The following is a 46,879-nucleotide window of genomic DNA, read 5'->3' on the forward strand; positions in this document are numbered from 1 at the left end:
GGTCGTCGCGCTCAGTTGAACAGCGATCCGACCCCGCCCTGCACCCGCGACAGGCCCTGGCTCGCCACGGGGTTTCCAGGCTCAAGCGAGGCGGCGCGCTGGTAGTTCTCCATCGCCTCCTTGCGGCGCCCCGACTTCTCGTAGGCGAGACCGCGATAGGCCCAGGAGGTCGCGTCCTTGTTGTTCACGTTGAGGGCGGCGTTGTAGTCCTCGATCGCCTTCTCGAACTGGTTGGTGGCGATGAGGCTCTGGCCACGCGCGGCGTAGGGCGCGCTCACGAAGGGATTGCGGTCGATGGCGGCGTCGAAATCGGCGATGGCGCCGGTGTTCTGGCCCTGCTTCTGACGCACGAGGCCGCGGGCATGGTAGGCCTCGGCCGATTCCGGGGCGAGCCGGATCGCCTGGTTGAGGTCGGAGGAGGCGCCGTCGAGGTCGCCCTGGGCCCTCAGCACGTTGGCGCGGCCGATATAGGCCGGTGCGTAGTTCGGCTCGGCCGAAATGGCCTTCGAGAAGTCGGCCAGAGCGGCGTCGTTGCGTCCGGTCTGGCGGTAGGCGAGCGCCCGGTTGTTGTAGGCCGAGCCGGAATTCGGATCGATCTGGATCGCCTTGGTGAAATCGGCGATGGCATCGCCGAATTGCCCGGCGCGGGCATAGGCGGCCCCACGGGTGGTGTAGGCGGCGGCGTCGTTGGGGTTGCGCTGGATCACCTCGCTCAGGGAGGCGATGTTCACCGTGGTGGCCCCGGTCTTGTCCGCCTCGAGGACCGCGAACTGGCGCGGCGTCGAGCCGCTGGTGCCATAGGTCTCGCACCCGCCGAGGGCCGCAGCCGCCAGCGCCAAGGCCCCGGCCAGACCCACCTTCGATGCCCGCAGCATCACAACCGTCATCGCCCGCTCCCCCCGGCGAGCCGCGCATCACGCGCCTCCCGCCTCAACCCCATCCGACCCGGTCGCAGCAGCCCCACCGACTCCGCCCGAGGGCCATCCGTCGCGGCGCGATCCTGCGCTTGGCGGGTACCCGGCGGACCATCTGCGAAGTCGGTGAACACGCGCTTAAAGGCCGGCCACCCCTCCGCTGAAGCGTCCGCGTGTGGCGAAGATGTGACCTGTGGACGGGAGGCGGCGCGATAGCGCCTCGACGGGTCTCATCGGTCGACCGGTGTGCCTTCGCCGTCGCAGTCGGACCCGCTTACGGGGGCAGGAGGAGGCGGGTCACGTGGCCCATCTTGCGCCCGCTCCGAGCCTCGCCCTTGCCGTAGAGATGGAGATGCGCGCCGGGCTCGGCGAGGATCGCCTCCCAGGCCAGCACCTCGTCGCCGATGAGGTTGTGCATCTCCACGGCGACGCCGCCGACCCGCGACGGATCGCCGAGCGGCCATCCGCAGACGGCGCGGACATGCTGGGCGAACTGGGAGGTCAGGGCCCCCTCGATGGTCCAATGACCGGAATTGTGGACGCGCGGAGCGATCTCGTTGACCACCACGCGCTCCGGCCCGGCCGGGTCGGCGACGAGGAACAACTCGACGGCGAGCACGCCGACATAGTCCAGCGCCTCGGCGATCCGGCGGGCGATGTCGATTGCCGACGCCGCCGTGGCCGGCGCGATGCCCGGCGCCGGCACCTGGGTCATCGCGAGGATGTGGTCGCGATGGGTGTTGGCGCAGGGATCGTAGGCCGCGAACATCCCGTCCGCGCCCCGGGCGGCCACCACCGACACCTCGCGCTCGAATGCGACGAAGCCTTCGAGGATGCAGGGGGCGCCCGCGAACTCGGCAAGGATCGCGGCCGGATCGGTGGTGTCGCCGGACCGGAGCATGCGCTGGCCCTTGCCGTCGTAGCCGAACCGCCGGGTCTTGAGCACCGCCGGACAGCCGATCTCGGCCAGCGCCCTTTCGAGGTCGGCGGCGGTGTCGACGCTGCGGACGGGGGCCGTCGGGATGCCGAGTTCGTTGATGAAGGTCTTCTCGGCGAGCCGGTCCTGCGTCGTCGCCAGCGCCGACGCGCTCGGATGCAGGGGAGCGAGTGCGGCCAGCCGGTCCGCCGTCTCGCGCGGGATGTTCTCGAACTCGTAGGTGACGACGTCGACGCTGTTGGCGAACCGGGTCAGCGCGTCGGCATCGGCGTAGGCGGCCACGGTCGTCGCTGCCGCCACGTCGAAGGCGGGACTGTCGGCGTCCGGCGCGAAGACGTGGACCTTGAGGCCATAATTCGCGGCGGCCAGCGCGATCATGCGGCCGAGTTGGCCGCCGCCGATGATGCCCAGCGTCGCGCCCGGTACGATCCGCGTCATGGTGCGTCGCCGACCGGGACTTCCGCGACGGCCGCGCTCTGCGCCGTCCGCCAGGCTTCCAGCCGCTCCGCCAGCGCCTCGTCGGACACCGCCAGGATGGCGGCCGCCAGCAGCGCCGCGTTGATCGCGCCGGCCCGGCCGATGGCGAGCGTGCCGACGGGAATGCCGGCGGGCATCTGCACGATGGAGAGCAGGCTGTCCTGGCCGGACAGGGCCTTCGATTCCACCGGTACGCCGAGAACCGGCAGCGGCGTCATCGCGGCGCACATGCCCGGCAGGTGGGCCGCGCCGCCCGCGCCCGCGATCACCACCTTGAACCCCGCCGCCTTGGCACCCTTGGCGAAGGCCACGAGCCGGTCCGGGGTGCGGTGGGCCGAGACGATCCTGTCGGAATGGTCGAGGCCGAGCGCGTCGAGGGTCTCGGCGGCATGGCGCATGGTCGCCCAGTCCGACTGGCTTCCCATGATGATCGCGATCCGGGGCTGGCCGGCCATCGTCTCGAATCCATTACTATCGGGGGGTCGAAAGCCCGCCCGTCCGGCGTTGGCGCATACGCGCCGGATGCCGGCCCGGCAAGGCGGGTCAGGCGATGATGTCGGGCGTGATCTGGTCTTCGAGGTAGGAGATGCGGTCGCGCAGGCCGAGCTTGCGCTTCTTGAGGCGCTGGATCTGGAGCTGATCCCCCGCGACCACGAGTTCGAGGGCGTCGATGGCCCCGTCGAGGTCGCGGTGCTCCTGTTTGAGCCTCAGGAGTTCAGCCTCGTACTCGACCCTCGCCTCGTCACCAAACTCATCCGGCATCACGTCCGACGTCCTCGAAGGCCACACCCTCGACCATGCGGCAGGGCCGTGCCACGGGCAAGATCCGGCGCTTGAATTGGGTTCGGCAATCGCCTTGCCGCGCCGCGATCCTGTTGAAAGATCTCGTCAAGCACGGCCGCTCTTTCGCTTCGACAGCCGGCGAAAGGTGTGTCACTCTGTCATCGTCGAAACGATGACAGGAGACCAATCCATGTCGCTGCAGACACATCTGAGCCAGCTCGCCCGCAAGCATGAAGCCCTGGAGCGAGAGATCCACGAAGCCATCCACAGCCCATCGGCGAACGATCTGCGCATCGCAGAGCTCAAGAGACGCAAGCTTCAACTCAAGGACTCGATGAACCGGCTCAAGACGGACTCGCTCCACTAGGCCGTTCTCGACCCCAGTACAGTCTCAAGCGTTCGCCGCCGCCGCTGGTCCCCAGCGCGGCGGTTTTTCTTTGGCTCACGTTTTCTTCGACCCAAGTTTTCGTCGGCCCAATTTCGTCGGCCCAAGTTTTCTTGAACCCCGGCCATCCCTCCTCGCGTCGCCCCGCTATACGGTGAGTGTACGAGCCGGCGTCCACGACCGGCCGAGTGAGAGGTGCCACGCCATGACGACGGACCCGCTGGCGCGAAGCCGCTACGCCGCCCTCCACGCAGCCTCGCTCGCGGATCCGGAGACTTTCTGGATGGAGGCGGCCGGCGCGATCGACTGGGCCTCGCCCCCGACCCGCGCCTTCGACCCCGATTCCGGCGTCTATGGCCGCTGGTTTCCCGACGCGACGCTGAACGCCTGCCACAACGCGGTCGACCGCCACGTCGCCGCCGGTCGCGGCGAGCAGGCCGCGATCCTGTATGATTCTCCCGTCGCCGGCGAGAAGCGGCGAATCACCTATGGCGCCTTGCGCGACGCGGTGGCGACGCTGGCCGGCGTGCTCGCGGATGTCGGGGTGGGCCGCGGCGACCGTGTCGTGATCTACATGCCGATGGTGCCCGAGGCCCTGTTCGCGATGCTCGCCTGCGCGCGGCTCGGGGCGGTGCATTCGGTGGTGTTCGGCGGGTTTGCCGCCAACGAACTCAGCCTGCGGATTGAGGATGCGACGCCGAAGGTCGTCCTCGCGGCCTCCTGCGGCATCGAGCCGACCCGTATCGTGCCCTACAAGCCGCTCCTCGACGCGGCGATCGCGGGCTCGGCGCACAAACCCGATGCCTGCCTGATCCTGCAGCGGCCCCAGCTCGAAGCCGACCTCGTCCCCGGACGAGACCGCGACTGGGCGCAGGCGGTCGCGGAGGCCACGGCCGCCGGACGCGAGGCCGCATGCGTCGCGGTGGCCGCCACCGACCCGCTCTACATCCTCTACACCTCCGGGACGACGGGGAAGCCCAAGGGTGTCGTGCGCGATACCGGCGGCTATTGCGTCGCGCTGAGCTGGTCGATGCCCAACCTCTACGACGTGCGGCCCGGCGAGGTGTATCTCTGCGCCTCCGACGTCGGCTGGGTGGTCGGCCATTCCTACATCGTCTACGCGCCGCTCCTGCACGGCTGCACCACCGTCCTCTACGAGGGCAAGCCGGTGGGCACCCCCGATGCCGGGGCGTTCTGGCGGCTGATCTCAGAGTACGGCATCGCCTGCCTGTTCACGGCCCCGACGGCCCTGCGCGCCGTGAAGAAGGAGGACCCGCGGGCCGAGTTGGTGAGCGGCTACGATCTCTCGGGCTTTCGCACCCTGTTCCTCGCCGGCGAGCGCGCCGACCCGGATTCCGTTGCCTGGGCCGAGCGGGCACTCGATCGCCCGGTGATCGACCATTGGTGGCAGACCGAGACCGGGTGGGCCATTGCCGGCAACCCGGTGGGGATCGGCCAACTGCCGGTCAAGCACGGCAGCACCTGCATGCCGATGCCGGGCTACGACCTCCACGTCCTCGACGAGGCCGGCAAGCCGGTCCCCGCCGACACGATGGGCACGATCGCCCTCAAGCTCCCCCTGCCGCCCGGCTGCCTGCCGACCCTCTGGGGCTCCGACGAACGCTTCCATCAGAGCTACCTCACCACCTTCCCGGGCTACTACGACACCTCGGATGCCGGTGTGGTGGATGCGGACGGCTACGTCACCGTGCTCGGGCGCACCGACGACATCATCAACGTCGCCGGTCATCGGCTCTCGACGGGGGGCATGGAGGCGGTGCTGGCGGCCCACCCGGATGTGGCCGAATGCGCCGTCATCGGCATCCGCGACGCGCTGAAGGGCGAGCAGCCGTGCGGCTTCGTGGTTCTGAAATCGGGGGTCGCCCGCGACACCGCCGAGATCGAGCGCGAACTGGTGGCCCTGGTGCGCGAGCGCATCGGCCCGGTCGCCACGTTCAAGCTCGCGTTGACCGTGGCCCGGCTGCCCAAGACGCGCTCGGGCAAGATCCTTCGCGGCACCATGAAGAAGATCGCCGACGGCGAGGCCTGGACCATGCCGCCGACGATCGACGATGCGATCGTCCTCGACGAGATCGGGGAGAGCCTGAAGGAGAGGGGGATCGGGGCATGAGTGCGTCGCGCTGGCGTCGGCCGGCCACCTGCGCCATCTAAGCCGCCGGCCCTCACCGGAGACACGCATGACCGCTCGCCTGTTCGAACCCCTCCGCCTCGACGATCTCACCCTCGACAACCGCATCATCGTGGCGCCGATGTGCCAGTACTCGGCCCATGCCGGTCAGGCCGGGGACTGGCACCTGATGCATCTCGGCGCGATGGCCATGTCGGGGGCCGGGCTTCTCACGCTGGAAGCGACGGCGGTGTCACCGGAGGGTCGGATCTCGCCCACCGATCTCGGGCTCTATTCCGACGAGACCGAGCGGGCACTCGGGCGTGTCCTCGACGCGGTGCGCGGCTACGCGCCGATCCCGATCGCGATCCAGATCAACCATGCCGGCCGCAAGGCCTCGAGCCAGGCACCCTGGGACGGCGGCGCCCAGATCGCCCCGGACGCTCCCGACGGCTGGCGCACGGAGGCCCCATCAGCTGTCGCCCACGGCGACGGCGAGGTGCCGCCGCATGCGCTGGACGCCGAGGGTTTGAAGCGCATCCGCGACGGCTTCGTCGCCACCGCGCGCCGGGCGCTCAGCATCGGCATCGACGGGTTCGAGCTGCATGGGGCGCATGGTTACCTCCTGCACCAGTTCCTGTCGCCGCTCTCGAATCGGCGCACGGACGAGTATGGCGGGAGCCTGCAGAACCGCATGCGTTTCCCGCTCGAATGTTTCGAGGCGGTCCGGGAGGCGGTTCCCGCCGGCAAACCGGTCTGGATGCGGGTGTCGGCCACCGATTGGGTCGAGGATGGTTGGAGCCTCGATGAGACCGTCGAGCTGGCCCACGCGCTCAAGCGCCGTGGCACGGCGGCGATCCACGTCTCCACCGGTGGTCTCTCCACCGAGCAGAAGATCGTGCTCTCGCCGGGCTACCAGGTGCCCTTCGCCGAGCGCATCAAGGCCGAGACCGGGCTCACGACGATCGCGGTCGGGCTGATCACCGAGCCCGCCCAGGCCGAGGCCGTCCTCGCTGAGGGCAGGGCCGACGCGGTCTCGCTGGCGCGCGCTCTGCTCTACGATCCGCGCTGGCCCTGGCACGCCGCGGCCGAACTCGGGGCGCAGGTGCGCGCGCCGAAGCAGTACTGGCGCTGCCAGCCGCGGGAGTTCAAGGCGCTGTTCAAGGACACGCAGCACGGCCAGCGCTGATCACCGCGCCACCGCCCCCACCATCGGCCCGAGCGGCCGGCTGAGGTCGGAGCGGCCGAGGCTCGGCGCGTAGAGGCTCGATACGCTTCCGTCGAGGAACAGGGCGTTGCGGCAGCCGAGGTCGTCCTTGAACAGGCGCGCGAAGGCCCCGAAGGTCACCGGGCGCTCCGAGATCGCGAAGACCGCAGTGCGGCCGTCGTCGCGTACGCCGACGCCGTTGCGGATCTTCTGGCTCGGGCCGTCGGCGGAAATCTTGGGGTGGACCTTGCCGTCCACCACCAGCATCGGGCCCGACTGCGTGGCGAAATCGGGCTTCGGGTTGGCCTTGAGGTAGCGACCCGTCTCGACGACGCCGGCGCGGTCGCCCTTCACGTAGAAGATGCCGTTGGGCTTCAGGTGGAAGTTGCCGGGGCCGTTGGCGGTCGAGACGGCCTTCATCTCGCGGCCCTCCTCGACATAGAGCCCGACCGGAGCCTGGCCGGTGTCGTACATCCCGGCATTCATCGCAAAGCCGAGCTGCGGCCCCTGCTTGGCGGCCAGACTCGACAGCGAGGAGTAGGGCAGGCCGTCGGAGCCGAGCCAGAACAGCCGCACCCGCTCGCGCTTCAGGTCCACCGTGCAGACCGTGAAGGTCTCGCCCGCGGACTGGACCGGCCGACAGGGCGTGGCCGCCTTGGCGCCTCGGGACGCCATCGTGAGGCCGAGCGCGCATGCCCCCACGAGCACGAGCCTTCGGGCGAGGCGATCCCTCGGGGCGACGGACCGTATCGCCATGGAGAACGATTCCCCCGTGCTCTGGCGCCTTGGTCGGATCATCGGCGAGGTCCTGCGCTCACGTTTCCGGCCAGCACGGGTCGGGCGCCGCCGGATTCGAATCCGAGGCACCCGTTCCCGCCGGGCCATGTCCCGATAGCAAGGCTGCCGCTCGCGCTCAATCGCATCGGGACTCCACCGCCCCCGCTTTGGCTCGTGAGGCGGGCCGGAAGCCACGTCCGTCGCAGGATCACGCGACACGCTGGGTCGAAATGATGCATGAACCGTTACCGAGAACCATGCGTTTCAGCGGTTGGGGGACGGGACGTCTTTCGGAGATGATGTGATGAAACGAGTTCTTCTCGCTTCCGCCGTGATCGTCGGCGCTCTGACGATGATACCGGACACGGCCGATGCCCGCGGATATGGCTTCCGGGGCGGCGGCTTTGGCGGGCACGGCTTTGGTGGCGGTGGTTTCCGCGGTGCTGGGTTCGGTGGCTATCGCGGCGGCTTCTATGGCGGTCGCGGCTTCTACGGCGGTCGTGGCTATGGCCGCGGCTACGGTATCGGCGCGGTCGGCCTCGGCCTTGGTCTCGGCTTGGCAGCTGGCGGTCTGTACGGTGGTGGTTACTATCCGGGCTACGGCTACGGCTATTCCCCCGTTGCTTATGGCGGCTACGGCTACGCACCCGTCAGCTATGGCGGTGAATGCTACACGGTCCCGCGGACACGCTGGACCCCGTACGGCTATCGCCGGGTTCTGGTCGAGCGCTGCTACTGATCGGCTGACCACTCGTGACGACGGAGGGGCCGCCAAAAGCGGCCCCTCTTGCGACCACTTCTTCATTCAGCGCCGCATCTCGTCACGGCGCATCGGCATCGCATCGATCGTCGAGAACAGGGTCGATGCGGGAATCGGTTCGGCAGAAACGAGCTTGGCTCCGCCGTCCTTACCGATGAGTACGGCCCGGAACGTAAGGCCGGGAAGATCGAGCTTGCGCCGCAGCGCCGTGGCCGGCGCATCGTCTCCGTAGGCTTCCACCGTGACGAGGTCGCGCTCGCCCATGCCGGATCCGGCTGCCGCGGCGATGACTCTTTGTGCCTGCGCCGAAGAGTCGGAGGCGCTCGGCGCCGAGATCACCAGGATGCGCGAGGTCCAGCGATACCGCGAGAGCGGATCGCGCTCGGCAGCCAGCGCCACGATCCCGGTCAGGCCGGTCGCCACGACGGCAACGCCCACCGCCATCCGCTTTCGCGCCATGAACTGCTCCGAGATCCGGTCGATCAGACCCCGCGTCCGGATCGATCCCGCTCCCATGCCGTTTTCCAAGTGGTGAACGTACACGATCTGCGAAAGTGCCCATTCCCCGAAAGGTGTCCATCCTTCGAAAGGTATCCATGGCCGACGTCAACCGCCGCATCGTCCTCGCCTCCCGTCCCCACGGGGAGCCGACCCCGGCGCATTTCCGCATGGAAGAGGCGCGGGCGCCGACCCCGAAGGCCGGCGAGGTTCTGCTGCGCAACCGCTATCTCTCCCTCGACCCCTACATGCGCGGGCGGATGAGCGCGACGAAATCCTACGCCAAGCCGGTCGAAATCGGCGAGACCATGGTGGGCGGCACCGTGAGCGAGGTTGTGGCCTCGCAGAACCCCGATTTTCAGCCCGGCAGCGTGGTCACCGCATTCGGGGGCTGGCAGGACTATTCGGTCTCGGACGGCAAGGGCCTGCGCCGGCTCGATCCGGCGGCCGCCCCCATGACCACGGCGCTCGGCATCCTCGGGATGCCGGGCATGACCGCCTATACCGGGCTCCTCAATATCGGTCGTCCCAAAGCCGGCGAGACCGTCGTCGTTGCCGCCGCGACCGGCCCGGTCGGCTCCCTGGTCGGTCAGATCGCCAAGCTCAAGGGTGCACGCGCCGTCGGCATCGCCGGCGGACCGGAGAAATGCGCCTTCCTCCGCGATGAACTGGGTTTCGCCGCGGCCATCGACCACCGCGGCCCAGATCTGCCGGGCGCTCTGGCGGCCGCCTGCCCGGACGGCATCGACGTCTATTTCGAGAATGTCGGCGGCGCGGTCTTCGATGCCGTGCTGCCGCTCCTCAACGACTTCGCACGCATCCCCGTCTGCGGGCTCGTCTCAGGCTACAGCCTCACCGACCTGCCGCCGGGACCCGACCGCTCTCCGCTCCTGATGCGGGCCGTGCTCACGAAGCGCCTGCACATCCAGGGATTCATCGTGTGGGACTTCGCCGACCAGGAATCCGCCTTCCTCACGGAGGTCGGCGGATGGCTCGAAGAGGGACGCGTCAAGCACCGCGAGGACATCGTCGAGGGGCTGGAGAAGGCGCCGGAGGCCTTCGTCGGACTGCTGAAGGGACGCAACTTCGGCAAGCTGCTGGTCAGTGTGTCGTAGCGAATCCTCGAACCGTGGCATTCCGGCGGGATCAGCTGAGCCAGTCTTCCACCGCGAGGCCCGCGACACGCGCGAACTCCCTCGTGTTGTTCGTCACCAGGATCAGGCCAAGCGACAGGCACTGCGATGCGATCAGCAGGTCGTTCGGCCCGATCATCAAGCCACGCCGTTCGCGATCCGATCGAACGGTCCCATGGGAATCGTCGACGGGCATTTCGACGGGAAGGATGGCAAGCCGGGTGAGAACCCGGTCGGCCGCGTCGCGCAACCGAGCCGACCCCTTCATGGCGACGCCGTAGCGGATCTCCGCCGCGACGATGATGCTCGTGCAGACGCGGTCCTCTCCGACTTCTGCAATCCGCGCGAGAACCCGGCTTTCGCCGCGATCGGTGTTGAGATGTGACACGATGTTGGTGTCCAGCAGATATCGCCTCACAGATCGACGGGCTCGATCGGCAGTTCCGCGATCACGTCGAACCAGTCCTCGGCCGGCAGGGGCGGCAGGCCTTCGAGGGCGCTCAGCAGCGAGTCTGCCGGCGCGGCCTCGAGGATCAGCCGGTTACCCTCTCGACGGATGATCGCCGTGCGCCCGGGCAGCTCGAAATCTCGCGGAATGCGCACGGCCTGTCTCCGAACATTCCGGAAGAGGCTCACTCTGCGTTCCATCGCCCAATCTCCGGCCTATGACACAGCATCGGCCGCTCGAAGCATCGTGCCAACCGTCCCGTGGCAGCCGGTTCAGTGGTTTCGCCCTCGGAAAGCCCGGCGGCCGCACGTCTAGTACGGCGTCATCCAGACGGCGATACGATCAGGAATGGGAGTTCTCCCTTGATCGAAAATGAGAACATATGTAGAACAAAATCGTCGGGGATATCGACGGTGCGCGTTGGACAACCAAGTGCCGGCTGATTGTCCCCGGTGCGATGAAGGCTCAAGACAGGGGCCGCGGTGGTGGACGGGACGACGGGCCTCGAAGCTGCATCACCGCCAGTGAGATCGATCGGTAGGAGAGAATGTCATGGCCGGCAGCGTCAACAAGGTGATCTTGGTGGGCAATCTCGGGCGCGATCCCGAGACGCGACGGCTCGCCTCAGGCGACCCAGTGGTCAACCTGCGCATCGCGACGTCTGAGTCCTGGAAGGACAAGATGTCCGGCGAGCGCAAGGAGAAGACCGAGTGGCACTCGGTGGTGATCTACAACGAGAACCTTGCCCGCGTCGCCGAGCAGTACCTGCGCAAGGGTTCGAAGGTCTACATCGAGGGCCAGCTCCAGACCCGCAAATGGGCCGACCAGTCAGGGGTCGAGAAGTACACGACCGAGGTCGTTCTGCAGCGTTTCCGCGGTGAGTTGACCCTTCTCGACGGACGCGGCGGGGGCGAGATGGGCGTCGACGAAGAGGGTGGCGGCCAGATCAGCCGCGGCGGCGATTTCGGCGGACGGGGCGGTTCGGACCGCGGTGGTGACCGGGGCGGCGACTTCGGCGGGGGCCGCGCCTCCGGAGGCGGAGACCGGAAACCCTCGGGCGGCGCGAGCGGCGGCGGTACGAAGCCGAACTACGATCTCGACGACGACATCCCGTTCTAGGAAGCAGCATCGTCACGGTGAGACGAACCGGCGCCGCCTGGGCGCCGGCTCGCTCCACTGGCGAAGAGGTAGGAGCGTCCGCCTCCGGGCGTGCAAGGGACCGAGGGGTTCGATGCGCTGGCTCACGCAAGTCGGCCTCCGCTTCGGCGACCGGAGCGAGGAGCGGGCGTTCCGGAACGAGTTCGTCACGGCGCGCTGGCGGTATCTCCAGGCCGCCATGATCCTCGGCGGCTTCGTCTACTATGTGTTCTTCTTGTGGGACCGGATTGTCGATCCGGTCCATGCCGACGTCGCGCATGCGATCCGGGCGTTCATCGTCGTCTGCGTCCTGTGGGCCGGCGCCGCCTCGCTGAACCTCGACTTCGTCCGTGAACGTCTCGAGACCATCCTTCTCGTCTACACCACCGTTCCGAGCATCGGCCTGTCGATCATCTGCGTCGTGCTCACCAACGGGTTCGACTTCGGCGCCGCAGGATTGATCGTCATCATCCTGTTCGTATTCTCGCTCCTGCAGATGCGCATCCTGTACCTGCTGGCGTTCTGCCTCATGTCCTGGGGCTCGTTCGCCGTTTGCGAGATCCTGTTCGCCACCGGCGGCCGACCTGGCCTGTTCTTCCTCAATAGCATGTGCATCGGGGCGGCGGTGAGCCTCGGCCTGTTCTCTGCGGTGACCCGCGAGCGGGCGGCGCGCCTGCAATTTCGCACCGAACGACAGCTTCGGACGTCGCGCCAGCGGGTCGAGGATCTGCTTCACTCGATGCTGCCAGAAGAGATCGTCCGGCGCATCCAGGCCGGGGAAACGATCATCGCGGATGCGCATGGGGAGGTCAGCATCGTCTTCGCCGATCTCGTGGGGTTCACCGAACTGTCGCGCCGGATGAGCCCGCGCCAGATCATCGAAGTGCTGAACCGTCTGTTCTCCAGCTTCGACGCCGAGGCCGAGCGGCACGGGATCGACCGCATCAAGACGATCGGCGACGCCTACATGGCGGTGGGCGGCCTCTCCGCGGGCAGCGCGAACCACGCCGAAGATGCGGCGAACTTCGCGTTGGCGCTGCAGGGCTGCGTGTCCCGGCTCTCGACCGACCTCGACATTCCGATCAGCATCCGGGTCGGCCTTCATGTCGGGCCGGTCGTCGCGGGCGTGATCGGCACGAAGCGGCCGGCCTACGATTGCTGGGGCGAGGCCGTCAACGTTGCGAGCCGGCTTGAGAACACCGCCGCGCCGGGCGGCGTCCTCATCTCGGAATCAGCCTATTGGCGCCTCCGCGAGCGCTTCGCGATCCGCAGCCTGACCGAGGTCGCCCTCAAGGGCATCGGGCCGACCAAGGTCTTCCTCCTCGAAGCGTCGGCCGAGGCCGTGGACTGGCACGTCTGATTCCTTGCTCGGCTCGCAACTTGCTTGGAAGCTGGCCAACAGTACAGGCCAAGGGAGAGCAACGATCCGATGGCATCTTTCATCCGTGTGACCGAGGTCTGGGTTCCCTCGAAGGACGCGACGGTGCTGGAATTCGGCAGCGGCAGCTACGGCGGCCTCGATGGTTTCCATGCACAGAGCCACCAGACCGTGTTCGGCTATGGCGAGGGATTGCCGGGCCGGGCCTGGGCGACGCGACGCCCCGTCGTCCTGAAAGACCTGCAGAACTCGTACTTCCTGCGCGGTGCTGCGGCCGCTGACGCGGGCCTGACCTGCGGCCTCGCGCTGCCGATCTTCGCCGGCGATGTCCTGCGCGCGGTGGTGACGTTCTTCTGCGCCGACGATGCCGACAAGGTCGGCGCCATCGAGGTCTGGAGCAACGACCCGACCCTGTCGAGCGCCATGGAGGTGCAGGACGGCTACTATGGCAACGCCGAATTCTTCGAGCGGAACTCGAAGGCCATCCAGTTCGGCAAGGGGCAGGGGCTTCCTGGCGAGGTCTGGGAGCGCGACCGGCCCATCGTGGTCAGGGAGCCCTACGGGTCGCACCGGTTCCTGCGCAAGGCGGAGGCGCTCAAGATCGGCCGCACCACGGCCTTCGGCATGCCCTGCCACGGCGATCGCTATCGCGACTGGGTGATGACCTTCCTGTCGGCGCTCGGCACCCCCATCGCCCGGCGGTTCGAGGTCTGGAAGGCGGAAGCCGACGGGGAGCACCTGACCTACGAGGCCGGGCTCTGCGAGGTGGAGGGCGACGTCGCCGCCGCCTACGGCCCGTTGAGCCTCGCCCGGGAGGACGGCACCATCGGCCGCATCCTGCTCACGGGCTTGCCGGTGATCACCACAGACTTCACGCACGAGCCGTCGGTGATCTCGGCGAGCCTAGTCAAAGCCGATCTGGCGACGCTCGTCGCCATCCCGGTCTTCAGCCGCGAGGCGCGCCTGACGGCGGTCGCGGCCTGGTACTTCTGACCGAGCAGGATCGGGTCTAACTCGCGACGAACGGGATCGGCGGTAAGTCCATGGCCCGCATCGCCTTTGCCGTCGAGACCGGGGGTGACGTAGCGGTGGCGTGACGCTGCCCGATGGCGTATAGCAATGGACGACGACGGGGCGTGCGGTCGGCATCCGATGGCACGCTTAGACCATCGCGGCTCGCCTTAGCGAGACGCGTGTCCGCCAGACCGGCGATGGCCGATGGCGACGCGGCATCGGGCCAGTTTCAAGTAGAGATCCAAAACCTTGGCAGAGAACGACATTCCGGGTTCAGGCACGCCGCCGCCCGCCAGCGACATCCGCCCCGTTTCCATCACCGACGAGATGAAGCGCTCCTATCTCGATTACGCCATGAGCGTGATCGTGAGCCGCGCCCTGCCCGATGCGCGCGACGGCCTGAAGCCGGTGCACCGCCGCATCCTGTTCTCGGCCTACGAGAGCGGGCACCTGCCCGAGCGCAAATACGTCAAGTCGGCCCGCATCGTCGGCGACGTCATCGGCCTCTACCATCCGCACGGCGACCAATCGATCTACGACGCCCTCGTCCGCATGGCGCAAGATTTCTCGATGCGCCTGATGCTCATCGACGGGCAGGGCAATTTCGGCTCCGTCGACGGCGATCCGCCCGCCGCCATGCGCTACACCGAATCGCGTCTGGCCAAGCCCGCCAACGCGCTTCTGGCCGACATCGACAAGAACACCGTCGACTTCCAGCCGAACTACGACGAGTCGCGCGAGGAGCCGAAGGTCCTCCCGGCCCGCTTCCCCAACCTGCTGGCCAACGGCGCTGGCGGTATCGCGGTCGGGATGGCGACCAACATCCCGCCCCACAACCTGGGAGAGCTCATCGACGCCTGCGTCGCGCTGATCGACGATCCGGCCATCGACATCGAGGGGCTTACCGAGATCGTGCCCGGTCCCGACTTCCCCACCGGCGGCTCGATCCTGGGGCGCGCCGGCACGCGTCAAGCCTACGCCACGGGGCGCGGCTCGATCATCATGCGGGCGAAGTCCCACGTCGAGGAGCTGCGCAAGGAGCGCGAGGCGCTGATCTTCACCGAGATCCCGTATCAGGTGAACAAGGCGACGCTGATGGAGAAGATCGCCGAGCTGGTGAAGGAGAAGCGCGTCGAGGGCATCTCGGACCTGCGCGACGAATCCGACCGCGACGGCATGCGCATCGTCGTCGAGATCAAGCGCGACGCCATGGCGGACGTCGTCCTGAACCAGCTCTACCGCTTCACGCCTCTGCAATCGTCGTTCGGCTGCAACATGGTGGCGCTCAACGGCGGCCGCCCCGAATTGATGAACCTGAAGGACCTCCTCCAGGCCTTCGTCGACTTCCGCGAGGAGGTCGTCTCCCGCCGCACCAAGTTCATGCTGAACAAGGCGCGCGAGCGGGCGCACGTCTTGTGCGGGCTGGCCATCGCGGTCGCCAACATCGACGAGGTGATCCGCCTGATCCGGACCTCGCCCGACCCCAACACCGCCCGCGAGGCCCTGATGGGCCGCGACTGGCCGGCCCACGACATCGCACCGCTGATCGCCCTCGTCGACGACCCCCGCCACCGGGTCAATGCCGACGGCTCATACCGCCTCTCCGAGGTGCAGGCCCGCGCGATCCTCGACCTGCGCCTGCAGCGCCTCACCGCGCTCGGCCGCGACGAGATCGGCGACGAGCTGAAGAAGCTCGCCGACGAGATCGCCGACTATCTCGACATCCTGCGCTCGCGCCTGCGCATCATGACCATCGTCAAGGACGAGCTCGCCGAGGTGCGGGAATCCTTCGCGACGCCTCGCCGGACCGTGATCCTCGACTGGGATTCGAACGTCGAGGACGAGGACCTGATCCAGCGCGAGGACATGGTCGTCACCGTGTCCCACGCCGGCTACGTCAAGCGGGTGCCGCTCTCGACCTACCGGGCGCAGCATCGCGGCGGCAAGGGCCGGTCCGGCATGTCGACCCGCGACGAGGATTTCGTCACGCGGCTGTTCGTGGCCAGCACCCACACGCCGGTCTTGTTCTTCACCAACATGGGCCAGGTCTACAAGGAGAAGGTCTGGCGCCTGCCGATGGCGGCGCCGACGGCGCGCGGCAAGGCGCTCGTCAACATCCTGGCGATGGATGCGGGCACCGAGCGCGTCACCACGATCATGCCGCTGCCCGAGGACGAGGCCTCCTGGGAGACGCTGGACGTGATGTTCGCCACCGCATCGGGCGGCGTGAGGCGCAACAAGCTCTCCGACTTCGTGCAGGTGAACCGCGCCGGCAAGATCGCGATGAAGCTCGATGAGGGCGACCACATCGTTCATGTCGAGATCTGCCGCGCCGACCAGAACGTGCTGCTCACCACCAAGGACGGTCAGTGCATCCGCTTCGCCATCGAGGACGTTCGCGTCTTCAAGGGCCGCGATTCCACCGGCGTGCGCGGCATCTCCCTGGCCAAGGACGATCGCGTCATCTCGATGACGATCCTCAACAGCTTCGACGCCTCGCCCGAGGAGCGGGTCGCCTTCCTCAAGATGCAGCGGGCCGTGATCGGCGACACCACCGCCGAAGGCGGCGATGCCGATTCCGAGGAGGTCGCCAGCGATGCGCCGCTCCTCTCCCAGGAGCGCTACGCCGAGATGGGCGCGGCCCAGCAATTCGTGCTCACCCTGTCGGAGCGCGGCTTCGGCAAGCGCAGCTCCTCCTTCGAGTACCGGACCTCGGGACGCGGTGGGAAGGGCATCGCCGCCATGCGGGTGAACCCCCGCAACGGCAGCCTCGTGGCGTCCTTCCCGGTGCAGCCCTCCGACCAGATCATGCTGGTCACCGATGCGGGCCAGCTCATCCGCGTGCCCGTGGACGACATCCGCATCGTCGGCCGCGCCTCGCAGGGGGTCACGGTGTTCAACACCGAGAAGACCGAGCGCGTGGTTTCGGTAGAGCATATCGAGGGCGAGGACGAGACCGGCGACGAGGCTGTCTGACCGGTCGGATCGATCCCGCAGGCGGACGGAAATCGCCGCCTGGGGGATGACGAAGTTCTTTCAAACGTGTGCAAAAATGAATCGTGCGAAACTCATCCTTCGGTTGGGTGTTGCTGTGAAGTCATAGGCGCCGGGGCGCGGAACGGCTAAGTCTGCTGGCAGTGAAACAGCCTCTCCGAAGGACTGCCCCCGTGCTCAAGAAGATCTTCCTCGCCGGCGCCTCTCTGGCCCTGATGGCCGGCACCGCCGCCGCCGCCGACCTTCCGCGCCGCGCGGCTCCGCCGGTCTTCGTTCCGGTCCCGGTCTTCACCTGGACGGGCGCCTACTTCGGTATCAACGCCGGATACGCGTTCAGCGAAAACGACCGCGTTCGCACGACGGGCATCAACAACCTGGGCAGCCCGAACGGCGCCAACCTTCAGAACAACGTGATCAACAACCTGCGCCCTGGCACCATCGACGTGAAGCAGGAAGGCTTCACCGGCGGCGGTCAGATCGGATACAACTACCAGTTCACCCCGGGCAGCGGCTTGGTGGTCGGTATTGAAGCCGATGCGCAGTACACCGATCTCCAGGCCACCAGCGTGAACTCGGTCCCGCGCGCGCTTCCTCTCTCGACACTGACCAACACCTTCCGCTCCGAGCTCTCCTATCTCGGCACGGTTCGCGGCCGGGTCGGCTACGCCTTCGATCGCGTCCTGTTCTACGGCACCGGCGGCTTCGCCTACGGCGACGTGACCAGCAGCGTGGCGTTCCAGACCAATGCCCCGGTGGCTTATGCCGGTTCGCGCTCCACCATGGAGACCGGCTACGTCTACGGCGGCGGCATCGAGTACGCCCTCCCGACCGATTCCTTCCTGAACTTCTTCAAGTCCAGCGCCGTGACGATCAAGGCCGAATACCTGCGCTACGATCTCGGCGCCCGCACGCTCCTCGTGGCGAATACCGGCTCGCTGCCGGTTCAGCCGGGCCTCGGCTACAACTCGCGCTTCTCCACCGAGGGCAGCATCGCCCGCGCTGGCCTGAACTACAAGTTCGGCTCGTACTAGGATCCCATGAAAGGATCCCGTGCCGGTCTGCGCCTCGGCGTAGGCCGGCACAGCACAAACGCGCGGCCGTTCCTCAATGGGGCGGCCGTTTTCGTTCGAACTCGGCACCCTTACGGATGATCGGCGGCGGCGAGGTTTCGTTTCCGGGCGAAATGCTCTACGCCGCCTCACGATGATCCGCACCGCGCTCTATGCTGGGTCCTTCGACCCGGTCACGAACGGTCACCTCGACGTCGTCCGTCAGGCCTGCCGACTCGTGCAGCACCTCGTGATCGCCATCGGCGTTCATCCGGGCAAGGCTCCGCTGTTCTCGCCCGACGAGCGGGCCGAGCTTCTGCAGGCGACGTGCTCGCCGCTCGCCGATGCGGAGGGCACCCGGCTCGAGATCACCTCCTTCGACGACCTCGCGGTCACGGCCGCCCGCCGCCATCGGGCGACCCTGTTCATCAGGGGGCTGCGCGACGGCACCGATCTCGACTACGAGATGCAGCTCGCGGGCATGAACGGCACCATGGCGCCCGAGGTGCAGACCGTGTTCCTGCCGGCCTCCACCGGCGTCCGGCCGATCACCGCCACCCTCGTGCGCCAGATCGCGGCGATGGGCGGCGACGTCGCCCCCTTCGTCCCCGCGGCGGTCGCGGAGCGCCTCGCCGCCCGCTTCCGCAAAGCCTGAATCACCCGCCCGACACCATCCCCGGAGAACGCCTGCCCATGATGTCCCGCACCTCTCTGACGCGCCGCGTCGCCGTTGCAGCCCTCGTGATCGCATCGTATCTCGGCACCGTGCCGGCTGCCTTCGCGGCGGAGGACAACACGGTCTATCTCGAGACCAAGGATGGCCGCGTCACCATCGAACTGCGCCCCGAGATCGCGCCCAAGCACGCGGCGCAGCTCAAGACGCTGATCCGCCAGGGCTTCTACGACGGCCTCAAGTTCCACCGCGTGATGGACGGCTTCATGGCCCAGACCGGCGATCCGGCCGGCAACGGCACCGGCGGTTCGAAACTGCCCAATATCCCGGCCGAGTTCTCCCAGGCCCCGTTCAAGCGCGGCACGGTCGGCATGGCCCGCTCGGGCTCGCCGAACTCCGCGAATTCCCAGTTCTTCATCTGCCTCGGCGACGCTTCGTTCCTGGACGGCCAGTATACCGTGGTCGGCGTTGTGACCTCGGGGATGGACGTCGTCGACAAGATCAAGAAGGCCGCGCCCGGCGCGCCCGGTGGTGCGGTGCAGAACCCCGACAAGATCGTGACGATGAAGCTCGCTCAAGGGGCGAAGTAGCGCGAGGGCCGCGGCATGGCGGATCCTGACGGCCACGGAGGGCGGTCCATCGCGTCCATCCTCCTCGCCGGCGCCCTGATCGGCCTCGGGACGACGGGTCCGACCGCCGCTCCCTACGGGCTGGGTCCGCCGCTATCCCTGCCGACGACCCTGCGCGGCACCGTTCAGGTTCCGGCCGAACAGGACGACGGCAGGCCCATCGAAACCCTGCGGGCTCTCTATACCAGGCTGGCGGCCTGCTGGAGATCGCCAGCGGGACTCGCGCGGCTGGAGCGCACGGAAGTCACCGCCCGCTTCGCCCTGCGCCGGGACGGCTCGGTCATCGGCGAGCCGCGCATCACCTTCGCCACGCAGCCGACGGACAGCAAGGCGTTCCAACTGCTCGCCGACGCCGCCCGCGACGCCATCCGCCGCTGCACCCCGGCCGGGATCACGCCGGGGCTCGGCGGCGCCATCGCGGGGCGCCCCATCGCGCTCCGTTTCATCTATGAAGGTCCTAAAGGACAGGGAGTTTGACCATGGCTGATACCGAGACCCTCACCCTCGAGACCACCAAGGGCCGCGTCGTGATCGGCCTTCGGCCGGACCTCGCCCCCAACCACGTCGAGCGCCTGAAGACGCTGGCCGCGCAGGGCTTCTATGACGGCGTGCCGTTCCACCGTGTCATCGACGGCTTCATGGCCCAGACTGGCGACCCGACCGGCACCGGCTCGGGGGGCTCGGAGCTACCCGACCTGAACTCCGAGTTCAACGCCGAGCCGCACGTGCGAGGCACCTGCTCGATGGCGCGGACGAACTTCCCGCACTCGGCCAACTCGCAGTTCTTCATCTGCTTCAACGACGCGCGCTTCCTCGACAAGCAATATACGGTCTGGGGCAAGGTCGTGGAGGGGATGGACGTGGTCGACACCCTCAACAAGGGCGAGCCGCCGCGCTCGCCGGACAAGATCGTGAAGGTGACGGTCGGGACCGCCTGAGCCAGCATCGAGACCTCGGTCGGGGAGCGTCCGTGCACGGCTCGGGCGCTCCCTTTCGTTCCGGCCCGGTGGCGGGCCTGAGCCTTTCGTGTTCCGGCGACCTGTGAAAGCGACCCGATGCTCGCCGCGACGCTTCCCCTTCGCGACCTCCTCCTCGCCTTCGCGGTGGTGGCGGTGTGGGGCACTAATTTCGTGGTGATCCGGATCGGGCTGGATCACCTGCCGCCGCTGCTGTTCGCGGCCCTGCGGTTCCTCTTCGCGGCCATTCCTGCCGTCTTCCTGCTGCCGCGCCCGCGCGTGCCCTGGCAGAATCTGGCCGCCTACGGCCTCCTGATCGGTGTCGGGCAGTTCGGCGTGCTCTTCGTCGCGCTGCGCGGCGACATCTCGCCGGGTCTCGCCTCGCTGGTGATCCAGGTTCAGGTCTTCTTCACCATCGGCCTCTCCGTCGCGATGATGGGCGAGCGGGTCCGGGGCTACCAATGGGCGGCCCTGGCCCTGGCGGCCACCGGAATCGGAATCATCGCCCTCCATACGGATACGACCACGACGCCGCTCGGGTTGGCACTCGTGACCTTCGCCGCCATGGGCTGGGCCGGCGGCAACATCGTCGCCAAGCGCAGCGGCGCCCCGAACATGCTGTCCTACGTGGTCTGGGCCGGCCTGTTCTCCACGCCGCCGCTTCTCGCGCTGTCCGTCGCGATCGAGGGCTGGGACGCCATCCGCGACGGCCTCCTTCGCGCGGACGCCGTCACCTGGGGCGCCGTCCTCTGGCAGTCGGTCGGCAACGTGATGTTCGGCTACGCCATCTGGGGGTGGCTGCTGGCGCGCCATCCTACCGCCCTGATCACGCCGATCTCGCTTCTGGTACCGGTGATCGGCCTGGCGGCGTCCGCGTTCTGGTTCGGTGAACCACTGCCGCTCTGGAAGATCGGGGCGGCGCTCCTGGTGCTGAGCGGGCTCGCCATCGGCATCCTCTATCCTCGCTGGCGCCGCCGCGGCGCCTTGGGCAACCTCCCGCCCGCCTGACGACCGGTTTCCGGTGCCCCGGCTAGCCTTCCCGCGACAGCAGCAGCGCTTCGGCAGCCTCCAGCTCCTCGGGGGTGTTGACGTTGAGGAACGGGTCGATCGGCGCGGCCGCCCACTCCACCGCGACCGCGCCGTGCCGGGCCAGATAGGCACCGACCCGGCGCTCGTCGCGCTCGACGAGCGCCGCCCTCAGGTCGTTTCGCAACGCCAGCGACCACAACGCCATCGTGAAATGCTGCCGGCCGCCCGAGGATGCGACCGCGATCGTGCGATCGTTCTCGAGGCGCCCGCCCGAGACGGCGTCGCCGAGGCGCTGCACCAGATCGTCGGGCAGGAAAGGCGCGTCACCCGTGACGCTCGCGACGTAGGCCACGTTCGGATGACATTCCGCGGCATGGTCGAGGGCCGCCAGGATGCCAGCGAGGGGCCCAGGATGCCCCGGCACTCCATCGGGCACGATCGGGCCGGGAAACGCCGCGAACCGCTCCGGATCGCCGTTCGCGTTGAGGATCACGCCCGCCGCGCATTGCGCGGCGAAGCGCTCGTGGACGCGGTCGAGCAGCGTGCGTCCACCGAGACGCAGGAGCGGCTTGTCGCCTCCGCCCATCCGCCGCGACAGCCCGCCGGCCAGGATGACGCCGAGGACCGGCATCGAGGCTACTCGATCACGATGCGCGGTGCGGCGCGGTTCGCGGGAGCACCGGCGAGGTTCTTCCAGAGCTGAGCGGCGATCTCCCGGTAGACCTTCGCCTGGGGGCCGTCCGGATCGATCGCCACCACCGGCCTCCCGGCATCGGAGGTCTCGCGGATCGTCATGTTGAGGGGGATCTCGCCGAGGAATGGCACGCCGAGGCGCTCGGCCTCGGCCCTGGCGCCGCCATGGCCGAAGATGTGCGAGGCATGGCCGCAATTCGGGCAGACGAAGGTCGCCATGTTCTCGATCACGCCGAGGATCGGCACCGCGACCTTGCGGAACATGGTGACGCCGCGGCGCGCGTCGATGAGAGCGAGGTCCTGTGGCGTCGAGACGATGACGGCGCCCGAGAGCGGCGTCGCCTGCGCCATCGTGAGCTGGGCGTCGCCGGTGCCCGGCGGCATGTCGACGACGAGGATGTCGAGCTCGCCCCAGGCGACTTCGCGCAGCATCTGGGTGATCGCCGACTGCACCATCGGCCCGCGCCAGATCATCGCCGTCTCGGGCTCGATCAGGAACCCGATCGACATCACCTTGATGCCGTAGCCGTCCATGGGGGCGAGCAGCCGCTCCTCGATGACCCGCGGCTTGCCCGACAGCCCGAACAGCTTCGGCACCGAGGGGCCGTAGATGTCTGCGTCGAGGAGGCCGACCTTCAGACCCTGTGCGGACAGCGCCAGGGCGAGGTTGCAGGCGGTCGTCGACTTGCCGACGCCGCCCTTGCCGGAGGCGACGGCGACGATGTGGCGGACACCGGGGAGTGCAGGGCCCGTGCGCGGCGGAGCGGCACGGCCCGCTGCGGGCGGGGAGGGCGCCTGCGCCGAGGCGGGCTGGTTCGGCCCACGCTCGGAGGTGAGGCTCGCGAAGACACCTGAGACGCCCGGTATCGCCAGGACCGTGCCCTCTGCCTGGCGGCGGATGGGCTCGAAGCGCTCGGCCTCGCTCGGATCGATCAGGATCGAGAACATCACCCGGTTGGTCGGATCGACCACGACCTGCGAGAGTCGGCCGGAGGCCGACAGCGTCGTCCCGCCGGCATCGACGGTGACGGCGGAGAGCGCCTTGAGCACGTCGTCGCGGGTCATGACCAAGGGCGCGGTTCCTTTCAACGCAACGGCCGGCCGAGGTGTCATCCGGCGACGCTCCAAGGTTCCATGTAACCGCGCCGCCGCCAAACGCCAGTGCGCCACGGTGTTACCGACGCGCCAAGCCCTGCATCCGCGAGCGGAACGGCCACCTGGCCACTCCCCGAGAATGCGCCCCTGCCGAAACCATCGGGGCGCCCGTCCGTTGTCGAGACGATTTCCGGACCGTGGCCGGCTGCCACGGCGACCTCCGGATCGCACCGACCAACGGAGCCCATCCCCCATGCACGACCACAATCACCGCGACCACGAGGGCGCGAAGAAGCTGTTCGACCTGATCAAGGACATCAAGGTCGCGATGATGACCACGGCCGATGCGGACGGGAAGCTCTACAGCCGCCCGATGTGGAGCCAGGACACCGACGAGGCCGGCGACCTGTGGTTCTTCACCAAGCTCCACAGCCCCAAGACCGCCGAGATCAGCCGGGACAACCAGGTCAACCTCGCCTATTCCGACCCGTCGAGCCAGACCTACGTCTCGGTGGCGGGGAAGGCCGAGATCGTGCGCGATCAGGCGATCATCAACGACAAATGGTCGGAGAGCCTCAAGACCTGGTTCCCCAACGGCAAGTCGGACCCGGAGGTCGCCCTGATCCGCGTCCACCCCGAGAAGGGCGAGTACTGGGACAGCCCCAACTCCACGATGCTCCACCTCTACGGTTACGTGAAGGCCGCCGTCACGGGCGAGTCGCCCAAGACCGAGACGAAGAAGGTCGATCTGGCCTGAGGCACGGCTTCCGCCGGCGGGACGAGATTGACTCGCCCGCCGGCCCCGTGCGCCTCTGATCGCAGCGGGCAGGGGGCTCCGCGTCGGTTGCGTTGACGGACATGCTCGATCTCGCGACACGGGTCTACGACCACAGCTTCAAGATCGACCCGATCATCCGGTCGCTCCTCGACACCGATTTCTACAAGATCCTGATGGCGCAGACGATCTTTCGCCGCCATCGCGACACCGCCGTCACCTTCGGCATCCAGAACCGCAGCCGCAGCGTCCGCCTGGCCGATTTCGTCGATGTGGGAGAGCTGCGCGAACAGCTCGATCACGCCCGCTCGCTCCGCCTGAGCCGTGGCGAGTCGACTTGGCTGCGCGGCAACACCTTCTACGGCCGCCGGCAGATGTTCTCGTCCGACTTCATGGACTGGTTCGAAGCTTTCCGCCTGCCCGACTACGAGCTGGAGGCGCGCGACGGGCAATACGTGCTCACGTTCCACGGCCCGTGGCTCGAGACCACCATGTGGGAGGTGCCGGCACTTGCGATCCTCAACGAGCTGCGCTCGCGCGGCGTCCTTCGCGGCATGGGCAAGTTCGAGCTGCAGGTCCTCTATGCCCGTGCCATGACCCGCGTCTGGGAGAAGATCGAGCGCCTGAAGCGCTTGCCCGACCTCTCCATCGCGGATTTCGGGACGCGACGGCGCCACGGTTTCCTGTGGCAGGACTGGTGCGTCGAGGCGATGCGCGAGGGCCTGGGTGAGGCCTTCCTCGGCACCTCGAACTGCCTCATCGCACTGCGCCGCGAGGTCGAGGCGGTGGGCACCAACGCGCACGAGCTGCCGATGGTCTACGCCGCCCTGGCCGAGGGCGACGAAGCCCTGGCGCGGGCGCCCTACGACGTGCTCTCGGACTGGCAGCAGGATTATGCCGGCAACCTCCTGGTGATGCTGCCCGATACCTACGGCACGACCGGGTTCCTCGCGCAGGCGCCGGCCTGGATCGATGCCTGGACCGGCATCCGCATCGATTCGAAGGAGCCGATCGAGGGCGGCGAGGAAGTCATCCGCTGGTGGCGCTCGCGCGGCTCCGACCCCCGCGAAAAGCTCGCGATCTTTTCCGACGGGCTCGACGTCGACACCATCGAGGCCATCCACGCCCGCTTCCACGGGCGCACGCGCATCGGCTACGGTTGGGGCACGCTGCTCACCAACGATTTCCGGGGGCTCGTTCCCGATGGGCGGCTTGACCCGATCTCCATCGTCTGCAAGGTGATCTCCGCGGACGGGCGCCCTACCGTGAAGATCTCCGACAACCCCTCGAAGGCGATCGGGCCGGAATCGGAGATCGCCCGCTACCGGCGGGTGTTCGGAACCGGCGAGATGGCGGCGATGCCCGTCGTGGTCTGAGCCGGGCTCAGGCGGCAGGGTTCTGCACGATGACCCCGTACCAGCCGAGGCCCGCATAGGTCTCGTAGCCGGGGGTGCGGTGGAAGGCGGTCACGGCGCCGGTCCGCGGATCGCGGTCCGCCCCACTCGACCGCGAGCCGGCCGCTAGGCTCAAGGTCTCGGTGAGAACGCCCACGCCGTCGGAGGCGGCGAGGACGCGCGCCTTGGCGTCGACCAGGAGGACGCGGGTGCGCGCCCGATCCTCCGGCGACACGCGCACGCCCTCCACGATCGCCTTGGCCTGGGCCTCCCAGTCGAAATGAATGGCGAGCACGCCGAGCGGCCGGCCCTTGGCGCTGCCGCCGGCGCGGATGCTGGCACAGTAGGTCGCCACCTGGGCACCGCCGAGCAGGGGCTGGCGGGCGACGTCGGCGGCCACATAAGCGTCGCCGTGGGGAAGGCCGGCGGCCTCGCGGAACCACGGCTCCGCGGTGACGCTGCGGCCGATCACGTCGGGGTAAACGTCGGGTCGGCCATGGGCGACGACCCGGCCGTCGAGGTCGCACAGCCACAGGTCAAGATAGACGGTGTAGGCGCCGAGGATCACCCTCAGGCGCTCCGCCGCATAGGTGACGCGCTCCGGCGTCGGGGCCGCGGCGCATTCGACGATCGCGGTGTCCGTCGCCCACCAGCGAACGTCGCAGGTCCGCTCGTAGAGATTGCGGTCGATCAGTTCGACCGCGTTGAGGGCGAGATCGGTGAGGCGGTCGTTCTCTGAGGCCTGCGCCAGGGTCTGGAAACGGTCCTGAAGGCCAGCGATCCGGCCAGACAGCTCGGCCTCGAGTGATTTGGCGATGCCTTCGATCTCCGACCCGATCGCCCGCACCTCCTGGGCCACGACGGAGAAGCCGCGGCCCATCTCGCCGGCGCGGGCAGCCTCGATCAGGGCGTTGAGGGCCAGGATCTTGACCTGTCCGGTGATCCCCTGGATGCGGCGGCTCTTGTCGGAGGAGATCCGCTTGATCTCACCGATCTCGTCGGCGACCTTCGACAGGCTCGATCCCGCCTCGGGAGACGTGCGTGCCGTCTCGTTTGATGAGATGCCATGGCTGATCGAACCGGTCACCGGGGAGACCTTTCCTCATCGAATATCCATGCCTTTATCCAGCAACGGGAGTTACCACTGGGTAAAAATATGCCCCATTACAACCATAGGGTCGGAACTGATGATAATATAGGCAGATGACGACTGGCCCGCTCATAACCCTAGGATCTTGGCGTATAGGCGACACCGAAGCAGATCGTGACAATGCCGGCTCCGTATTCGTTATTATGTTTGCGAGAATGGCCACGGAAAATCATGGCGACGGAAGGTGCAGCGGAATATTCGAGCATGGTGCGATCATTTTCACGATTCCAGACCGTCGGTCTGCCAGCGGCCATCGCCCTGGAATGAATCTGGTACCGGAGCGACATTTTCTTCGGCACTGCGCCGGCAAGACCGTTTCGGATCTTGATCGGTCGTCTGCAACGTTCGCTTCGCCGGCGGATCGTGTCACCCTGTTCGTCGAGGAAACGAGTGGCCGAAGGGACCCACCGTCATGATCGAATCTGCCCCCGTTCTCATCGCATCCGAACCAAAGGGGGTCCGCCTCATCGGTGACGGGAGCCGAGCCTTCGGCGCGGTGCTCCGACCCGAGAGAGGCCGCTCCGCGTGACGGGCAACGGCGACGGATCTCGGTCGATCGACCTCAACGCCGATCTCGGCGAGGGCTTCGGCCCCTACTCGATCGGCGACGACGCGGCCCTCCTCGACGTCGTCACCTCGGCCAACGTCGCCTGCGGATTTCATGGCGGCGATCCGGCCATCATGGTGGCGACCGCCGCCGCAGCGAAGGCGCGGGGCGTCGCCATCGGCGCGCATCCCGGCTTCGAGGACCGCCGCGGCTTCGGCCGGCGCCCGATCCTCATGGGCGAGGCGGAGATCGAGGCCGACGTCGCCTATCAGATCGGTGCGCTCTGCGCCTGCGCCGCCCTGGCGGGGCACCGCGTCGGCTACGTGAAGGCGCATGGTGCGCTGGCGAACCTCTCGAACCGGGAGGCGGGCACCGCCGCGGCCATCGCGAGGGCGGTGCGGGCGGTCGACCGCGACCTGCCCGTCGTGGTGATGCCGGGGCTGGCCGCGGAACGGGCCGCCGAGGCGGCGGGCCTGCGCGTCGTCCGCGAGATCTACGCCGACCGGGCCTATGGCGAGGACGGCCAGCTCGCCGACAGGACCCTCGCGGGCGCGGTGATCCACGACAGCGAGGCGGTCGCCCGACGGGTGGCGCGGATGGTGGAGGCGCGCGCCGTCGAGACCCGGTCGGGCCGGCTGATCCCGGTCACCATCGAGACGATCTGCGTCCACGGCGACAATCCCGGCGCGGTGGCGACGGCGCGTGCGGTCCGCGAAGTCCTTGAACGGGGGGGCTTTCGCCTCGTGGCTTTCGCCGTCCCGCGACGCGCCTGAACGCGATCACGTCTCTGTCAGGAATGCCGCCTGGACGAGGGATCGTTTGTCGTTGCTTCGGGGTTGCTAGGCCGGGTGACACACCCGCGGAGCGTCAGACGGTACCGGCATGGTCACGAGAACGAACGCGAAGCCTCCGCTGTCGCCGTTGCGAGGAGCCCGTATCGCGGCCGCCGAGACGCCGCCCCAGATGCTCGCATCACCCCTCATCGTTACCGCGGTCCTCGTCGCCGGGCTGTACTTCGCGCGCGACGTCCTGATCCCGATCGCGATCGCGATCCTCCTGTCCTTCGTGCTCGGACCGCTGGTGAACCTGCTGCGCAAGCTGCGGCTCGGTCGCTTCTTCGCGGTGGCGACGTCGGTCCTGCTCACCCTCGGCATCGCCGCGGCCCTGGCGACCCTCATCGGGGTCCAGCTCGCAGACCTCGCCGATGACGTGCCGCGCTACCGCACCACCATCGAACGGAAGGTGGCGAGCCTCAAGGACAGCCCGGCCGGCCGGATGACGGATTACGTCGCCAATATCGGCCGGTCGATGCGCGAGAGCGACCGCCAGGAGGAGAAGCCGAAGGACGCGCCCACGGCGGCCACCCAGGCGCCGCCCGAGAAGCCGATGCTGGTCGAGGTGCGTGAACGGCCGCCGGGCGCGATCGAGGTCGCGAGCACCTTGCTCTCGCCGGTGCTCCATCCACTGGCGACCATCGGCATCGTGTTCATCGTGCTGCTCTTCCTGCTGATGCAGCGGGAGGACCTGCGCGACCGCATGATCCGCCTCGCTGGGTCGAACGATCTGCACCGGACCACGGTGGCCATGGATGATGCCGCAAGGCGCCTGAGCCGCTACTTCGTGGTCCAGCTCGCCCTCAATGCCGCCTTCGGTGTCGTCGTCGGCATCGGGCTCTACTTCATCGGCGTCCCGAACCCGGTCCTGTGGGGCATCTTCTCGGCGCTGATGCGCTTCGTCCCCTATATCGGCGCCGTCGTCTCGACGGCTTTCCCGCTCGTGCTCGCCGCGGCGGTCGACCCGGGCTGGTCGATGGTGATCTCGACGCTGATCCTGTTCCTCGTCCTCGAACCGCTCGTCGGCCATTTCATCGAGCCGATGCTCTACGGGCAGTCGACGGGGATGTCGCCCTTCGCGGTTCTGGTCGCGGCCCTGTTCTGGACCTGGCTATGGGGACCCGTCGGCCTCCTGCTCGCGACGCCGCTCACGGTCTGCCTGGTGGTGCTCGGGCGCCACGTCGAGAAGCTCGAATTCCTCGAGGTGCTGTTCGGCGACCGTCCTGCCCTGACCCCGGTGGAGAACTTCTACCAGCGCATCCTCGCCGACGACCCGGAGGAGGCGCAGGAGCATGCCGAGCTCCTGCTGCAGAAATGCTCGCTGCTGAGCTACTACGACGATGTCGTCCTGAAGGGCCTCGAACTCGCCGCGCGCGACGCCGTGCGCGGCGTCCTCACCGCCGACCAGAAGAACGACATCCGCGCCTCCATCGGCGGGCTCGTCGCCGAGATGGCCGACAGCGGCGTGGAGCCAGAGGCGAGCGAGGACGTCGCCGAGGTGCCGTCGGCCTGGCGTCAACAGGGCGCGGTCCTGTGCGTCGCCGGCCGCAGCTTCGTGGACGAGGCCGCCTGCGCCATCCTGGCCCAGCTCCTGGTCAAGCGCGGGTTCGGAACACGGATCGTTCCCTTCTCGGAGGTGTCGCGGGTCAAGATCGACGAGTTCGAGCCGGGTCCGGTCCGGATGATCTGCGTCGTGTCGCTGGCGATCAACGGCGAGCCGACGCATCTGCGCCGCCTCGCATCGCGGCTGAGGCGGCGCATGCCGGACACGCGACTCGCGGTCGGCCTCTGGCAGACGGACGATGCCCTCCTCGACGACGAAGCGGCACGCAAGGCGATCGGAGCCGACCACTACCTGATGTCGTTCCGCTCGTCCCTTGACGCCGTCGCGACGGCGGCCTCCGAGGCACCGGGCCCAGCGATCACCATCGAGCCGGCACCGCCGGCGGCCATTAAGCCAACGGACCTTCTGGTCGAGCGGGTGATCGAAGCCCCGGTGCCTGCCCAGGTCTGACCCTCCGCGGCGAGCGTGACGCTCGGTAAAAAGCCCTTGACGCTGGCTCGCTCCCACGGCTTGCCTCGCCGTCGGTCGCGCCGGCAGGGGGATGTGCAATGGGTGTCGTCGATCTCGCCCGCTTCATGGATGACCTCGCCGCCCAGTCCGGCCAGGCCATCCTGCCTTTCTTCCGTGCCGCCTTCGGGATGGACGACAAAACACGGGGAACCGCCGCCTTCGACCCAGTGACGGAGGCCGACCGGGCCGCGGAGCTCACCCTGCGCAAGCTGATCGCCAGGACCTTCCCGACGCACGGCATCCTTGGCGAGGAGTTCGGCGACGACCGTCTCGATGCGGAATATGTCTGGGTACTCGATCCCATCGACGGGACCCGTGCCTTCGTTGCCGGCCTGCCGACCTGGGGCACCCTGATCGGCCTGACGCGCCTTGGGATCCCCGTGCGCGGGCTGATGCACCAGCCCTATCTCGCCGAGACTTTCTCGGGCGATGGAGGCAGCGCCAGGATGAAGGGACCGCGCGGGGACCGTGTGCTGTGCACCCGCCGGCTCGGGACGCTGTCCGAGGCCGTACTCGCGACCACTGACCCGCGCCTGTTCGCCGGGGGAACCGAGCGCGAGCGCTTCGCAGCGCTGGAGGGCCGGGTCCGGCTCTCGCGCTACGGGACCGATTGCTACGCCTATTGCATGCTCGCGGCCGGCCAGATCGATCTCGTGGTGGAGGCCGGTCTCAAGCCCTACGACATCGTTGCGCTGATCCCGATCATCGAGGGGGCGGGAGGGATCGTCACGACCTGGGATGGGGGATCGGCGGCCCAGGGCGGGCGCATCGTCGCGGCCGGCGACCGCCGCCTGCACGAGGCGGCACTGGCGATCCTGAACGGCTGAGGGTTGCGCTCAGGCGCTCTGGGCCGGGCTCATCGGCGCGGGCGCATCCGCCACCGGCGTGCCGGGCATGAAAGCGTCGAAGGCGGCCCAGAACGGCTCTCGTATCGCATCGCTTTCCGACAGGATCTCGTGGCGGGCACCGGCCAGGACGATGACGTCGCCGACCCGCATCCGCGCCCCGAAACGCTCCGTCGCCCTCGTGGAGCAGACGGGATCGGCCCCCGCCGCCACGATCAGGGTCGGGATCTTGATCGCAGCGGCGAGGCGCAGGTCGCGCAGGCGCTCCATCGTGCGGAAGGCTTCCGCCGCCCAGGCGATGCTCGGATCGCCGACGGCGCCCGCTCCCACCGTGCGGGCTGCCTCGGCGTTGCGGGCATAGCGCACGGGATCGCCGCTGAGGCGATTTCGCCCGAAGGGCTTCGTGGCGATCGACACGGCACTGCCGAAAAGGATGTAGCGCTGCCCCAGGCCGAGTTGTTGAAGGAATCGGACGACCGCCGATGAGAGGCGCGGCCAGCGCACCATGGTCAGGCCCAGCATCGGCGCCACGCTGACGATTCGCCTGAACGGGAGCCAGCCCTCGATGGCTCCGGTCAGCGCGACGGCGCCGCCCATGGAATGGGCGAGGCAGAGATGGGGATGCGGCATCAGCGGCCGCAGCACGGCGTCCTCGATCGCCTTGAGATCGAGGCGATACTCGTCGAACCGGCCGACATGCCCGCAATGGGCATCGGCGACGAGGCGGGCGGATTCGCCTTGTCCCCGCCAATCGAAGGCCACGACGGCGAAGCCCCGGCCGCGCAGATCGGCGATCGTCTCGTAATACTTCTCGATGAACTCGGCACGGCCCTGGAGCAGGCACACGGTCCCCCTCACCGTGCGCGTGGTCGGCCGCCAATGGGCCGCGCGCAGTTCGATGCCGTCCTCGGTCCGGACCGGCAGGAGCGTTGCGCCGGGGGGAACCGGGTTTCCGGGGGTGTCGCGCAGGGTGAGCATCGGCGGGTTCGGATCTCGCGGGAAGGCACCGGAAAAATTCACCCGCAAGCTTGCGCGGGGCTCTTGCAAGGTTCGAGGACGGCACCGATCTCAATCCCGTACCGGCCAATACGGCGGTACACCGGTTCGGCCCTCGGGCGGACCTTCCTATGCATGTTGCTTCTTATGGAGAATATGTGATGCGCCAGTTCGATCTTGCACCCCTCTACCGCTCCACCGTCGGTTTCGACCGTCTGTTCTCGGCCCTCGACCAGTTCGTGGCCAGCGACGGGGTCCCGACCTATCCGCCCTACAACATCGAGCGCACGGGCGAGAACGCCTACCGGATCACCGTCGCGGTCGCGGGCTTCACGGAGTCCGATCTGTCGATCGAGGTCAAGGAGAATGCGCTGACCCTGAAGGGCGAGCGCAAGGCCGAGGCCAATGCGAAGTCCGAGATCCTGCATCAGGGCATCGCCGCTCGCAGCTTCGAGCGTCGCTTCCAGCTTGCCGACTACGTGCAGGTGACGGGAGCCGCCCTCGAGCACGGCCTTCTCCACATCGATCTCGTGCGCGAGATCCCGGAGGCGAAGAAGCCGCGCCACATCCAGATCGCCTCCGCCGCCACCCAGGCGAAGCCGGTGATCGAGGGTAAGGCCCAGCAGGCCGCCTAATCCTGCGGCGTCGCCGACGCTAGGTCCATTGCGCGGAGCGCCCCGGCCGTGAGCCGGGGCGTTTTTCGTTCGCGTCAGAACCCCGAGCCGAAACGGTCCCCACGGCCGGGCTCTTTGCAGCGGTATCCGACGAAGCATTGCGGCGTGTCGCGGGTCGGCACGAAGGCACGCGTGGTGATCTCCGTCACCTCGCAGAACCCACGGTCGCGCACGAAGCGGTCGTAGGTCGGTCCCCCTGTCCCGAGGACGATGCCGCCGGCTTGGGAGACCGTTCCCTGCGCCTGGCGGCAGGTCATGTCCACGGTCGAGGCGCGCTGAGCCTGCGCTGCAGATGCGCAGGCCGCGATTGCGAGAGCGACCAAAGATCGAATGGCGTTGGAAAGTCCCATCAGCATCTCCCATTCCGATGATGGAAGGAAAACCCTGCAAGGATCGATGGAGTTCTGAGCGCGGCGATCCGGCGCTGCTACAGGTCCCCGAGCAGGAGCTGTCCCTGCGGGCCAGCCGACCGTGGTCGCCGCGCCGGCTTCGCCGTTCCTGCCTTTGCCGCAGCGGCCGGCCTCGCGGGCCGGCGCGGCTTCACGTCGCCACGCATCCGCGCCTTGGCGCGGTCGCGGGCGACGGCTTCCGGCGAGTGCGGATCGTCGTTGAGCCACTTGCCGCGCTTGATGACCTCGTTGACCCGGCCCTGGTTGACCCCGACCTTGAAGGCGATCTCCTGCTGGGTCATCCCCGTCGAGGCGTGGAGGTCGAGAATGGCCCTGGCGAGTTCCGGCGTCATCTTCTGGCCGGTGAGGCGGCGGGCGGGCTTGATCGTCCGGGTCGCACGGTCGCGTTCGCGGAGCCGCTCGAGCAAGGCGAGCGCCATCAGCATGCCCTGCTCGCGCAGGGCCTCCTCGAATTCCTTCAACGTTGCCATCGGCGTCATCCCCGTCGGCTCGGCGCGGCCGCGCACATGCGCTCAACGTGGCGCGGCACGGGCCGGTTGCGCGCAAGATCGTGAGCCCGGCATGCCGCCATGGCAACCGCGGCGTCCGGTCATCCACCGCAAACCGCGCCACCGACGATATGAACCGCCCCTTGGCCTCCGGTCGCCCGATCGGCTACACCCCCGACCCTGTCGCCGCCAGGAGACCCACCCCGATGATCAGCCCGATCGTGTCCGTGCCCAAGGTCGGCACCTCGGCCGGCGGCCCCGCCTCCGGCACGGCGGGCCTCGTCGACGCCCTCGAAGGTGGGGCGGTGCTGTTGTTCCCCGACCTCGACTTCCCCTTGAGCGCGTTCGAGCGCCGCTTCGTCGAGCGTCCCTTCGCCGACGGCAAGGCCAAGAACGTCAACATCCGGGGCGAGGCGGCGACGCTCAAGGGAGCGGCCGGCACCGCCGAGGAACAGGCGGCCCTGCGCGCCCTGCTGATGCGCTACCGCGCCTTCGCCGAGGACCTGATCCGCACCCGGCTGCCCGCCTATGCGGGGAAGGTGTCGCTCGCCGGCACCTCGTACCGGCCGTTCGAGGTCGACCAGCGCAAGCTGAGCTGGCGCCGCGACGACACACGCCTGCACGTCGACGCCTTCCCGTCGAATCCGATCGGCGAGAAGCGGATCCTGCGCATCTTCCGCAACATCAACCCCGACGGGCAGCCGCGGCGCTGGCGGGTGGGCGAGGATTTCGGCTCGATGGCCGAGAAGTTCCTGCCGCGCCTGCCGGGTTACTCGCCGCTCTCGGCGCGGCTGCTCGCCGCCTTGCGCATCACCAAGGCGCGGCGCTCCGAATACGATCACCTGATGCTCCATCTCCACGACGCGCTGAAGCAGGACAAGGCGTATCAGGCGCAGGCGCCGCAGGCCGACGTGGAGTTCACTCCCGGCCAGACCTGGGTGACCTTCTCGGACCTCGTCATGCATGGCGCGATGGGCGGGCGCTACATGCTGGAGCAGACCGCCTACCTGCCCGTGGCCGATCAGGCCGATCCCGAGCGCAGCCCGCAACGCATCCTGGCGCGCAAGCTCGGCCGGGCACTGCAATGATCCTCACGGACCCTCAAAGAACCGGGAACGCCGCATGATCCTCGAAATCGCACAGATCGACGTGAAGCCCGGCACGGAAGCCGATTTCGAGGCCGGCATCGCCAAGGCCGCGGCCTATTTCGCGGACGCCAAGGGCTGTCGCAGCTTCGCGCTGCGTCGTTCGGCGGAGAAGCCGCAGCGCTATCGGCTGCTGATCGAGTGGGATACCCTCGAGGACCACACGGTCGCATTCGTGAATTCCCAGCCCTGGAAGGATTATCGCGCGCTGGTATCCCCGTACTTCGAGGCGCCGCCCAGCGTCGAGCATACGGAACTGACGCTCAAGGCCTTCTGATCGAGCCGATGAATTTCGGTCGGTACCCCTTACTGGCCGGAGCCGCGCACGATCATCTTGAGGCGGCTATCGAGGATGCTCCACCGCTCGGCGATCCCGTCCCTGATGCATCCCTCGAACGATTGCCCCGCGAAGAAGCCGGGGTGATCCCGTTTATGCCGGCAATCGAGCACCACAGGTACGGCGACGACGAGGGGCACGATCAGGAGCAGGAGGAGGATGTCGAAGACGACCCAGAGATGCCAAGTCTTCGAGGCTCGGGCCTTGGCCTCGGCATCGCCGGGCCTCATCGCCTGACGGCGATTATTGTGGCCGCCGGCTTTCAGGCGCTCGCGGGCTTCCTGCCGCAGGGCATCCTGGCTGGCGCGGTCAGGATCGACGTGCCTCGGATCGCCCGACGACAGCCCGGCGAGGCGCTGCTGGAGCAAGCCGATTTCGGCACCTTGCGGAAAATCTTGTCCTGCCCGGTTCAGTCTCATGGTCAGCTCGCTCAGAAAACCGCCGGCCAGCGATCACGGGAGCGTGATCGTCATATCCTAAGATACTGTTGAGTTTGCCCGTCTTGCCGCTCAGGCGTTCGTCCTCCTGGTCGGGCGACATCGGAATTCGGTGGTTTCAGCGAATCGCGCGTGAGATCGTCCGCATCGTCTCGCTCATTCCAGAGAGATGTCCGGTCAAATCCTCCCGCGCGCAGGCGCTCGCCCTCACGATATCGGGGAGGAACCCGTTTCCGGACCGGTTGCGGCAGTCGACAACGAAGGAACCGATCAGCATCAGGCTCAGCGGCAGGATAAAGACGAGAAGCCGAACGAGCCGAACCATCCGCCAGAACAGGCCAGGCGGCCGCTGCGGGCGATCGCCGGATGTCGGATGACGATGCTCGTAAAAGTCGTCGTCGTCGGCAGGATCGTAGCGACTGTATTCGCCACCGGAGCCGCCATGATCCTTCGCCGCGCTCGTCCGCATGCGCCTCGCCCCGCTTTCTTTCGAAACATTGTTAAGTGGAAATCCCTGTCTTTCTCCTAAGGCAGCACATGCAATGCCATCCTTCCTCATCCTTCGCGGAGAGCTTTATCGCGAACAACCGGCAGGCAAACGGGCGGGATACGCCAGGGCGGGCGGTCGAAGACGGTGCCGGCGGGCGGTGACAGGTGCGCAAGGGTTGCGTACCAAGGCGTCAGTCCCGCCGTCGCAAGCGACCCTTCGAGAGCGCGCCAATCCATGATCCAGCGTCCCCTTCGCATCGGTACCCGCGGTAGCCCGATGGCGCTGGCCCAGACCGGAATGGTCCGCGACAAGATCGTGGCCGCCAATCCCGGCCTCGAGACCGAGATCGTCGTGGTCAACACCGTGGCCGACCGCATCCTCGATCGGCCGCTCTCGGAGATCGGCGGTAAGGGGCTGTTCACCAAGGAACTGGAACAAGCGCTCTACGCCGATGTCGTCGACGTCGCGGTCCATTCCATGAAGGACGTCGAGACCTGGTTGCCCGAGGGCCTCGTCATCGCCTGCATCCTGGAACGGGACGACCCGCGAGACGCCTTCCTGGCCAGGGACGTGGCGCATCTGTCGGACCTCGCGCCCGGCGCCCGGGTCGGGACCTCGTCGCTGCGACGGGCAGCGCAGGTTCTGATGCGTCGCCCGGACCTGCGCATCGTCCCGCTGCGCGGCAATGCCAATACCCGCATGCGCAAGCTGGAGGAGGGGACCTGCGACGCCACGCTTCTGGCCCTGTGTGGGCTGGAGCGCCTCGGCATGGCCGATGTCGCCCGCAGCGTGCTGGAGGTCGACGAGATGCTGCCGGCCGTGGCGCAGGGCGCCCTCGGGATCGAGTGCCGCGAGGGTGATTCCGATGTCCGCGCCCTGCTGGCACCGCTGGTCTCGGCGACGGCGACGGCCGAGCTCGCCGCCGAGCGCGGTCTTCTCGCCGAACTCGACGGGTCATGCCGGACGCCGATCGCGGCGCTCGCCCGCATCACCGGCGACCACCTCGCCCTCGACGGCCTGTTGTTCCTGCCCGACGGCAGCGCCCATTGGGCGGTCTCGGGGGCCGGTCCTGTGAGCGATGCGGCGCGGATCGGCCGGGAGGCGGGCGCGGATTTGAAGCGGCAGGCCGGCGACACCTACGCACACCACTTGCAATAATCGCGCGCTTGTCCGGGCTCCGTACCCTCGCCGGAATGCGAGGCATCGCCGCGTCGTTGTCGGGGCGTCGGTCTCGTCGCGCGGCAGTCCCATTCCTGTCGCTGGCCGTGCAAACCCTGCCGTGGCGCGCGGTGCGGGCGCTATGGCGCGGTCCTCGACGGCGCGAGGACCGGGAAAGGACCGGTCCGCGCATTGCCGTCATCGGCAATTGCCAGGCGCGCGAGATCGCCCAGGCGCTGCGAGTGCTGGTGCCGGCGAGCCCGGTCACCCACCTGCCGATGACCTCGCTCGCGCGTCGCTACGGCAGCGCCACCCATCTCGCCGAGGCTCTCGCCGCATACGACCATGTCCATACGCAGCAGATCCCGCCGACCCTGCTCGAGGGCGGCAGTGAGGAGCTGTGCCGCCTTGACGGGCGGATCATCCGTTTCCCGACCATCGTCTTCTCCGCGTTCCATCCCGACGCGGTCTATGCCGGCGGCACGGGGAAGCCCGGAGCCCGCGATCTCGCGCGGTCGCCCCTAGGGCACTACCATTCGGCGATCGCCCTGTGCGCCTACCTCCTCGGCCTCGACGTCGGACGGACGGTCACGCTCTACAGGCGTGAGGTCTTCGTGGCTCTGGGCTACCTCGATAGCTGGAACGCCGCCGCCGCTGATCTCGCGGCGACCTCCCGGGCGATCGGGTTCGACCTGGACGAGGAGCTGGCGCGCTGGACACGAAGGGGCGTCTTCATGCACGTCCTCAACCATCCCAAGATCTTCGTCCACGCCGATATCGCCCGCAGGCTCCTTGCCCGCAGCGGCATCCCGCCCGAGCCGATCGCGGTGGAGGACTACCTCGCCGACGATCTCGCCCGCGACGTGGTCTGGCCGATCTATCCAGGGGTTGCCGAGGTCTACGGCCTCGACGGCGGATTCCTGTTCAAGGCGAAACCGCGCCCGGCCGTCTTTCCGGCGCTCTACGACCTGCCGGGCTTCGTTGCCGCGAGCTTCGTCCTGTACGCGGCGCAGGGTGCCGCCGCCCTCGCCTGCGAGCGCGTGGACGCATGGCTCGGCACGCCGGAGATCGTGGCGCTGTTCGAGGGTGCCGGATCGCCTTGACGAAGGACGTCAGGCGACCGCGAGGAGGTCGTCGATCGAGGTCGGAGCGGCCATCATCCGTGCGAGCTCGACGATCTCGGCGACCAGGAAGGGCTTGCGAAGGAAGACGCTGCGTTCCAGGCAGGCCCGCTTCGGCCGGCGCGCCGCCGACGCGTAGATGACGGGCCGGCCGGGATTGAGCGACGTGTAGGCTTCGGCAACCGTCCATCCGTCGATGAGACCGGGAAGGTTGATATCGGTGAAGAGCCAATCGACCGTAGCGCCATTCTCGCGCAGGTACGTCAGGGCATCCTCGCCGCTCGACGCCGACACGACCGTGATGCCCTCCCGCTCGCACAGGTTGGTGAGCATCTCGAGGAGAACGTAGTTGTCCTCGACGATGAGGACGACGGGTTTGCGGTCCATGGCAGCCATTCGCTTTCAAGGCGAAAACGATTGGACGATACACGTTAACCGAGCCTCAACGCCCTTCGGCTCCCTCGACGGTTTCGAGTTTTTCTCGATGCTCGGCCCGAGTGCGTCGATGATTTTGCAGCCTGGGCCATGGCCGAGATGCAGCACCGGCACCGGATCTCACGGCGCGGAATGGCGTGCCGCGGGTCCGCCCCGATTTCCCCGTGAGGGTGGTGCATGAACGCGTTCCAGTGCGCCGTCGCACGCGGCGATGATCCGGAAAGGCGGCGTCAAGGTTGACGGAACCTTCGCTTAACCGGACCGCTCTAGAAACGGCGGCATGGTTCGCCGATATCGAGCGACCACCGACGAACGTGAGGGGCGCCGGCCGGTCGGCCGAGCCCGGGAGAACAGGATCATGGTGATGACGTCCCGCTTCCGCGTGCTCCCGCTGGTGGCGGCTCTCTGCGCCGCCCTCAGCGTGGGTGCCTGCACCAACGACAAGGACCTCGCCGACGCCTCCGGCTTCGGTGGCGGCGCCGGCACGCCCGGAAGCGCCCAGGATTTCGTCGTCAATATCGGCGACAGGGTCTTCTTCGAATCCGACTCCACGGATCTGACCCCCACGGCGACGGCGACCCTCGACAAGCAGGCGCAGTGGCTCCAGCGCTATCCGCGCTACACCTTCCTCATCGAGGGACATGCCGACGAGCGCGGCACCCGCGAGTACAACTTCTCCCTCGGTGCGCGCCGGGCCCAATCGGTGAACGACTACCTCGCCTCGCGCGGCATCGCCTCGGGGCGCATCCGCACCGTGTCCTACGGCAAGGAACGGCCGGTGGCCGTGTGCAACGACATCTCGTGCTGGTCGCAGAACCGCCGCGCGGTGACGGTGCTGGATCGCGGCGCCGGAACCTGACACGCGGTATCGCGACACGCGCCGCAATTTCGCCGCGGCGCGGCGCATTGGATGATCGCGCGGTCCCGCCGCGCCAGCCGGTCCGGCCCGGACCCGGCCCATCTCCGATACGATCACCGGTGCCCATAGCCATGCTTCGCCGTCTTCTGCTCGCCACATGTCTCGGCTTCTTCGCGGTCGCTCCGACTGCGGCGCAGGACGCCAGCGATCTCGTGGTGCGCCTCAGCCGCATCGAGAACCAGTCGCGCCAGATGGCAGGGCAGATCGAGACGCTCCAATACGAGAACCGCCAGCTCAAGGAGCAGCTCCGGAAGTTCCAGGAGGACGTCGAGTTCCGCCTTAACGAGACCAAGGGCGCCAAGCCGAGCGCGCCTTCGGGCACGAATCCGGGCCAAGCCAAGCCGCAGAAGCGCAGCGACGCCTTCGACCCCGAGCAGAACCCCGGACGCCCCGGCGCCCCGCTGCCCCTGGGCAATACGACTCCGTCGGGCGAGAGCGCGGCCGCGATCGCCACCCTTCAGGCCGTCACGCCGCCCCAACGCAGCCGCACCGTCCCGCCGACCGTCGTCGAAGCCGACGACGAGGACGAGGCCGGCCTGCCGCCGCCCGGCTTCGGCGGCCCCGTCGACCTGACGCCGCCGGCGCGGGTTCCCTCCTCCGGCAGCACCCTGGCGACGCCACGCCCCGGCGGCAGCGTCGCCGCGACCGGAAGCAGCGACGCCCGGACCGATTTCGAGGCGGCCTACGCCTTCGTGCAGCAGCGCCAGTACGAGCAGGCTGAGATGAGCCTGCGCCAGTTCATCCAGTCGCATCCCCGCGATCCGCAGGTGCCGGCGGCGACCTACTGGCTCGGCGAGAGCTACCTGCAGCGCAACCGCAACCGCGAGGCGGCCGAGCAGTTCCTGAAGGTGTCCACCGATTATGCGCGCTCGCCGCAGGCCCCCGAGGCCATGCTCAAGCTCGGCGCCTCGCTCAACGCGCTGGGCGCCCGCGAGCAGGCCTGCGCCACCCTGGCCGAGCTCGAGCGCAAGTTCCCGTCCGCCGGCGCCAATGTCCGGCAGAACGTGGCACGCGAGCAGAAGCGCGCGCGCTGCGCGGCGTGAGCGCCGACCGCAGCGGCGACCCGCCGGCGGAGTGCCCGCTGGCACGCGTGCTGCAACCCTTCCTCGACGATGGCGCACCGGTGGTCCTGGCGGTTTCGGGGGGTCCCGACTCCACCGCCCTGATGCATGCGGCGGCCATGTCGGGACGGACCGGCCTCTTCGTCGCCACCGTCGATCACCGCCTGCGCCCGGAATCGGCACGAGAGGCCGAGCGGGTCGGCTCAGCCGCGACGCGCCTCGGCCTGCCTCACGCGACGCTGGTCTGGTCGGGCTCGAAGCCCTCGACCGGCATCGCTGCGGCGGCGCGGGCCGCACGCTACCGGCTCCTGGCGGATCATGCCCGCTCGGTCGGCGCAGGGCTGGTGCTGACAGGGCATACGCGCGACGACCAGGCCGAGACCGTCCTCATGCGGCTCATCGCCGGGAGCGGGCCCGCGGGCCTCGCCGCGATGGCGCCGGTACGGGACCTCGCCCCGACCGTGCGCCTCGGCCGGCCCTTCCTCACACTGCCGAAGGCCGACCTCGTCGCCTATTGCGAGGGGCACGGCCTCGCCTACGACCACGACCCGTCGAACCGCGACGATCGCTTCGGCAGGGCGCGCCTGCGTCGCCTCATGCCGCATCTCGCCCGCGAAGGTCTGACGGCCGAGCGCCTGTGCCGCCTGGCCCAGCGCAGCGCCCGCGACGAGGCTGCCCTCGCGCTGGCGGGCAGGGCAGCTCTGGCGGCCGCCTCGGTGCCGGGCGACGGTGACCTGGTGCTCGACGGCGCGACTCTGCTCGCCTTGCCCGAAGCGGTGCTTCTGCGAGTCGTCGGCGAGGCCCTGGTGCGGACCGGCGCAGGGGGTGCCGTGCGGCTCGAGCGCCTCGAACGGCTCGTCCTCCAAGACCTCGTCCCCGCCATGCGGACGGGAGCCGCGATCCGCCGGACGCTGGCGGGAATTCTCGTCAGCGTGACCCGTCAGCGGGCCGTGACCTTCGGGATCGCCCCCGCGCGGCGCACGGCTTCGCAGCCGCTCGACGGCGGCCTTGCCGCAGGCCCGCCTGATTTACTTGGCAAGGGGGGATTGGCTGCCTACATTGGCTCTGCGTGCCAGGATTGATCTGCGAGTACGCGCAGTGCGCCGCACGCCCCCAGGGATGGATCGATGAACCCCAATTTCCGCAACTTCGCACTGTGGGTCGTCATCTTCCTTCTCGTGCTCGCGCTCGTGACCCTGTTCCAGAATCCGGGTCACCGCGGCGGCGGAAGTGAGATCGCCTACAGCCAGCTCCTGAACGACGCGGATGCCGGCAAGATCCAGACAGTGGTGATCTCGGGGCAGGACGTCAGCGGCACCTATGTCGGAGGCGGCAACTTCACCTCCTACGCGCCGAACGACCCGATGCTGGTGACCAAGCTCCAGGGCAAGGGCGTGCAGATCACGGCGCGTCCCCCGTCCGACAACACGCCTTGGTTCATCCAGCTCCTCGTGAGCTGGCTCCCCATCCTCGTCTTCATCGGCGCCTGGATCTTCCTCTCGCGCCAGATGCAGTCGGGCGCAGGGCGCGCCATGGGCTTCGGCAAGTCGAAGGCGAAGCTCCTCACCGAGGCCTCGGGCCGTGTCAGCTTCGACGACGTGGCGGGCGTCGAGGAAGCAAAGGAAGATCTCCAGGAGATCGTCGAGTTCCTGCGCGACCCCCAGAAATTTCAGCGGCTCGGCGGGCGCATACCGCGCGGCGTGCTCCTCGTCGGGCCCCCCGGCACGGGCAAGACCCTGATCGCCCGGGCGGTCGCGGGCGAGGCCAACGTGCCGTTCTTCACCATCTCGGGCTCCGACTTCGTCGAGATGTTCGTCGGCGTGGGTGCCTCCCGCGTGCGCGACATGTTCGAGCAGGCCAAGAAGAACGCGCCCTGCATCATCTTCATCGACGAGATCGACGCGGTGGGCCGTCACCGCGGCGCGGGTCTCGGCGGCGGCAATGACGAGCGCGAGCAGACCCTCAACCAGCTGCTGGTCGAGATGGACGGGTTCGAGGCGAACGAGGGCGTGATCATCATCGCGGCCACCAACCGTCCGGACGTGCTCGACCCCGCCTTGCTGCGTCCGGGCCGGTTCGACCGCCAGATCATGGTCCCGAACCCCGACGTCGTCGGCCGCGAGCGCATCCTGCGCGTCCACGTCCGCAAGGTGCCGCTGGCGCCGGACGTCGACCTCAAGGTCATCGCGCGCGGCACCCCGGGCTTCTCGGGCGCCGACCTCATGAACCTCGTCAACGAATCGGCGCTGCTGGCCGCGCGCCGCGGCAAGCGCATCGTGACGATGCACGAGTTCGAGGACGCCAAGGACAAGGTCATGATGGGCGCCGAGCGGCGCACCCTCGTGATGACCGAGGACGAGAAGCGGCTCACCGCCTACCACGAGGGCGGCCACGCCATCGTCGCCTTCAACGTGCCGGCCACCGATCCCGTCCACAAGGCGACGATCATTCCGCGCGGTCGCGCGCTCGGCATGGTCATGCAGCTGCCCGAGCGCGACAAGCTCTCGATGAGCTACGAGCAGATGACCTCGCGCCTCGCGATCATGATGGGCGGCCGCATTGCTGAGGAGATGACCTTCGGCGCCGATAAGGTGACCTCGGGCGCCCAGTCCGACATCGAGCAGGCCACGCGTCTGGCCCGGATGATGGTGACCCGCTGGGGCTTCTCGCCCGAGCTCGGGACCGTCGCTTACGGCGAGAACAACGACGAAGTCTTCTTGGGCATGTCGATGGGCCGTCAACAGACGATCTCGGAGGCCACCGCCCAGAAGATCGACGGGGAGGTCCGCCGCCTCGTCGAGACCGGCCTTGAGGAGGCGCGCCGCATCCTCGCCGAGCACAAGGACGATCTCGAGGCGCTGGCGCAAGGGCTCCTCGAATACGAGACCCTGTCCGGCGACGAGATCAAGAACCTGATCGCCGGCAAGCCGCCGATCCGGGACTCGGGCGACGGACCGACCCCGATCCGCGGTTCGTCCGTGCCGTCGGCGGGCCGTGGGCGCCCGCGCGAGAACGACGGCGGCCTGGAGCCTCAGCCGCAGGCGTGATCCTCGGTGTGATCTTGCAGAACGACCGACTGAGCCCGCCGCCGGCGGGCTCAGTCATGTTGAGATACCGCTAACGATCATCGCCGATCGTGGGGCTGCTCGCCCGCTTCCGCTGCCGACGGCAACCTCATCTTCAGGCCGGGTGGGGACGTCTTCAGGGTCATGCATTTCAGGACTGTTCCGTGAGACGCACCCAGCTCCCAATCGTGACGGACAGAAGACGGGACACGAAAACCATGTCGCGCAAGTATTTCGGCACCGACGGCATTCGCGGACTCGCCAACGGCGTGATCACGCCTGAACTCGCCCTCAAGGTCGGACAGGCCGCCGGCTTGGTGTTCCAACGCGGCGACCACCGGCACCGCGTGGTGATCGGCAAGGACACCCGCCTGTCGGGCTACATGATCGAGACCGCGCTCATGGCCGGTTTCACCTCGGTGGGGATGGACGTACTCCAGCTCGGGCCGATGCCGACGCCTGCGGTGGCGATGCTGACCCGCTCCATGCGCGCCGATATCGGCGTGATGATCTCGGCCTCGCACAATGCCTACGAGGATAACGGCATCAAGCTGTTCGGTCCCGACGGCTTCAAGCTCTCCGACGAGGTCGAGCGCGAGATCGAGGCGCTGATCGACGGCGCCCTCCACAAGCGGCTCGCCGGCTCCCTCGACATCGGGCGGGCCAAGCGCATCGAGAGCGTGCATGCCCGCTACATCGAGTTCGCCAAGCGCACCCTGCCGCGTCACGTCACCCTCGACGGCCTGCGCGTCGTCGTCGACTGCGCCAACGGCGCCGGATACCGGGTCGCGCCCGAGACGCTGTGGGAGCTGGGCGCCGAGGTCATCGCCATCGGAGTCGAGCCCGACGGCTTCAACATCAACCGGGGCGTCGGCTCCACCGCGCCCGCCGCGCTGGCCGCCAAGGTCCGCGAGCTGCGCGCCGACATCGGCATCGCGCTCGACGGCGACGCCGATCGAGTCCTCATCGTCGACGAGAAGGGCCAGACGGTCGACGGCGACCAGCTCATGGCGGTGATCGCGCGCTCGTGGAAGGAGGACGACCGGCTGACGCAGCCCGGGCTCGTCGCCACGATCATGTCAAACCTCGGCCTCGAACGCTACCTCTCCGGCATCGACCTCACCCTCGCGCGCACCGCGGTCGGCGACCGCTACGTGCTCGAGCACATGCGCGAGCACGGATACAACCTCGGCGGCGAGCAATCCGGCCACATCATCATGTCGGACTACGCGACAACCGGCGACGGCCTTGTGGCGGCCTTGCAGGTTCTGAGCGTGGTCAAGCGCCAGGAGAGGCCTGTGAGTGAGGTCTGCCACTGCTTCGACCCGCTGCCGCAGATCCTGCGCAACGTGCGCTACGGCGCCGGCGAGCCGCTGCAGCAGGAGAGCGTGGTGACGGCGATCGCCCAGGCGCGGGCGCGGCTCGGCAATTCAGGCCGCCTCGTCATCCGTCCCTCCGGCACCGAACCGGTAATCCGCGTGATGGCGGAGGGCGACGACCATAGCCTCGTCTCCACCGTCGTCGACGAGGTCGTGGACGCGGTCGCACGGGTCGCCGCGAAGGTCGCGGCCTGAACGGGATTACGGCTCGGGCGCCTCGTCGAGGAGCGCGGGGGCGAGCCGTCGCCAAGCCGCGATCAGGATCGTGCGAACGACGTCCTCGTCCGCCTCCTGCAGGTCGATGCTCGTCCAGCCGCGCCGGCCCCACGCACCCGGCACGGGTTCGAGCAGGTCCCGGTCGGCTTCGGCCAGCGACGACAGGTCGTCCGCGGACAGCCTGACGACCAACCGGTCCTCGTCGACCCAGAGCGTCGCGAAGATGCGTCCGCCGAGGCGGAAATCGGGGTTGCCCTTGTGTGCGCCTTCGACGACCTCCGGCAGCAGGAGCGCCAGGGAACGAACGTCTTGAGGCTGCATCTGGAACGGTTCCTTAAGATCTCGATCGGCGATCCGTCGTTCGCAATGGAGAAAGATCTCCGATCCGGGCGCAGGTCATCGTGAAGGATGCCGTACCAGAGATGCGTCCGTTGCGGCTTCGCTACGCCACGGCAAAGGAATTCGGCAAGTCAGCACAGATCCATCAAGGATAACTTTTAACGTTAAGCCTCGTTTAACCTGTAGCGAACATCCTTCCTCTCGTCATCCAGGCCGGCATCCAGGCTTCCGGCACGCGATCGAGTAAAGGATATCCCATGCGCCGCTCCAAGCAATCAGCTTTGGCGCGCTCGATCACGCTCCTTGTGAGCGTGGGAGCGCCCTGCCTCGCACATGCCGCCGACCTCCTGCCGCCTCTGCCACCCGAACCCCTCCCGGTGGAGATCGGCGGCGGCTGGTACTTGCGCGGCGATGTCGGCGTCGGTGCCGTGAGCGTCGATCAGGTCAAGACGGTCATTCCGGGTGGTTCCCCGCTTCCGCCGGCCTACCAGATCGACCAGAAGGCGGCTTCCGACCAGTTCTTCGCGGGCGGCGGCGTCGGCTACCAGTTCAACAACTTCCTGCGCGGCGACATCACCGGCGAGTATCGCGGCGGCAGCCACATCAGCTTCAGCGACAGCTTCAACGCTTTCGCCGCCGACGGCAGCCAGATCTTCGATGCTCAGGGCAACCCCTACAAGTCGATCAACCTCTACAAAGGCAACATCTCGTCGGTGGTCGTGATGGCCAACGGCTACATCGATCTCGGCACCTGGCACGGCGTGACGCCGTTCGTCGGCGGTGGCGTCGGCTACGCCTTCCACAAGATGGCCGGTTTCAACGACGTCGGCGCCGGTGGCGCGACCGGCGGATACGGTATCGCCAACGACAAGCACTCCGGCAGCTTCGCCTGGTCGGCCCAGGCCGGCCTCGCCTACGCGGTGACGCCGAATGTCAGCCTCGAACTGGCCTACCGCTACATGAACCTCGGCACGGTCAAGTCGGGCAACGTCGCCTGCTTCAACGATCCGGGCTGCGTCTACGCCAGCTATCAAGCCAAGGACATCACCTCCCACGACGTCAAGATCGGCATGCGCTGGCTCCTCGGCGGCGTCGCCGTGGCCGCTCTCCCGCCGCTCTACGAGCCGGCTCCGCTCGTTCGCAAGTACTGAAGCGCAAGGACTGATCCGCCTCTTCGAAGGCGAGCCTGATGCGAGGGCGGTGCGGACGATGTCCGCGCCGCCCTCTCGCGTCTACGCGCCAACAATCCTGCGCCCGACAAAGACCTGGATTTCACCCCGCCAATTCAGAGCAACGTCCACCGGGCAACGGAACATTAAGGTTACTCAATTAGGAGTAGGACATAGGCTCAGCAATCTTCCATTGAGGCGCGCCTTGAGGACGAACCCATGCGTATCCTGACCGTATCCCTTCTGGCAGGCTTGAGCTTTCTTGGCGTCCCGGCGGCGCAGGCGGCCGATCTCGATTACGGCGTGCTGCGCGGTCCGGAATACGACA

At 68.1% G+C, this 46,879-nt stretch carries 49 protein-coding genes; 32 read left to right on the forward strand and 17 right to left on the reverse strand.

Annotated elements, in window-relative coordinates; translation table 11 throughout:
* Positions 1 to 11: 11 nt before the first annotated feature.
* The 4 genes from ACFE7U_RS02505 to ACFE7U_RS02520 form a co-directional block, all read right to left on the reverse strand.
* Positions 12 to 887 (reverse strand): tetratricopeptide repeat protein, encoded by an 876-nt coding sequence (locus tag ACFE7U_RS02505; protein WP_375408150.1) that lies wholly within the window; start codon positions 885 to 887, stop codon positions 12 to 14.
* Between the two features lie 301 nt (positions 888 to 1,188).
* Entirely contained in the window at positions 1,189 to 2,289 is a 1,101-nt protein-coding gene (locus tag ACFE7U_RS02510) for a 5-(carboxyamino)imidazole ribonucleotide synthase (RefSeq protein WP_375408151.1), read from the reverse strand.
* Positions 2,286 to 2,783, reverse strand: a complete 498-nt coding sequence (gene purE / locus ACFE7U_RS02515; RefSeq protein WP_375408152.1) for a 5-(carboxyamino)imidazole ribonucleotide mutase — start codon at positions 2,781 to 2,783, stop codon at positions 2,286 to 2,288. Before purE ends, ACFE7U_RS02510 begins: the two co-directional genes overlap by 4 nt.
* A gap of 88 nt (positions 2,784 to 2,871) precedes the next feature.
* Positions 2,872 to 3,090, reverse strand: coding sequence for a YdcH family protein (locus ACFE7U_RS02520; RefSeq protein ID WP_375408153.1), 219 nt, complete (start codon positions 3,088 to 3,090; stop codon positions 2,872 to 2,874).
* Between the two features lie 211 nt (positions 3,091 to 3,301).
* Between ACFE7U_RS02520 and ACFE7U_RS02525 the strand changes: the two genes are divergently transcribed.
* From ACFE7U_RS02525 to ACFE7U_RS02535, 3 genes are all read left to right on the forward strand, one after another.
* Positions 3,302 to 3,478, forward strand: a complete 177-nt coding sequence (locus tag ACFE7U_RS02525; protein WP_375408154.1) for a YdcH family protein — start codon at positions 3,302 to 3,304, stop codon at positions 3,476 to 3,478.
* A 223-nt stretch (positions 3,479 to 3,701) separates the two neighbouring features.
* The gene (locus tag ACFE7U_RS02530) at positions 3,702 to 5,627 is read left to right on the forward strand and encodes a propionyl-CoA synthetase (RefSeq protein WP_375408155.1); all 1,926 of its coding nucleotides are present in this window, start codon (positions 3,702 to 3,704) and stop codon (positions 5,625 to 5,627) included.
* A 67-nt stretch (positions 5,628 to 5,694) separates the two neighbouring features.
* The gene (locus tag ACFE7U_RS02535; RefSeq protein WP_375408156.1) at positions 5,695 to 6,813 is read left to right on the forward strand and encodes an NADH:flavin oxidoreductase/NADH oxidase; all 1,119 of its coding nucleotides are present in this window, start codon (positions 5,695 to 5,697) and stop codon (positions 6,811 to 6,813) included.
* Here ACFE7U_RS02535 and ACFE7U_RS02540 read toward each other — a convergent pair whose 3' ends face one another.
* Complete coding sequence (locus ACFE7U_RS02540) at positions 6,814 to 7,506, reverse strand: phosphodiester glycosidase family protein (RefSeq protein WP_375408196.1); 693 nt, start codon at positions 7,504 to 7,506, stop codon at positions 6,814 to 6,816.
* Positions 7,507 to 7,912: 406 nt separating this feature from the next.
* Between ACFE7U_RS02540 and ACFE7U_RS02545 the strand changes: the two genes are divergently transcribed.
* Positions 7,913 to 8,347, forward strand: a complete 435-nt coding sequence (locus ACFE7U_RS02545; protein ID WP_375408157.1) for a hypothetical protein — start codon at positions 7,913 to 7,915, stop codon at positions 8,345 to 8,347.
* Between the two features lie 66 nt (positions 8,348 to 8,413).
* Here the strand turns inward: ACFE7U_RS02545 and ACFE7U_RS02550 are convergent, their stop codons facing one another.
* On the reverse strand, positions 8,414 to 8,827 hold the full coding sequence (locus tag ACFE7U_RS02550; RefSeq protein WP_375408197.1) for a DUF4174 domain-containing protein: 414 nt from the start codon (positions 8,825 to 8,827) through the stop codon (positions 8,414 to 8,416).
* A gap of 137 nt (positions 8,828 to 8,964) precedes the next feature.
* Between ACFE7U_RS02550 and ACFE7U_RS02555 the strand changes: the two genes are divergently transcribed.
* Positions 8,965 to 9,981, forward strand: coding sequence for an NADP-dependent oxidoreductase (locus ACFE7U_RS02555; RefSeq protein WP_375408158.1), 1,017 nt, complete (start codon positions 8,965 to 8,967; stop codon positions 9,979 to 9,981).
* 31 nt (positions 9,982 to 10,012) lie between these two features.
* On the opposite strand, the gene ACFE7U_RS02560 is transcribed toward ACFE7U_RS02555, so the two are convergent.
* Complete coding sequence (locus ACFE7U_RS02560; RefSeq protein WP_375408159.1) at positions 10,013 to 10,417, reverse strand: type II toxin-antitoxin system VapC family toxin; 405 nt, start codon at positions 10,415 to 10,417, stop codon at positions 10,013 to 10,015.
* Positions 10,414 to 10,602 carry an antitoxin gene (locus ACFE7U_RS02565; protein WP_375408160.1) on the reverse strand — a complete coding sequence of 63 codons (189 nt, stop codon included), beginning with the start codon at positions 10,600 to 10,602 and terminating at the stop codon, positions 10,414 to 10,416. Before ACFE7U_RS02565 ends, ACFE7U_RS02560 begins: the two co-directional genes overlap by 4 nt.
* A 397-nt stretch (positions 10,603 to 10,999) precedes the next feature.
* On the opposite strand from ACFE7U_RS02565, the gene ssb reads away from it, so the two are divergent.
* The 10 genes from ssb to ACFE7U_RS02615 all read left to right on the forward strand — a co-directional run bounded on the left by ssb (position 11,000) and on the right by ACFE7U_RS02615 (position 21,285).
* A complete protein-coding gene (ssb, locus tag ACFE7U_RS02570) occupies positions 11,000 to 11,566 on the forward strand; it encodes a single-stranded DNA-binding protein (RefSeq protein ID WP_375408161.1) in 567 nt (188 codons plus the stop codon).
* A 112-nt stretch (positions 11,567 to 11,678) separates the two neighbouring features.
* A complete protein-coding gene (locus tag ACFE7U_RS02575) occupies positions 11,679 to 12,944 on the forward strand; it encodes an adenylate/guanylate cyclase domain-containing protein (protein WP_375408162.1) in 1,266 nt (421 codons plus the stop codon).
* 69 nt (positions 12,945 to 13,013) lie between these two features.
* Positions 13,014 to 13,955 carry a GAF domain-containing protein gene (locus ACFE7U_RS02580; RefSeq protein ID WP_375408163.1) on the forward strand — a complete coding sequence of 314 codons (942 nt, stop codon included), beginning with the start codon at positions 13,014 to 13,016 and terminating at the stop codon, positions 13,953 to 13,955.
* A gap of 270 nt (positions 13,956 to 14,225) precedes the next feature.
* Positions 14,226 to 16,952, forward strand: coding sequence for a DNA gyrase subunit A (gene gyrA, locus ACFE7U_RS02585; protein ID WP_375408164.1), 2,727 nt, complete (start codon positions 14,226 to 14,228; stop codon positions 16,950 to 16,952).
* Positions 16,953 to 17,143: 191 nt separating this feature from the next.
* Entirely contained in the window at positions 17,144 to 18,001 is an 858-nt protein-coding gene (locus ACFE7U_RS02590; RefSeq protein ID WP_375408165.1) for an outer membrane protein, read from the forward strand.
* Positions 18,002 to 18,173: 172 nt separating this feature from the next.
* The gene (gene coaD, locus ACFE7U_RS02595; RefSeq protein WP_375408166.1) at positions 18,174 to 18,674 is read left to right on the forward strand and encodes a pantetheine-phosphate adenylyltransferase; all 501 of its coding nucleotides are present in this window, start codon (positions 18,174 to 18,176) and stop codon (positions 18,672 to 18,674) included.
* 56 nt (positions 18,675 to 18,730) lie between these two features.
* Positions 18,731 to 19,282 (forward strand): peptidylprolyl isomerase, encoded by a 552-nt coding sequence (locus ACFE7U_RS02600; RefSeq protein WP_375408198.1) that lies wholly within the window; start codon positions 18,731 to 18,733, stop codon positions 19,280 to 19,282.
* Between the two features lie 15 nt (positions 19,283 to 19,297).
* On the forward strand, positions 19,298 to 19,798 hold the full coding sequence (locus ACFE7U_RS02605; RefSeq protein ID WP_375408167.1) for a hypothetical protein: 501 nt from the start codon (positions 19,298 to 19,300) through the stop codon (positions 19,796 to 19,798).
* A gap of 2 nt (positions 19,799 to 19,800) precedes the next feature.
* Entirely contained in the window at positions 19,801 to 20,259 is a 459-nt protein-coding gene (locus tag ACFE7U_RS02610) for a peptidylprolyl isomerase (RefSeq protein WP_375408168.1), read from the forward strand.
* Positions 20,260 to 20,376: 117 nt separating this feature from the next.
* Entirely contained in the window at positions 20,377 to 21,285 is a 909-nt protein-coding gene (locus ACFE7U_RS02615) for an EamA family transporter (RefSeq protein ID WP_375408169.1), read from the forward strand.
* Positions 21,286 to 21,307: 22 nt separating this feature from the next.
* Here ACFE7U_RS02615 and mobA read toward each other — a convergent pair whose 3' ends face one another.
* Together mobA and ACFE7U_RS02625 are read right to left on the reverse strand one after the other, a co-directional pair.
* Positions 21,308 to 21,937: a molybdenum cofactor guanylyltransferase MobA gene (gene mobA, locus ACFE7U_RS02620; protein WP_375408170.1), complete on the reverse strand. Its 630-nt coding sequence runs from the start codon at positions 21,935 to 21,937 to the stop codon at positions 21,308 to 21,310.
* A gap of 5 nt (positions 21,938 to 21,942) precedes the next feature.
* Positions 21,943 to 23,070 (reverse strand): P-loop NTPase, encoded by a 1,128-nt coding sequence (locus ACFE7U_RS02625; protein WP_375408171.1) that lies wholly within the window; start codon positions 23,068 to 23,070, stop codon positions 21,943 to 21,945.
* Positions 23,071 to 23,347: 277 nt separating this feature from the next.
* Between ACFE7U_RS02625 and ACFE7U_RS02630 the strand changes: the two genes are divergently transcribed.
* Positions 23,348 to 23,851, forward strand: coding sequence for a pyridoxamine 5'-phosphate oxidase family protein (locus ACFE7U_RS02630; protein ID WP_375408172.1), 504 nt, complete (start codon positions 23,348 to 23,350; stop codon positions 23,849 to 23,851).
* A gap of 101 nt (positions 23,852 to 23,952) precedes the next feature.
* On the forward strand, positions 23,953 to 25,245 hold the full coding sequence (locus ACFE7U_RS02635; RefSeq protein ID WP_375408173.1) for a nicotinate phosphoribosyltransferase: 1,293 nt from the start codon (positions 23,953 to 23,955) through the stop codon (positions 25,243 to 25,245).
* A gap of 7 nt (positions 25,246 to 25,252) precedes the next feature.
* Here the strand turns inward: ACFE7U_RS02635 and ACFE7U_RS02640 are convergent, their stop codons facing one another.
* The gene (locus ACFE7U_RS02640) at positions 25,253 to 26,326 is read right to left on the reverse strand and encodes a methyl-accepting chemotaxis protein (RefSeq protein ID WP_375408199.1); all 1,074 of its coding nucleotides are present in this window, start codon (positions 26,324 to 26,326) and stop codon (positions 25,253 to 25,255) included.
* A gap of 612 nt (positions 26,327 to 26,938) precedes the next feature.
* Between ACFE7U_RS02640 and ACFE7U_RS02645 the strand changes: the two genes are divergently transcribed.
* From ACFE7U_RS02645 to hisN, 3 genes are all read left to right on the forward strand, one after another.
* Positions 26,939 to 27,733: a LamB/YcsF family protein gene (locus ACFE7U_RS02645; RefSeq protein WP_375408174.1), complete on the forward strand. Its 795-nt coding sequence runs from the start codon at positions 26,939 to 26,941 to the stop codon at positions 27,731 to 27,733.
* A gap of 109 nt (positions 27,734 to 27,842) precedes the next feature.
* Positions 27,843 to 29,807, forward strand: coding sequence for an AI-2E family transporter (locus ACFE7U_RS02650; RefSeq protein ID WP_375408175.1), 1,965 nt, complete (start codon positions 27,843 to 27,845; stop codon positions 29,805 to 29,807).
* Between the two features lie 98 nt (positions 29,808 to 29,905).
* Positions 29,906 to 30,694, forward strand: a complete 789-nt coding sequence (hisN, locus tag ACFE7U_RS02655; RefSeq protein WP_375408176.1) for a histidinol-phosphatase — start codon at positions 29,906 to 29,908, stop codon at positions 30,692 to 30,694.
* Between the two features lie 9 nt (positions 30,695 to 30,703).
* Here hisN and ACFE7U_RS02660 read toward each other — a convergent pair whose 3' ends face one another.
* Positions 30,704 to 31,690: an alpha/beta fold hydrolase gene (locus ACFE7U_RS02660; RefSeq protein WP_375408177.1), complete on the reverse strand. Its 987-nt coding sequence runs from the start codon at positions 31,688 to 31,690 to the stop codon at positions 30,704 to 30,706.
* 179 nt (positions 31,691 to 31,869) lie between these two features.
* Between ACFE7U_RS02660 and ACFE7U_RS02665 the strand changes: the two genes are divergently transcribed.
* Positions 31,870 to 32,343: an Hsp20 family protein gene (locus tag ACFE7U_RS02665; RefSeq protein ID WP_375408178.1), complete on the forward strand. Its 474-nt coding sequence runs from the start codon at positions 31,870 to 31,872 to the stop codon at positions 32,341 to 32,343.
* 74 nt (positions 32,344 to 32,417) lie between these two features.
* Here the strand turns inward: ACFE7U_RS02665 and ACFE7U_RS02670 are convergent, their stop codons facing one another.
* Together ACFE7U_RS02670 and ACFE7U_RS02675 are read right to left on the reverse strand one after the other, a co-directional pair.
* Positions 32,418 to 32,732 (reverse strand): hypothetical protein, encoded by a 315-nt coding sequence (locus ACFE7U_RS02670; protein WP_375408179.1) that lies wholly within the window; start codon positions 32,730 to 32,732, stop codon positions 32,418 to 32,420.
* Positions 32,733 to 32,809: 77 nt separating this feature from the next.
* Complete coding sequence (locus ACFE7U_RS02675; protein ID WP_375408180.1) at positions 32,810 to 33,262, reverse strand: RNA polymerase subunit sigma-70; 453 nt, start codon at positions 33,260 to 33,262, stop codon at positions 32,810 to 32,812.
* A gap of 224 nt (positions 33,263 to 33,486) precedes the next feature.
* Here ACFE7U_RS02675 and ACFE7U_RS02680 point away from each other — a divergent pair, with 224 nt between their 5' ends.
* Genes ACFE7U_RS02680 through ACFE7U_RS02690 form a run of 3 tightly spaced genes read left to right on the forward strand, consistent with a single transcriptional unit; the run spans position 33,487 to position 35,253 of the window.
* Positions 33,487 to 34,368, forward strand: a complete 882-nt coding sequence (locus ACFE7U_RS02680) for a Kdo hydroxylase family protein (protein WP_375408181.1) — start codon at positions 33,487 to 33,489, stop codon at positions 34,366 to 34,368.
* A 34-nt stretch (positions 34,369 to 34,402) separates the two neighbouring features.
* Positions 34,403 to 34,702: an antibiotic biosynthesis monooxygenase family protein gene (locus ACFE7U_RS02685; protein WP_375408182.1), complete on the forward strand. Its 300-nt coding sequence runs from the start codon at positions 34,403 to 34,405 to the stop codon at positions 34,700 to 34,702.
* An 8-nt stretch (positions 34,703 to 34,710) separates the two neighbouring features.
* Positions 34,711 to 35,253, forward strand: coding sequence for a hypothetical protein (locus tag ACFE7U_RS02690; protein WP_375408183.1), 543 nt, complete (start codon positions 34,711 to 34,713; stop codon positions 35,251 to 35,253).
* Positions 35,254 to 35,317: 64 nt separating this feature from the next.
* Here ACFE7U_RS02690 and ACFE7U_RS02695 read toward each other — a convergent pair whose 3' ends face one another.
* Entirely contained in the window at positions 35,318 to 35,668 is a 351-nt protein-coding gene (locus tag ACFE7U_RS02695) for a hypothetical protein (RefSeq protein ID WP_375408184.1), read from the reverse strand.
* Positions 35,669 to 35,923: 255 nt separating this feature from the next.
* Here ACFE7U_RS02695 and hemC point away from each other — a divergent pair, with 255 nt between their 5' ends.
* Entirely contained in the window at positions 35,924 to 36,847 is a 924-nt protein-coding gene (gene hemC, locus ACFE7U_RS02700) for a hydroxymethylbilane synthase (RefSeq protein WP_375408185.1), read from the forward strand.
* Between the two features lie 107 nt (positions 36,848 to 36,954).
* A complete protein-coding gene (locus ACFE7U_RS02705) occupies positions 36,955 to 37,950 on the forward strand; it encodes a WcbI family polysaccharide biosynthesis putative acetyltransferase (protein ID WP_375408186.1) in 996 nt (331 codons plus the stop codon).
* A gap of 9 nt (positions 37,951 to 37,959) precedes the next feature.
* Here ACFE7U_RS02705 and ACFE7U_RS02710 read toward each other — a convergent pair whose 3' ends face one another.
* Positions 37,960 to 38,355 carry a response regulator gene (locus tag ACFE7U_RS02710; RefSeq protein ID WP_375408187.1) on the reverse strand — a complete coding sequence of 132 codons (396 nt, stop codon included), beginning with the start codon at positions 38,353 to 38,355 and terminating at the stop codon, positions 37,960 to 37,962.
* Between the two features lie 406 nt (positions 38,356 to 38,761).
* Between ACFE7U_RS02710 and pal the strand changes: the two genes are divergently transcribed.
* The 5 genes from pal (at position 38,762) to glmM (ending at position 45,022) form a co-directional block, all read left to right on the forward strand.
* On the forward strand, positions 38,762 to 39,262 hold the full coding sequence (gene pal / locus ACFE7U_RS02715; RefSeq protein ID WP_375408188.1) for a peptidoglycan-associated lipoprotein Pal: 501 nt from the start codon (positions 38,762 to 38,764) through the stop codon (positions 39,260 to 39,262).
* A 131-nt stretch (positions 39,263 to 39,393) separates the two neighbouring features.
* On the forward strand, positions 39,394 to 40,365 hold the full coding sequence (ybgF, locus tag ACFE7U_RS02720; protein ID WP_375408189.1) for a tol-pal system protein YbgF: 972 nt from the start codon (positions 39,394 to 39,396) through the stop codon (positions 40,363 to 40,365).
* A complete protein-coding gene (gene tilS, locus ACFE7U_RS02725) occupies positions 40,362 to 41,465 on the forward strand; it encodes a tRNA lysidine(34) synthetase TilS (protein WP_375408190.1) in 1,104 nt (367 codons plus the stop codon). Before ybgF ends, tilS begins: the two co-directional genes overlap by 4 nt.
* Before the next feature lie 45 nt (positions 41,466 to 41,510).
* On the forward strand, positions 41,511 to 43,430 hold the full coding sequence (gene ftsH, locus ACFE7U_RS02730; protein WP_375408191.1) for an ATP-dependent zinc metalloprotease FtsH: 1,920 nt from the start codon (positions 41,511 to 41,513) through the stop codon (positions 43,428 to 43,430).
* Positions 43,431 to 43,666: 236 nt separating this feature from the next.
* The gene (gene glmM / locus ACFE7U_RS02735) at positions 43,667 to 45,022 is read left to right on the forward strand and encodes a phosphoglucosamine mutase (protein ID WP_375408192.1); all 1,356 of its coding nucleotides are present in this window, start codon (positions 43,667 to 43,669) and stop codon (positions 45,020 to 45,022) included.
* A 6-nt stretch (positions 45,023 to 45,028) separates the two neighbouring features.
* Here the strand turns inward: glmM and ACFE7U_RS02740 are convergent, their stop codons facing one another.
* Positions 45,029 to 45,364 (reverse strand): MmcQ/YjbR family DNA-binding protein, encoded by a 336-nt coding sequence (locus ACFE7U_RS02740; RefSeq protein ID WP_375408193.1) that lies wholly within the window; start codon positions 45,362 to 45,364, stop codon positions 45,029 to 45,031.
* 275 nt (positions 45,365 to 45,639) lie between these two features.
* On the opposite strand from ACFE7U_RS02740, the gene ACFE7U_RS02745 reads away from it, so the two are divergent.
* Positions 45,640 to 46,533 (forward strand): outer membrane protein, encoded by an 894-nt coding sequence (locus ACFE7U_RS02745; protein ID WP_375408194.1) that lies wholly within the window; start codon positions 45,640 to 45,642, stop codon positions 46,531 to 46,533.
* The last annotated feature ends 346 nt before the right edge of the window (positions 46,534 to 46,879 follow it).

Origin of the sequence: uncultured Methylobacterium sp., from assembly GCF_964251405.1 — a bacterium.
In the GTDB taxonomy this organism is placed as follows: Bacteria; Pseudomonadota; Alphaproteobacteria; order Rhizobiales; family Beijerinckiaceae; genus Methylobacterium.

Bases quoted from the DNA above. Each gene is read 5' to 3' on its own strand.
- ACFE7U_RS02505 (WP_375408150.1), bottom strand. From the start codon at position 887: ATGACGGTTGTGATGCTGCGGGCATCGAAGGTGGGTCTGGCCGGGGCC.
- ACFE7U_RS02510 (WP_375408151.1), bottom strand. From the start codon at position 2,289: ATGACGCGGATCGTACCGGGCGCGACGCTGGGCATCATCGGCGGCGGC.
- purE (WP_375408152.1), bottom strand. From the start codon at position 2,783: ATGGCCGGCCAGCCCCGGATCGCGATCATCATGGGAAGCCAGTCGGAC.
- ACFE7U_RS02520 (WP_375408153.1), bottom strand. From the start codon at position 3,090: ATGCCGGATGAGTTTGGTGACGAGGCGAGGGTCGAGTACGAGGCTGAA.
- ACFE7U_RS02525 (WP_375408154.1), top strand. From the start codon at position 3,302: ATGTCGCTGCAGACACATCTGAGCCAGCTCGCCCGCAAGCATGAAGCC.
- ACFE7U_RS02530 (WP_375408155.1), top strand. From the start codon at position 3,702: ATGACGACGGACCCGCTGGCGCGAAGCCGCTACGCCGCCCTCCACGCA.
- ACFE7U_RS02535 (WP_375408156.1), top strand. From the start codon at position 5,695: ATGACCGCTCGCCTGTTCGAACCCCTCCGCCTCGACGATCTCACCCTC.
- ACFE7U_RS02540 (WP_375408196.1), bottom strand. From the start codon at position 7,506: ATGGCGTCCCGAGGCGCCAAGGCGGCCACGCCCTGTCGGCCGGTCCAG.
- ACFE7U_RS02545 (WP_375408157.1), top strand. From the start codon at position 7,913: ATGAAACGAGTTCTTCTCGCTTCCGCCGTGATCGTCGGCGCTCTGACG.
- ACFE7U_RS02550 (WP_375408197.1), bottom strand. From the start codon at position 8,827: ATGGCGCGAAAGCGGATGGCGGTGGGCGTTGCCGTCGTGGCGACCGGC.
- ACFE7U_RS02555 (WP_375408158.1), top strand. From the start codon at position 8,965: ATGGCCGACGTCAACCGCCGCATCGTCCTCGCCTCCCGTCCCCACGGG.
- ssb (WP_375408161.1), top strand. From the start codon at position 11,000: ATGGCCGGCAGCGTCAACAAGGTGATCTTGGTGGGCAATCTCGGGCGC.
- ACFE7U_RS02575 (WP_375408162.1), top strand. From the start codon at position 11,679: ATGCGCTGGCTCACGCAAGTCGGCCTCCGCTTCGGCGACCGGAGCGAG.
- ACFE7U_RS02580 (WP_375408163.1), top strand. From the start codon at position 13,014: ATGGCATCTTTCATCCGTGTGACCGAGGTCTGGGTTCCCTCGAAGGAC.
- coaD (WP_375408166.1), top strand. From the start codon at position 18,174: ATGATCCGCACCGCGCTCTATGCTGGGTCCTTCGACCCGGTCACGAAC.
- ACFE7U_RS02605 (WP_375408167.1), top strand. From the start codon at position 19,298: ATGGCGGATCCTGACGGCCACGGAGGGCGGTCCATCGCGTCCATCCTC.
- ACFE7U_RS02610 (WP_375408168.1), top strand. From the start codon at position 19,801: ATGGCTGATACCGAGACCCTCACCCTCGAGACCACCAAGGGCCGCGTC.
- ACFE7U_RS02615 (WP_375408169.1), top strand. From the start codon at position 20,377: ATGCTCGCCGCGACGCTTCCCCTTCGCGACCTCCTCCTCGCCTTCGCG.
- mobA (WP_375408170.1), bottom strand. From the start codon at position 21,937: ATGCCGGTCCTCGGCGTCATCCTGGCCGGCGGGCTGTCGCGGCGGATG.
- ACFE7U_RS02630 (WP_375408172.1), top strand. From the start codon at position 23,348: ATGCACGACCACAATCACCGCGACCACGAGGGCGCGAAGAAGCTGTTC.
- ACFE7U_RS02635 (WP_375408173.1), top strand. From the start codon at position 23,953: ATGCTCGATCTCGCGACACGGGTCTACGACCACAGCTTCAAGATCGAC.
- ACFE7U_RS02650 (WP_375408175.1), top strand. From the start codon at position 27,843: ATGGTCACGAGAACGAACGCGAAGCCTCCGCTGTCGCCGTTGCGAGGA.
- hisN (WP_375408176.1), top strand. From the start codon at position 29,906: ATGGGTGTCGTCGATCTCGCCCGCTTCATGGATGACCTCGCCGCCCAG.
- ACFE7U_RS02660 (WP_375408177.1), bottom strand. From the start codon at position 31,690: ATGCTCACCCTGCGCGACACCCCCGGAAACCCGGTTCCCCCCGGCGCA.
- ACFE7U_RS02665 (WP_375408178.1), top strand. From the start codon at position 31,870: ATGCGCCAGTTCGATCTTGCACCCCTCTACCGCTCCACCGTCGGTTTC.
- ACFE7U_RS02670 (WP_375408179.1), bottom strand. From the start codon at position 32,732: ATGGGACTTTCCAACGCCATTCGATCTTTGGTCGCTCTCGCAATCGCG.
- ACFE7U_RS02675 (WP_375408180.1), bottom strand. From the start codon at position 33,262: ATGGCAACGTTGAAGGAATTCGAGGAGGCCCTGCGCGAGCAGGGCATG.
- ACFE7U_RS02680 (WP_375408181.1), top strand. From the start codon at position 33,487: ATGATCAGCCCGATCGTGTCCGTGCCCAAGGTCGGCACCTCGGCCGGC.
- ACFE7U_RS02685 (WP_375408182.1), top strand. From the start codon at position 34,403: ATGATCCTCGAAATCGCACAGATCGACGTGAAGCCCGGCACGGAAGCC.
- ACFE7U_RS02690 (WP_375408183.1), top strand. From the start codon at position 34,711: ATGAATTTCGGTCGGTACCCCTTACTGGCCGGAGCCGCGCACGATCAT.
- ACFE7U_RS02695 (WP_375408184.1), bottom strand. From the start codon at position 35,668: ATGCGGACGAGCGCGGCGAAGGATCATGGCGGCTCCGGTGGCGAATAC.
- hemC (WP_375408185.1), top strand. From the start codon at position 35,924: ATGATCCAGCGTCCCCTTCGCATCGGTACCCGCGGTAGCCCGATGGCG.
- ACFE7U_RS02710 (WP_375408187.1), bottom strand. From the start codon at position 38,355: ATGGACCGCAAACCCGTCGTCCTCATCGTCGAGGACAACTACGTTCTC.
- pal (WP_375408188.1), top strand. From the start codon at position 38,762: ATGGTGATGACGTCCCGCTTCCGCGTGCTCCCGCTGGTGGCGGCTCTC.
- ybgF (WP_375408189.1), top strand. From the start codon at position 39,394: ATGCTTCGCCGTCTTCTGCTCGCCACATGTCTCGGCTTCTTCGCGGTC.
- ftsH (WP_375408191.1), top strand. From the start codon at position 41,511: ATGAACCCCAATTTCCGCAACTTCGCACTGTGGGTCGTCATCTTCCTT.
- glmM (WP_375408192.1), top strand. From the start codon at position 43,667: ATGTCGCGCAAGTATTTCGGCACCGACGGCATTCGCGGACTCGCCAAC.
- ACFE7U_RS02740 (WP_375408193.1), bottom strand. From the start codon at position 45,364: ATGCAGCCTCAAGACGTTCGTTCCCTGGCGCTCCTGCTGCCGGAGGTC.
- ACFE7U_RS02745 (WP_375408194.1), top strand. From the start codon at position 45,640: ATGCGCCGCTCCAAGCAATCAGCTTTGGCGCGCTCGATCACGCTCCTT.